Origin of the sequence: Flavobacterium sp. FlaQc-52 (assembly GCF_044007495.1) — a bacterium.
Taxonomy (GTDB): domain Bacteria; phylum Bacteroidota; class Bacteroidia; order Flavobacteriales; family Flavobacteriaceae; genus Flavobacterium; species Flavobacterium cupriresistens.
In genome coordinates this window covers 115,343-173,013 of sequence record NZ_JBIPCV010000001.1, presented here as the reverse complement: position 1 = coordinate 173,013, position 57,671 = coordinate 115,343, and the positions used below count along the sequence as shown (strand labels likewise).

At 34.9% G+C, this 57,671-nt stretch carries 49 protein-coding genes (1 of these 49 cut by a window edge); 27 read left to right on the top strand and 22 right to left on the bottom strand.

Annotated features, from left to right (window positions below; genetic code table 11):
* Positions 1-55: 55 nt before the first annotated feature.
* The 9 genes from ACHRV5_RS00755 to ACHRV5_RS00715 all read right to left on the bottom strand — a co-directional run bounded on the left by ACHRV5_RS00755 (position 56) and on the right by ACHRV5_RS00715 (position 6,246).
* Complete coding sequence (locus ACHRV5_RS00755; RefSeq protein ID WP_047775167.1) at positions 56-421, bottom strand: hypothetical protein; 366 nt, start codon at positions 419-421, stop codon at positions 56-58.
* 186 nt (positions 422-607) lie between these two features.
* Positions 608-1,540 carry a transglutaminase gene (locus tag ACHRV5_RS00750; protein WP_395425378.1) on the bottom strand — a complete coding sequence of 311 codons (933 nt, stop codon included), beginning with the start codon at positions 1,538-1,540 and terminating at the stop codon, positions 608-610.
* A 19-nt stretch (positions 1,541-1,559) separates the two neighbouring features.
* Entirely contained in the window at positions 1,560-2,411 is an 852-nt protein-coding gene (locus tag ACHRV5_RS00745) for a substrate-binding domain-containing protein (protein ID WP_395425377.1), read from the bottom strand.
* A 60-nt stretch (positions 2,412-2,471) separates the two neighbouring features.
* Entirely contained in the window at positions 2,472-2,945 is a 474-nt protein-coding gene (locus tag ACHRV5_RS00740) for a DUF4265 domain-containing protein (RefSeq protein WP_047775161.1), read from the bottom strand.
* Positions 2,945-3,337: a VOC family protein gene (locus ACHRV5_RS00735; protein ID WP_395425376.1), complete on the bottom strand. Its 393-nt coding sequence runs from the start codon at positions 3,335-3,337 to the stop codon at positions 2,945-2,947. The genes ACHRV5_RS00740 and ACHRV5_RS00735 overlap by 1 nt, the downstream gene beginning before the upstream one ends.
* A gap of 36 nt (positions 3,338-3,373) precedes the next feature.
* Positions 3,374-3,814, bottom strand: a complete 441-nt coding sequence (locus ACHRV5_RS00730) for a DinB family protein (RefSeq protein WP_395425375.1) — start codon at positions 3,812-3,814, stop codon at positions 3,374-3,376.
* Complete coding sequence (locus ACHRV5_RS00725) at positions 3,815-4,687, bottom strand: nucleoside phosphorylase (RefSeq protein ID WP_047775155.1); 873 nt, start codon at positions 4,685-4,687, stop codon at positions 3,815-3,817.
* A 160-nt stretch (positions 4,688-4,847) separates the two neighbouring features.
* Positions 4,848-5,180 (bottom strand): translation initiation factor, encoded by a 333-nt coding sequence (locus ACHRV5_RS00720; RefSeq protein ID WP_395425374.1) that lies wholly within the window; start codon positions 5,178-5,180, stop codon positions 4,848-4,850.
* A 115-nt stretch (positions 5,181-5,295) separates the two neighbouring features.
* On the bottom strand, positions 5,296-6,246 hold the full coding sequence (locus ACHRV5_RS00715; protein WP_047775151.1) for an isopenicillin N synthase family oxygenase: 951 nt from the start codon (positions 6,244-6,246) through the stop codon (positions 5,296-5,298).
* A gap of 255 nt (positions 6,247-6,501) precedes the next feature.
* On the opposite strand from ACHRV5_RS00715, the gene ACHRV5_RS00710 reads away from it, so the two are divergent.
* The 3 genes from ACHRV5_RS00710 (at position 6,502) to ACHRV5_RS00700 (ending at position 11,857) form a co-directional block, all read left to right on the top strand.
* A complete protein-coding gene (locus ACHRV5_RS00710; protein ID WP_047775149.1) occupies positions 6,502-7,251 on the top strand; it encodes a 4-hydroxy-tetrahydrodipicolinate reductase in 750 nt (249 codons plus the stop codon).
* Between the two features lie 839 nt (positions 7,252-8,090).
* Positions 8,091-10,067: a thiamine pyrophosphate-dependent enzyme gene (locus tag ACHRV5_RS00705; protein WP_395425373.1), complete on the top strand. Its 1,977-nt coding sequence runs from the start codon at positions 8,091-8,093 to the stop codon at positions 10,065-10,067.
* Between the two features lie 47 nt (positions 10,068-10,114).
* Positions 10,115-11,857: a DUF885 domain-containing protein gene (locus ACHRV5_RS00700; RefSeq protein ID WP_395425372.1), complete on the top strand. Its 1,743-nt coding sequence runs from the start codon at positions 10,115-10,117 to the stop codon at positions 11,855-11,857.
* A 763-nt stretch (positions 11,858-12,620) separates the two neighbouring features.
* On the opposite strand, the gene ACHRV5_RS00695 is transcribed toward ACHRV5_RS00700, so the two are convergent.
* Together ACHRV5_RS00695 and ACHRV5_RS00690 are read right to left on the bottom strand one after the other, a co-directional pair.
* Entirely contained in the window at positions 12,621-13,034 is a 414-nt protein-coding gene (locus tag ACHRV5_RS00695; protein ID WP_230001924.1) for a thiol-disulfide oxidoreductase DCC family protein, read from the bottom strand.
* 344 nt (positions 13,035-13,378) lie between these two features.
* Complete coding sequence (locus ACHRV5_RS00690) at positions 13,379-15,544, bottom strand: DNA mismatch repair protein MutS (protein ID WP_395425371.1); 2,166 nt, start codon at positions 15,542-15,544, stop codon at positions 13,379-13,381.
* A 111-nt stretch (positions 15,545-15,655) separates the two neighbouring features.
* Between ACHRV5_RS00690 and ACHRV5_RS00685 the strand changes: the two genes are divergently transcribed.
* Positions 15,656-16,327 carry a uracil-DNA glycosylase gene (locus tag ACHRV5_RS00685; protein WP_395425370.1) on the top strand — a complete coding sequence of 224 codons (672 nt, stop codon included), beginning with the start codon at positions 15,656-15,658 and terminating at the stop codon, positions 16,325-16,327.
* A 3-nt stretch (positions 16,328-16,330) separates the two neighbouring features.
* Here ACHRV5_RS00685 and ACHRV5_RS00680 read toward each other — a convergent pair whose 3' ends face one another.
* The 9 genes from ACHRV5_RS00680 to ACHRV5_RS00640 form a co-directional block, all read right to left on the bottom strand.
* Positions 16,331-16,705, bottom strand: coding sequence for a DUF4258 domain-containing protein (locus tag ACHRV5_RS00680; RefSeq protein WP_230001921.1), 375 nt, complete (start codon positions 16,703-16,705; stop codon positions 16,331-16,333).
* Positions 16,706-16,741: 36 nt separating this feature from the next.
* Positions 16,742-17,941: an alanine dehydrogenase gene (locus ACHRV5_RS00675; RefSeq protein ID WP_395425369.1), complete on the bottom strand. Its 1,200-nt coding sequence runs from the start codon at positions 17,939-17,941 to the stop codon at positions 16,742-16,744.
* 83 nt (positions 17,942-18,024) lie between these two features.
* Complete coding sequence (locus ACHRV5_RS00670; protein WP_395425368.1) at positions 18,025-18,498, bottom strand: GNAT family N-acetyltransferase; 474 nt, start codon at positions 18,496-18,498, stop codon at positions 18,025-18,027.
* A gap of 7 nt (positions 18,499-18,505) precedes the next feature.
* Entirely contained in the window at positions 18,506-18,913 is a 408-nt protein-coding gene (gene tsaE, locus ACHRV5_RS00665; protein WP_395425367.1) for a tRNA (adenosine(37)-N6)-threonylcarbamoyltransferase complex ATPase subunit type 1 TsaE, read from the bottom strand.
* Positions 18,914-19,015: 102 nt separating this feature from the next.
* A complete protein-coding gene (locus ACHRV5_RS00660) occupies positions 19,016-20,569 on the bottom strand; it encodes a bifunctional response regulator/alkaline phosphatase family protein (RefSeq protein WP_047775128.1) in 1,554 nt (517 codons plus the stop codon).
* Between the two features lie 165 nt (positions 20,570-20,734).
* Entirely contained in the window at positions 20,735-22,135 is a 1,401-nt protein-coding gene (locus ACHRV5_RS00655; protein WP_395425366.1) for an efflux transporter outer membrane subunit, read from the bottom strand.
* Positions 22,125-25,301: an efflux RND transporter permease subunit gene (locus tag ACHRV5_RS00650; RefSeq protein WP_395425365.1), complete on the bottom strand. Its 3,177-nt coding sequence runs from the start codon at positions 25,299-25,301 to the stop codon at positions 22,125-22,127. The genes ACHRV5_RS00655 and ACHRV5_RS00650 overlap by 11 nt, the downstream gene beginning before the upstream one ends.
* Before the next feature lie 8 nt (positions 25,302-25,309).
* Positions 25,310-26,428, bottom strand: a complete 1,119-nt coding sequence (locus ACHRV5_RS00645) for an efflux RND transporter periplasmic adaptor subunit (RefSeq protein ID WP_395425364.1) — start codon at positions 26,426-26,428, stop codon at positions 25,310-25,312.
* A 20-nt stretch (positions 26,429-26,448) separates the two neighbouring features.
* On the bottom strand, positions 26,449-26,946 hold the full coding sequence (locus ACHRV5_RS00640) for a GbsR/MarR family transcriptional regulator (RefSeq protein WP_395425363.1): 498 nt from the start codon (positions 26,944-26,946) through the stop codon (positions 26,449-26,451).
* 238 nt (positions 26,947-27,184) lie between these two features.
* Here ACHRV5_RS00640 and ACHRV5_RS00635 point away from each other — a divergent pair, with 238 nt between their 5' ends.
* The 21 genes from ACHRV5_RS00635 to ACHRV5_RS00535 all read left to right on the top strand — a co-directional run bounded on the left by ACHRV5_RS00635 (position 27,185) and on the right by ACHRV5_RS00535 (position 53,055).
* Positions 27,185-28,414 carry an HD domain-containing protein gene (locus tag ACHRV5_RS00635; protein ID WP_395425362.1) on the top strand — a complete coding sequence of 410 codons (1,230 nt, stop codon included), beginning with the start codon at positions 27,185-27,187 and terminating at the stop codon, positions 28,412-28,414.
* Positions 28,415-28,453: 39 nt separating this feature from the next.
* The gene (gene lpxD, locus ACHRV5_RS00630) at positions 28,454-29,497 is read left to right on the top strand and encodes a UDP-3-O-(3-hydroxymyristoyl)glucosamine N-acyltransferase (protein WP_047775116.1); all 1,044 of its coding nucleotides are present in this window, start codon (positions 28,454-28,456) and stop codon (positions 29,495-29,497) included.
* On the top strand, positions 29,490-30,878 hold the full coding sequence (locus ACHRV5_RS00625; RefSeq protein WP_047775377.1) for a bifunctional UDP-3-O-[3-hydroxymyristoyl] N-acetylglucosamine deacetylase/3-hydroxyacyl-ACP dehydratase: 1,389 nt from the start codon (positions 29,490-29,492) through the stop codon (positions 30,876-30,878). Before lpxD ends, ACHRV5_RS00625 begins: the two co-directional genes overlap by 8 nt.
* Positions 30,879-30,952: 74 nt before the next feature.
* Complete coding sequence (lpxA, locus tag ACHRV5_RS00620; protein ID WP_047775114.1) at positions 30,953-31,738, top strand: acyl-ACP--UDP-N-acetylglucosamine O-acyltransferase; 786 nt, start codon at positions 30,953-30,955, stop codon at positions 31,736-31,738.
* A 190-nt stretch (positions 31,739-31,928) separates the two neighbouring features.
* Complete coding sequence (efp, locus tag ACHRV5_RS00615; RefSeq protein ID WP_047775112.1) at positions 31,929-32,495, top strand: elongation factor P; 567 nt, start codon at positions 31,929-31,931, stop codon at positions 32,493-32,495.
* Positions 32,496-32,604: 109 nt separating this feature from the next.
* Positions 32,605-33,534 carry a UDP-3-O-(3-hydroxymyristoyl)glucosamine N-acyltransferase gene (locus ACHRV5_RS00610; protein WP_047775111.1) on the top strand — a complete coding sequence of 310 codons (930 nt, stop codon included), beginning with the start codon at positions 32,605-32,607 and terminating at the stop codon, positions 33,532-33,534.
* Between the two features lies 1 nt (position 33,535).
* Entirely contained in the window at positions 33,536-33,898 is a 363-nt protein-coding gene (locus ACHRV5_RS00605) for a hypothetical protein (protein ID WP_047775109.1), read from the top strand.
* Between the two features lie 85 nt (positions 33,899-33,983).
* A complete protein-coding gene (sucD, locus tag ACHRV5_RS00600; protein WP_047775108.1) occupies positions 33,984-34,856 on the top strand; it encodes a succinate--CoA ligase subunit alpha in 873 nt (290 codons plus the stop codon).
* A 135-nt stretch (positions 34,857-34,991) separates the two neighbouring features.
* Positions 34,992-35,420, top strand: a complete 429-nt coding sequence (locus tag ACHRV5_RS00595) for a hypothetical protein (protein ID WP_395425361.1) — start codon at positions 34,992-34,994, stop codon at positions 35,418-35,420.
* 862 nt (positions 35,421-36,282) lie between these two features.
* Positions 36,283-36,894 carry an RNA polymerase sigma factor gene (locus ACHRV5_RS00590; RefSeq protein ID WP_395425360.1) on the top strand — a complete coding sequence of 204 codons (612 nt, stop codon included), beginning with the start codon at positions 36,283-36,285 and terminating at the stop codon, positions 36,892-36,894.
* 89 nt (positions 36,895-36,983) lie between these two features.
* Complete coding sequence (locus tag ACHRV5_RS00585; RefSeq protein ID WP_047775100.1) at positions 36,984-38,096, top strand: FecR family protein; 1,113 nt, start codon at positions 36,984-36,986, stop codon at positions 38,094-38,096.
* A gap of 306 nt (positions 38,097-38,402) precedes the next feature.
* Complete coding sequence (locus ACHRV5_RS00580) at positions 38,403-42,128, top strand: SusC/RagA family TonB-linked outer membrane protein (protein WP_053004213.1); 3,726 nt, start codon at positions 38,403-38,405, stop codon at positions 42,126-42,128.
* 11 nt (positions 42,129-42,139) lie between these two features.
* Complete coding sequence (locus ACHRV5_RS00575) at positions 42,140-43,621, top strand: RagB/SusD family nutrient uptake outer membrane protein (RefSeq protein ID WP_395425359.1); 1,482 nt, start codon at positions 42,140-42,142, stop codon at positions 43,619-43,621.
* Positions 43,622-43,644: 23 nt separating this feature from the next.
* Positions 43,645-44,505 carry a putative zinc-binding metallopeptidase gene (locus ACHRV5_RS00570; RefSeq protein WP_395425358.1) on the top strand — a complete coding sequence of 287 codons (861 nt, stop codon included), beginning with the start codon at positions 43,645-43,647 and terminating at the stop codon, positions 44,503-44,505.
* A 34-nt stretch (positions 44,506-44,539) separates the two neighbouring features.
* Positions 44,540-45,901 (top strand): DUF4302 domain-containing protein, encoded by a 1,362-nt coding sequence (locus ACHRV5_RS00565; protein ID WP_395425357.1) that lies wholly within the window; start codon positions 44,540-44,542, stop codon positions 45,899-45,901.
* A gap of 142 nt (positions 45,902-46,043) precedes the next feature.
* Positions 46,044-46,928: a hypothetical protein gene (locus ACHRV5_RS00560; protein ID WP_395425356.1), complete on the top strand. Its 885-nt coding sequence runs from the start codon at positions 46,044-46,046 to the stop codon at positions 46,926-46,928.
* A 771-nt stretch (positions 46,929-47,699) separates the two neighbouring features.
* Positions 47,700-47,924 (top strand): hypothetical protein, encoded by a 225-nt coding sequence (locus ACHRV5_RS00555; protein WP_047775091.1) that lies wholly within the window; start codon positions 47,700-47,702, stop codon positions 47,922-47,924.
* 263 nt (positions 47,925-48,187) lie between these two features.
* Positions 48,188-48,934 (top strand): 3-oxoacyl-[acyl-carrier-protein] reductase, encoded by a 747-nt coding sequence (gene fabG / locus ACHRV5_RS00550; protein WP_047775088.1) that lies wholly within the window; start codon positions 48,188-48,190, stop codon positions 48,932-48,934.
* Positions 48,935-48,998: 64 nt separating this feature from the next.
* A complete protein-coding gene (locus tag ACHRV5_RS00545; protein ID WP_395425355.1) occupies positions 48,999-51,026 on the top strand; it encodes a hypothetical protein in 2,028 nt (675 codons plus the stop codon).
* Positions 51,027-51,118: 92 nt separating this feature from the next.
* Entirely contained in the window at positions 51,119-52,015 is an 897-nt protein-coding gene (locus ACHRV5_RS00540) for a LysR family transcriptional regulator (protein WP_395425354.1), read from the top strand.
* A gap of 74 nt (positions 52,016-52,089) precedes the next feature.
* Positions 52,090-53,055, top strand: coding sequence for a YeiH family protein (locus ACHRV5_RS00535; protein WP_395425353.1), 966 nt, complete (start codon positions 52,090-52,092; stop codon positions 53,053-53,055).
* A gap of 4 nt (positions 53,056-53,059) precedes the next feature.
* Here ACHRV5_RS00535 and ACHRV5_RS00530 read toward each other — a convergent pair whose 3' ends face one another.
* Positions 53,060-54,010 carry a hypothetical protein gene (locus ACHRV5_RS00530; protein ID WP_395425352.1) on the bottom strand — a complete coding sequence of 317 codons (951 nt, stop codon included), beginning with the start codon at positions 54,008-54,010 and terminating at the stop codon, positions 53,060-53,062.
* A 173-nt stretch (positions 54,011-54,183) separates the two neighbouring features.
* On the opposite strand from ACHRV5_RS00530, the gene ACHRV5_RS00525 reads away from it, so the two are divergent.
* A complete protein-coding gene (locus tag ACHRV5_RS00525; RefSeq protein WP_047775073.1) occupies positions 54,184-55,182 on the top strand; it encodes a zinc dependent phospholipase C family protein in 999 nt (332 codons plus the stop codon).
* Between the two features lie 122 nt (positions 55,183-55,304).
* On the opposite strand, the gene ACHRV5_RS00520 is transcribed toward ACHRV5_RS00525, so the two are convergent.
* A complete protein-coding gene (locus ACHRV5_RS00520) occupies positions 55,305-57,395 on the bottom strand; it encodes an LTA synthase family protein (protein ID WP_395425351.1) in 2,091 nt (696 codons plus the stop codon).
* 210 nt (positions 57,396-57,605) lie between these two features.
* Here ACHRV5_RS00520 and ACHRV5_RS00515 point away from each other — a divergent pair, with 210 nt between their 5' ends.
* Positions 57,606-57,671: the start of a response regulator transcription factor gene (locus ACHRV5_RS00515; RefSeq protein WP_047775072.1), read on the top strand. It continues 597 nt past the right edge of the window; the window shows 66 of its 663 coding nt (coding positions 1-66); it begins with the start codon at positions 57,606-57,608; its stop codon lies beyond the right edge, outside the window.

Below are 57,671 nucleotides of genomic sequence, written 5' to 3'. Positions count from 1 at the left end.
GAAGTAAGGAGTTTTTTCTTTTGCTGTTGTATTGGGTGTTCAGATCAAGCTGAACTTATATTTTTTTAAGCGTCAATTTCATTTCTTTACTGTCTAATATCAATTGATCTTCTGTTATAGTACTTTCGCACGGATATGGAGTTCCTGTTTCGTCTTTTATGACTAAACTTTTCCCGCCTTTTGTCAAAGCATATGTCCCATCTGTTATTTCACTTTGCAAATATCCGGTTACATGTCCGTCTTTAGTAAACGTTAGATTCCCTTGTGTTAAAATTACATTTTTAGCTGAATCAGAAAGAGGCATTTTAGCTTCAACGGCAGTAATTTTCCAAGAATTAACCAGTTTGTTTCGACCTTTGCACGAAATCATTAATACGGCTAATAGTGTAATTCCTAAGATAAGTAATTTAGATTTTCTCATGGTTTTTGATTAATAAGTTAAACAGGAAACAAGTTACAAAAAAAATAAGTTCAAAATACTTAGAATCAATTATTTAAAAAAAGTTAGCTATATCTGGAGTTTTGTTATTAAAAGTTTAGGTTTAATTATCGTTCTATATTAAAAAGTAATAAATCACTAATCCGGCTAATTATTCCTACAAATGCGTTAGTTCAAAGTTAAAGCCCCAAGAATCTCTTCATACATAAAAGGGCCACCTGGATATTTGGCTGTATAATCTAAATTCAACCATACCTGACCACGTTCGTCGATGTGATAATGCAACTTTTGCTTGTAACTTTCCTTAACAAAAAGCACGTTTTTGATCAAATAATTGACTTTTTCCAAATCGATCAATGAACCAATTAAGATTTCGGGATAAATATGTCCCTTGGTATGAATCAATCGCGGAGTTCCTCCAATCGAACGTATTGCAGCAGCCATCAATATTGAATGATCATCACAATCACCCGAAAAATATTCTAAAGATTCACTGGCTGTGGCAATATAATCTCCTTCTTTAGGATCGTTTACATAGTTCCATCGACTGTTAATCTCTTTAAAAACGGCAAAACACTGAATCGTTGTTCTGTAGTCGGCATAGCCTTTTATGCCTTTAAAATGCTTCGTTGTCGCCATAACAGCAAAATTCCGAACTTTCGGATTCTGATATTCTATGGCATTTATAATTTTAGATTTGTTAGGAAACGGAAGCAATTTTGCCACGATAATATCCTGCGGAAAAGGATTATCCGACATGGTGTAAATCATCGAGTTATAATCTTCCGAAATCTCTGTAAAGCCATAATTACCAATTACGGTTCCGTAAAACAAAACCAGTAAATAAAGCGCAATGCAAATGATTATTATGGTTCGCAAAAGCATCAGCAGAAAGAAAATTGCTGCAAAAACAACTATAAACAACAATACACGATCTAAATTAAAAGGCCATTTTAAATCGATGAAATTTTGATGCATAATGATAAAAATCGGAACGGTAATCAGCACACTCAACAGCATAATAATAATCCTGTCCCAAGGTGATTTCACCTGTAGCTTGGATTTTAACTGCGGAAAGTCGATTTTCGGGAATTTTATCATAAGAATCAAAAGCAGTTTTTTATAGTGCTTTTACCATTTCTACAAAAGTACTTTTTTTCTCAATAATTCCGAGATCAAATAATTGATTTTGAATTTTATTGAAGGCTTTTTCATCCAATTGTTTTTGGGACCATTGCGTAAGTTGCAACCAATCCTGAATGTCCTCGATTTTTTGATTAAAAAGTTCCGATAATGTCTGGTCTATATTTGGGATTTGTTTAAAATCGTAAGTTGTTTTATTAATGATTTCCAGCACTTTTTGAACTGTTTTAGAATTCTTTCTCAAAAACTCATCGCGAACCGTAATTACAAAAGAAGGCCATGGAGTAGGGCAGTCGCCAATTCTTCTGAAAATTCCCTGGTCTACCAGAGGCTTAGTCATAAAATGCTCCCACATAAAATAGTCCGCTGTTCCATTTGTTAAAGCTTCTACAGCACCATCGATCGTATTTACAATTTCAAATTTTAGATCATCGGTTTGCCAGCCTTGCTCATTTGCGTTTACATAAGCCATAAGCTGCGATCCTGAACCCAATCTGGAAATAGCGGCTTTTTTATTTTTAAGGTCTTTTAGCTCCTGAAAATCTGATTTGGCTGCTACGTGAATTCCCCAAATCAAAGGAGATTGCACATAAATCTGAACTATTTTACTAGGATTTCCGGCTGCAATATCTTTTACAATTCCTTCAGTCAGAATAACGGCAATATCTGCCTCCTCATCGCGAAGCATTTGACACATTTTGCCAGTCCCTTCCGGGATATTTTTCCATTGCAAATCAATATTTTCTGCTTCAAACTCCCCACTTTCAATACACAATTGCCAAGGCAGATTGAAGTGTTCCGGAACACCTACTATTTTTACAGTTTTCATTATAATCAAAGTTAAATTGGGTATGCGTATGCTAATTTTAGTACTTCAGGCTTGATTGTACTAGTTTTTTAATAAATCGGCTCTGTGTTTTTCTGAAAGACAAGGCTCTGCAAATTCTATGACAGAAAGTGTTTCGTATTCACTCAACAAACTTTTGACAATAGCATAATCGATATCCCTCACTATTTCAACAGCAAAAAAGGTGTCATTTAAGCCTTCAGACAAACAATGAATTGCTTTTAATTTCTCTCTGATAATTTCTTTATCAAAATCTTTGTCTAAAATTACAACCTGCACAATTGAATTCCCAGAACTTTGCAATGTTTTTTTGTAAACCAAACGTTCTTCAGTTGTATCGTACTCTGCATAGAAAAGATCATCCGTTGCAATTAAAGGCCCAAAAAAAGGAATATTATCCAGTTTAAAGTGTCCTTTCTCCAAGTCGATGATTTCAGCCCACATAGTCTCTACAATGGTATCCTCCAGATAATCACTGTAATATCTGAACAAGATTTTTTTATGCGTATTTTCCATTATTCAATTTCGTTTATTTCTGCTTTTAATGGTGAGATGACGATGCGATACCCATCAGGGTCCTGAAACATTTTTCCATTCTCGTTCCAAAAAGGATTACTTGCCGTTATACTTACTATATTATGATTTAAAAGTCTATTTGTTAATTCAATGTAAGCAAGAATAGTTTCCGGATAAAGCACAATAACATCATCTTCATCAAAGACATGTTTGGCTTTTGTCTCCGATTGTGTAAACTCAAAGTGCCAGTCCAAACCTGCTTTTCCGATAAAAACACCATCATAATTATTGTGATTTTGAAAACCGCCCAAGCGTTCAAACCCCAGAATATTAACATAAAAATGCTCTATTTTCTCCAGATTGTCGGTATGTCGCGCTACTCGTAAAGTCATAATTATACTTTAATAATTTTATCTTAAAACAAAGACTTAATCTTTAATCTGTTTGATATGATGCTCTAAATGTTCCACATAATCAGTCATTAAAAATCTTAAATCAATAACAGATTCATCTGCTAATATGATTTTATACGCTAAAGCTTCTTCATTAACACTCTTAAATAGTCTGATGATTTGCTTATTTAAAGAAAGCCAAAGCTGTATCAATTCCGGAAAATCCATCTCCTGATACTGGTTTATAACAACGAGATTATGCTGTTGATACGGTCGATGATAATACGGTTGTTCCAGATAATCTATTTCTGTAAAACGTACCAGATTATGAATCGCAGAATCTGTCAAATGGCCTAAAATCTCTTTTTTCGACCATTTTCCAGTTCTTTTTGCCTCTAAAATTGAAATGTCAATTGTTGGAAAATAAACAGCACTTTCGCCAAGCAATTGTTCAAATTTAAGAATTGTATCCTGCATTTAGATCGTGCTTGAAAGTTTGTTTAGTGTGTAAGTAATCAATTCATCCACCGCTTTATACGGATCTTCACTAAAAGTTCCGGATGCACGATTGGCAATAATGGCATTTAAAGACAAAGCATTATGTCCTAAAAGAGCCGAAAGTCCATAAATAGCAGCCGTTTCCATTTCTAAATTGGTAATTCGGTGGTCATTAAAGTTGAAATTATCCATTTTAGCGTTTAATTCCTCGTCTTGAATATTCAAACGCAAAACACGTCCCTGTGGGCCATAAAAACCACCTGCAGTAGCCGTAATTCCTTTGAATATTCGATCTGATTCGATCACTTTTTCTAATGCTTCCGAACAAGGAATCACATAAGGTCTTCCTTTTCTGTTATCCCAATTCGTATGCGCTATAAAAGCATCCTCAAGCGCAACATTTGTAACTTCATCAATTAAATAGGAGCGAAGCATATTGTCCAATCCTAACCCGAATTTTGACATTACAAAGCTGTCTACAGGAATATCGGCTTGTAAAGAACCCGAAGTTCCAATTCTGATGATGTTTAATGAAGTTAGCTTCTCTTTTGGCTGACGCGTTTCGAGATCGATATTTACTAAAGCGTCTAATTCATTCAGAACAATGTCAATATTGTCCGGACCAATTCCGGTTGACATTACAGAAATTCTTTTCCCTTTGTAGATTCCGGTTTGGGTTTTAAATTCTCTTTTTTGAGTTGAAAATTCAATTGAATCAAAAAATTGAGTGATCTTTTCAACTCTGTTTTGGTCGCCAACAAAAATTATATCGTTAGCTATGTGTTCTGGACGAAGGTTTAAGTGGTAAACGCTTCCATCCGGATTTAATATTAATTCTGATGCTTGTATCATTCTTCTTTAAGTTTCTGAGGTTCTGAGCTACTAAGTTTCTGAGGCTCTTAGTCTCTGAGTTATTTTTGTTTCACGTTTTAGGTTTCAGGTTGTGTGACCTGAAATAAAGCTCCATAAGTTGGAATTTGGAATTTATCCCGATTACAATTAGTATTGGAATTTAGCCCCCGACTCTTTTGGTTTTAAAGCCTTTTTCTTTTAGAATTGTCATAATCTTGTCGCGATAATCTCCCTGTATAATGATAGAGGCATCTTTGAAAGTACCGCCAACACTCAGTTTGGTCTTGATTTCTTTCGCCAGAATTTTAAAGTCTTCATCGCTTCCTTCGTAACCTTCGATTATGGTCGTAGCTTTTCCTTTTCGTTTTTCAAATTTGCAAATCATGGGCTCTTTTTGAATATAAAGCACATGATCCTCTTCCTGAACTTCTTCAGGCTCATTTGATTCGATATGATCCGGAAATAAATTCTTTAATTGATCTTGTAAATCCATAATATTTTTATTCTAAAAGGTAAATTCCAAAATTGTTTGTTTAAAAATTAAATTCCAAATCCCAAGTTTTGATAGTTTTGGAATTTGGAATTTAAAAAATGGAGATTTAAATGTTTTATTTTTTTATTAAACCTAAATCTACCAGACGTTCATACAGATAATCACCTGCAGTAATGTCTTCAAATTTCTTAGGATTCTCTGCATCAATACAGTTTTCTAAACAATCCAGACGCATATCGCTTACAGGATGCATAAAAAACGGAATTGAAAAACGAGAAGTTCCCCATAATTCTCTCGGTGGATTTACCACTTGATGAATCGTTGATTTTAATTTGTTATTGGTGTGTCTTGACAACATATCTCCAACATTGATTACCAATTGATCGTCTTCAGCGATAGCATCAATCCATTCGCCATCGTGATTTTGAACTTGTAATCCTTTTCCCTGAGCCCCCATCAAAAGGGTAATCAGGTTGATATCACCATGAGCTGCAGCACGAATAGCATTTTCAGGCTCAGTAGTAATTGGTGGGTAATGAATAGGTCTTAAAATTGAATTTCCGTCTTTTGCATACTGATCAAAATAAAATTCATCTAAACCTAAATGCAAAGCCAGCGCTCTCAATACATAAACACCTGTTTTCTCAAGCATTTGGTACGCTTCTTTACCCACAACATTAAAACGTGGTAATTCTTTTACTTCTACATTGTCCGGATATTCCGAAGCGTATTTGGAATCTTGGTCAACATATTGACCAAAGTGCCAAAATTCTTTTAAATCTCCCTCTTTACGTCCTTTAGCATGCTCTTTTCCAAAAGAAACATAACCTCTTTGTCCGCCAATTCCGGGAATTTCATAATTATGCTTAGTTTCTACTGGTAAGGCGAAAAATTTTCGAATTTCGCCATAAAGTTCGTCTACCAACTGATCATCAAGAAAATGACCTTTTAGGGCTACGAAGCCAATGTTTTCAAATGCACTGCCGATTTCATTTACAAATTTTTGTTTACGTTTCGGGTCGTCCGAAAGGAAATCACGTAAGTCTACACTAGGAATGTTTTGCATACTTTACATTTTTTATTAAAAGATAAAAGACTATAGAAAGGTCTTTCAGTAACAAAGGTATATAATATTTTATATTTGAATTTTAAATTTTACTATAAAATTGATTTTTAGAACAATAATTTAACTGCAGAACAAGGAATCTTATTTTTGATTTTTCTATAATTTAACAGCAGTTATAGTCCTAAAACATGTTAATAATTCCAAAAATATTCCCATTTGCAATAAAAAAATCCTATTTTTATAAAAAACAACATTATGAAAGTAGGTCTAATTGGATTCGGAAAAACAGGAAAAGCGGTAGCGTCGGTAATTTTGCAAAACAAAAAATTCTCTCTTTCATGGGTTATGAAAAGGAGCCAAACACTCGAAAACAGGACAGCCGCAGAATACCTCGGAATTGACTCGGAGGAAACAGGTAAAATATATTCAACAGCATCAACTTCTATTACTGAACTACTCGATAATCAACCCGTTGATGTTATAATTGATTTTTCATCCAACTCCGGGATCTATGCGTACGGAGAGGCAGCAAGTGAGCGAAAAATAAAAATCATTTCGGCAATATCTCATTATACCAATAAGGAGAAAGACTATCTCAAATCGCTTTCCAACCTTACAACCGTCTTTTGGAGCCCAAACATTACCTTGGGGGTAAACTATTTGCTTTTTGCCTCCAAATTTTTAAAGAAAATCGCTCCTTGGGTTGACATTGAAATCATCGAAGAACATTTTAAAGGTAAAGACGGCATCTCAGGAACCGCCATAAAAATTGCCGAAGCACTTGATCTCGAAAAAGAAGACATCAACTCGGTTCGTGCAGGTGGAATAGTAGGCAAACATGAAGTTGTGTTTGGATTTCCATTTCAGACCGTAAGACTTGTACATGAAAGTATTTCACGCGAAGCTTTTGGAAGCGGTGTCATATTTGTAGCCGAAAATCTGGTGGATAAAAAGGAAGGTCTGTTTAATTTTGAGGACATACTTTCGCCTTATTTTGCGGTATAAATTAAATTTGAAGTGCATTTAGGCTATATTATTTTCTTCAAGATATTTATTTTTTGAATTGCCGTTGGTTTTAACCAACGGAATAAAAAAGGCATTAATAAAGGCTTTAGCTAAAACTACACTCTTAAGGTTTTTGGCTAAAGCCTTTTTGATCAATCATACTTGACCGTTGGTTAAAATCAACGGCAATTAAAAAAGACATTCATCCACCATCAAACTAAGGGTTGTCAAAAAAGTCTCGCGAAGATTTTAGCGGAATGAAATAAAAAACCGCGCCTAATCCGTAGAATCTGCGTGAAAAATTTTCTTAACTTATTAACATTGGGTTTTAGAGGCATAAATACAAACTTTAGCCAAAACTATACTTTAAGTTTTTTTGGCTAAAGCCTTTTCTATCAATCATACTTGACCGTTGGTTAAAACCAACGGCAATTAAAAAAGGCATTCATCCATAATTAAACTAAGGGTTATCAAAAAAGTCTCACGCAGATTTTAGCGGAATGAAATAAAAAAAATCCGCCAAATCTGCCAAATCTGCGTGAAAAAACAGCCTAACTTACTGACTAACCGATCCAATTTTCGACAAAGATTAGTGCTTTTCTTTGCGGAATCTCTTGTGCGATTTCTCCTTCGTCGAAAGGACAAACAAAGCAAGATTCTAGAAAATCAAATTCTAAAACTAACCCTGATTTATTCTTTAAATCAAATTAAATCGGATGTAGCTATTTTTTCCTATTTTTAATGTTGCAAATTCATAATTTTCATGGTGTTAATTATCTAACAAATAATGTTAAAATTGTTATATTTTTATATATTTGAAAATTATAAAAAACAACCAAATGATCTTCAACAGACAAGAACTAACCGATTCACAGCTTTTAGATTTATATAAAAAAATATTAAAACCCCGTTTAATAGAAGAAAAGATGCTCATCTTAATTCGGCAGGGAAAAGTGTCCAAATGGTTCTCCGGAATAGGGCAGGAGGCAATAGCCGTGGGTGTTACAGCCATTCTTGATGAAACGGAATACATATTGCCGATGCACCGAAATCTGGGTGTTTTTACCACTAGAAACATTCCATTATACCGCTTATTTTCACAATGGCAAGGAAAAGCAAATGGCTTTACAAAAGGTAGAGATCGTAGCTTCCATTTTGGAACACAGGACTATAATATTATCGGAATGATCTCGCATCTGGGTCCACAACTGGGAATTGCAGATGGAATCGCTTTAGCGGACAAACTTAAAGATAACAAAAAAATTACAGCCGTTTTTACCGGTGAGGGCGCTACCAGTGAAGGAGATTTTCACGAAGCCTTAAATATTGCCTCAGTATGGAAATTACCAGTAATGTTTGTCATAGAAAACAATGGTTACGGACTTTCGACACCTACAAACGAGCAGTATTATTGCGAAAATCTTGCCGACAAAGGTATTGGTTACGGTATGGAAAGCCACATCATAGACGGTAATAATATACTGGAAGTATATAATAAACTGGCGCAACTAAAAGCAGAAATGCAAGAGAACCCGCATCCGGTTTTACTGGAATTCAAAACATTCAGAATGCGTGGCCATGAAGAGGCGAGTGGTACCAAATACGTTCCTCAGGAACTAATGGACGAATGGGCCGCTAAAGATCCTGTTGCGAATTATAGAAATTATTTAACAGAGACAGGAGTTTTAACAGCCGAATTTGATGAAGCTTTGCGCAGTGAAATAAAAAAAGAAATTGATGACAATTTAGTGCTTGCAAATGCGGAGCCTGAAATCGTTCCTACTTATGCCGGTGAATTAGATGATGTTTACAAACCTTATCAACATGAGGAAGTTAATCCATCTGCATCATCAGAAAATATTCGTTTTATTGACGCCATACGCAATGGTTTGAATGAGTCTATGCAGCGCCATAAAAATCTGGTGATCATGGGACAAGATATCGCAGAATATGGCGGTGCCTTTAAAATCACAGACGGATTTGTTGAACTTTACGGAAAAGACCGCGTTCGCAATACTCCAATTTGTGAAAGTGCTGTAGTTTCAGCCGGAATGGGACTATCTATAAACGGTTATAAAGCGATTGTAGAGATGCAATTTGCCGATTTTGTTTCGACAGGTTTTAATCCTATTGTCAATCTATTGGCTAAATCTCATTACCGTTGGGGCGAAAATGCCGATGTTGTGGTTCGTATGCCTTGCGGTGGTGGAACACAGGCTGGTCCATTTCACTCTCAAACAAATGAAGCCTGGTTCACCAAAACACCTGGTTTAAAAGTCGTTTATCCTGCGTTCCCATATGACGCTAAAGGATTGTTAAACACCTCAATAAACGACCCTAATCCGGTTTTATTTTTCGAACACAAACAATTGTATCGTAGTGTTTATCAAGATGTTCCAACCGATTATTACACCATTCCGTTTGGAAAAGCAGCCTTGTTAAAAGAAGGAAATGCAGTAACTATTATCTCATTTGGAGCAGCGGTACACTGGGCATTAGAAACTTTAACCAAAAACCCTGAAATACAAGCCGATTTAATCGATTTAAGAACATTACAACCTTTAGATACCGAAACCATTTTTGCATCGGTTAGAAAAACAGGAAAAGTAATTATTTATCAGGAAGATACTATGTTTGGTGGAATTGCCAGTGATATTTCAGCTTTAATTATGGAAGAATGTTTTGAATCTTTAGATGCTCCGGTTAAAAGAGTAGCCAGTTTAGATTCTCCAATTCCGTTTACAAAAGCACTCGAAGATCAGTTTTTACCTAAAAGTCGTTTTGAAGAAGTTTTATTGGAATTATTAAAATATTAAACTTATTTTACTTCCTTAAACCTTGTACTACCAAAAAAGAATAAATTATGAAAAAACTGTTTGTTTCTGTTTGTGCAGCTACAGTACTTTTGTCTTGCAATAAAAGTGCTAAAACCGCTGACAACACACCTTTAGATAAGAAATTCGAGCATTATAAAGAGGGCTTTGTAACCTCTTTATGGGAAATAAATCCGGATTGGGCTTCCAATGTCGGCTACCATAAATTTGATAATGTTTTAGTAATTCCGGACAGCAAAGAAGAAAAAAAGCAACTTGATTTTGCTACAGCACAATTAGATTCTTTAAAACAATATACGATTGAAGAGTTATCCGATAAGAATAAAACTGATTTTTACATGATCAAAAATCATTTAGAGGATATTATTTTCAGCGCTAAAGAATTAAAATCCGGAGAATGGAACCCTTCTGAATATAATGTTTGTGGTTCTTTTGCAGAAATTCTTAACGGAAATTACGATAGTTTAGAAGTTCGCTTAAGAGCTTTCAATACTAAAATGAACGGGATTCCGGCTTTTTATGAAGCTGCAAAAAAGAACATTAAAAACCCAACTGTAGAACATACCCAGCTTGCAATAGACCAGAACTTAGGAGGTTCAAGTGTTTTTGAAGGAGAGTTAAGTGATGCTTTGAAAAAAAGTAAACTAACTGCCGAAGAGAAAAAAGAAATTCTTGAGAAAGCAAAAGTTTCAGTAAAAGCTATTGCAGATTATGCAGACTGGTTGAAAAAATTACCAAACAAAACACCACGTTCTTTTAGATTAGGAGCGGAATTGTATGCTAAAAAATTCAATTTTGATATACAATCAGGTTATAATGTCAATCAAATTTATAAAATAGCCGTTGATCACAAAAAAGATCTTCACGATAAGATGTTTGTTATAGCAGATAAACTTTGGACAAAATACAAAGGAACTGCTCCAAAACCAACTGATAAATTAGATTTAATCAAACAGGTTATTGATAAAATCTCCTTACAACACACTACACCGGAAAAGTTTCAATCAGAAATTGAAAAACAAATTCCTGAATTGACTGCTTATGTAAAAGCAAAAGATCTATTGTATATTGATCCGTCAAAACCACTGGTAGTACGTAAAGAACCTGCTTATATGGCGGGAGTTGCAGGAGCTTCTATTTCTGCACCAGGTCCTTATGATAAAAATGCAAACACCTATTATAATGTAGGTAGTATGTCTGGTTGGACAGCAGAAAATGCAGAAAGTTACTTGCGCGAATACAACGATTATATTCTTCAAATTCTAAACATTCATGAGGCTGTTCCGGGACATTACACTCAATTAGTTTACAGCAATCAGTCTCCAAGTATCATAAAATCTATTTTAGGAAATGGTGCAATGGTCGAAGGATGGGCGGTTTATGCTGAAAAAATGATGTTGGAAAGCGGTTATAAAAACTCAGACGAAATGTGGTTGATGTATTACAAATGGAATTTAAGAGCCACTTGCAATACCATTTTAGATATCAGCGTTCACTCTAAAAACATGTCTAAAGAAGCAGCTCTTGACTTACTGATCAAAGAAGCTTTTCAACAACAAGCCGAAGCTGACGGAAAATGGAAACGTGTAACCTTATCTCAGGTTCAATTGTGTTCTTATTTTACGGGATACACTGAAATTTACAATTTAAGAGAGGAACTTAAAAAACAACAAGGAAAAGATTTTAAACTCAAGCAATTTCATGAAAAATTCTTGAGTTTTGGTAGTGCGCCTGTAAAGTACATTAAGGAATTGATGTTATCTAAAGAGTAAAAAAAAAAAGGCTTTTTCATATGTTGAAAAAGCCTTTTTTTTTGAATATTTTCTAAGAAATCTACTCAATTATCATCAAAATTTAAGAGTCAAGTTCGTAAAACCCTGCCTCTCATTCGTTTAAAATAAGCCCAAAGCCATAAGTTATAAAGTAATTTAACCTAAAAAGAACCGTCGCAGCTTTAACTTGATACTTGATTTTTCTTTCACGCAGATTTAGCAGATTGCGCAGATTTTCTTTTAAAGGAATAAATATGATCCGCCTAATCTGCTAAATCTGCGTGCTAAAAAATAACTCTAAAATTATTCAGGAGCCGTAATGTTATAACCTGATACTTGATTTTTCTTTCACGCAGATTTAGCAGATTGCGCAGATTTTTTTTAAAACGCATAAATAAGATCCGTCTAATCTGCCAAATCTGCGTGCTAAAAAATAGCAATTAAATTATTAAGGAACCGTAATGTTATAACCTGATACTTGATTTTTCTTTCACGCAGATTTAGCAGATTGCGCAGATTTTTTTTTAAAAGGGATAAATAAGATCCGCCTAATCTGCTAAATCTGCGTGCTAAAAAACAGCAATAAAATTATAAAGGAGCCGTAATGTTATAACCTGATACTTGATTCTTCTTTCACGCAGATTTAGCAGATTGCGCAGATTTTTTTTAAAGGAATAAATATGATCCGCCTAATCTGCTAAATCTGCGTGCAAAAAAATTAGGCATAAAATTACAAAAGAGCCGTAGCGCTATAACTAAACTCTTAAAGAAACTTCGCCTTAATCTCAGCACTAGGAATCATACAGCTTTCTTTTTTACCGTACCAGTTGTATCGATTTTTAGCAATATAATCATAAATATAATCACTCATAAAAATGGGAATGATTCTGAAAATAGAAATCAATTTCCAAAATCCTCCAAAGTTTTTGGCAATTTCTATAGCTGCCGAAGATTTATAAAAATAGGAGACACCCGGATTGTATAAAATAATACTATCCATTTTAGAGAAACTTACACCTAGATGTTTACATATTGAAATCCCTAATTCCGATTGCAATGCCACAAATCTAAAAATGTCCTTCGTATCGTGTTTGATAATATATTGTACAGCTGAATTGCATAAGTTACAGACTCCGTCAAAAAGAATTATTTTTTTATTTTTTGGAAAATTGAGCATTATTTGATTTATTTTGAGGTTCTGTTACCTTTTTCGTTTGTTTTGTTTCAGGTTTCAGGTTTTTCTTATCTCTATTTTTGTTTTGTTTCAGGTTTCACGTTTCAGGTTCGTTGTAGTTGTTTATTGGTTTTATCTATTGAAATAAAAAAATATATCGAAATTTCAAATCAAAAACAGCTTTCATAAATAAATTCTGAGCGATTTTCTAAAACATTCCGTCTTCATTGTTGTCTTTTTAAAAAACGTTACTTAAAACGCTTTATTTCAATTTCGGCCCCTTTTTTTCTGTTTTTATTTTCAAAACCGAATACTGAGACTGAGACCGAGACTGAAAACTTAAAAACTTACTTCTTCACGGCTTCAACCAATTCTAATTCATCTAAACTTACTTTCGAAGTAAAAATTCCATAGTTCACCGTTGCTTTATTTTTTTCGATTGAGTCAATACTTCCAACCGATCTACCGTCTTGCATTCTTACACGATCTCCGACTTTTAAGATTGGTTTTGGTTTTTCGATAACCGGTTTAAGTTTCTTTTCTTTTTTCTCTTTTCTGATTTCTTCTACCTGCACCGTAATTTCAGCAATAACTTCTTTTTTCTTCTCAATTATCGCTTTGGTTTCTTTTGGAGTTGCTTTTTTGCGTTTTGAATTTTCAATTTCTACAATTTTCAAAAATTCACCAATCAGTTCTTTTTTGTTTTTATTGTTGAAATATTTCTCCGAAATGTCTTCAATTTTTTGTCCAATGTAAATGGTTTTCTGGTTGCTGTCATACAATTCCTGATAGCTTTCCAGTTTTTGTTTGATTTTTACATTGATGTTTTCCATCTTTTTACCTTCTTCACGCGCTCTTGTTTCTTCTTCTTTAAGGTTGATAGAAGTTTTTTCAAGCTTAGAACGCTCTTTTTGAAGTGTGGCTATGGTTTTATCAAAACGAACTTTTCCGACTTCGATTTTCTTTTTCGCACGATTAATCAGTCCAAATGGGATTCCGTTTTTTAACGCTACTTCAAAAGTAAAAGAACTTCCCGCCTGACCAAGCGCCAATTTGTACATTGGTTCTAATGATTTCTCATCAAACATCATATTAGCATTGGTTGCAAAAGGCAATTCGTTTGCTAAAATTTTCAAATTAGAATAATGTGTCGTAATGATTCCGAAGGCTTCACGGTGATAGAACTCTTCCAGAAAAATTTCTGCTAAAGCTCCACCAAGTTCAGGGTCAGATCCGGTACCAAACTCATCAATTAAAAACATGGTTTTCTTGTTGCATTTTTTCAAGAAATAATTCATATTTTTCAATCGGTAGCTATAAGTACTCAGGTGATTTTCAATCGATTGATTGTCTCCAATATCCGTTAAAATTCGATCAAATAAGAAAGTTTCACTTCTTTCGTGAACCGGAATCAACATACCGGATTGCAGCATCAATTGTAATAGACCAACTGTTTTTAAAGAGATTGTTTTTCCTCCCGCATTGGGTCCCGAAATAACAATAATTCGATTGTCCTGTTTTAATTCAATAGTTTGCGGATGCGTAATTTCGTTTTTTTGTTTGTTATTTAAATACAAAATCGGATGATACGCTTCTCTGAAAAACAACCTTCTATCTTCCGTAATGGTGGGTAAAATTCCGTTAATTCTATTGGCATATTTTGCTTTTCCAGCCACTACATCAATATCACTTAAAAACTCCTGATATTCAATTAAAAGCGGCAAATACGGACGAATCTCATTCGATAATTGCTTCAGAATTCGGGTAATTTCTTCTTTTTCTTCGTATTCCAGATTGCTTAGTTCACGTGAATATTGCAAAGTTGCTTCCGGTTCAATATAGGCAATACTTCCGGTTTTTGAACTTCCCAGAATAGACCCTTTTACCTTTCGACGATACATGGCAAGAACCGCCAAAACCCTACGGTTCTGAACGAAACTTTCTTTGATATCATCCAAGTAACCAAGACTGTTGTTATGCGTAAGCGCCGCGCCAAAACTCTGATTTACTTTGCCACGAACAATATTCATGCTCTGACGAATACTCAAAAGTGCCGGTGAAGCATTGTCTTTTATTTCGCCATATTTATCTACAATCCCATCAACCAAAGTAACAATATCTTTGGTGTATTCGACTCTTGAAGCCCTGGCATTTAAATTTGGATAATAATCATCAAATTTCTTAAGGAAATTCAATAGAAAATTGGATGTCGACGAAAGTGTTGCAATTTTTCTAAAACTGCCCACTTCAAGAAAACTGTCCTCGATAGCCAAGAATTTGATTTCATGCGTAATGGCATCAAAACCATGATTTGGAATCGCATTATTATTCTCAAATGACGAAACGTATTCTGATGTTTGCATTAAAGCCTGCATCAAAGTTTCTTTATCTCTAAAAGGAGTTATATCTAAAGCTTTTTGTTTTCCAATATCTGTATTACAGCCTGCTGAAATGGTTTCAAGCACTGTTGGAAATTGTAAATCTTGTAATGTTTTTTCAGTAATGGATATCATTATATATCGTAAGTTGTAAAGTTCAAAGTTACAAAGTTTTAAAACTAAATAGTAGTATTAATTGGTACTTTGCAAAAATCTTTACGTAATTTGTAGTTAAATTTTATTTAAATGAAAATTAATCTTTCTTCAGATTGGCAAACCGTTTTGGCTGACGAAATTCAAAAGACTTATTTTACGGAATTAACCGCTGCTTTAGAGGCCGAATATCAAACTCAGGTCTGCTATCCACCAACAGAATTGATTTTCTCCGCCTTTAATACTTGTGATTTTAAAAACTTAAAGGTAGTTCTTATTGGCCAGGATCCTTACCATGGAGAAGGAGAAGCAAACGGTTTGAGCTTTTCGGTGAATGATGCTGTTAAAATACCACCTTCTTTGCGCAATATTTACAGAGAATTAAGCACTGATTTAGATTCGATTTTTATGCCGACTTCGGGTAATTTAGAAAAATGGGCAAAGCAGGGCGTTTTGCTTTTAAATGCATCATTAACCGTTCGAAAAGACAGTCCGAACAGTCATAAACATTTAAAATGGAATCTTTTTACAGATGCCGTAATTCAGACCATCTCTGATCAAAAAGAAAACATTGTCTTTTTATTGTGGGGTGCTTTTGCGCAGAAAAAAGGATCAAAAATTGATCGATCCAAACATTTCGTTTTAGAATCAGGACATCCGTCACCAATGAGTGCTAATCAAGGCAAATGGTTCGGGAACAAACACTTTAGTAAAACCAATGCGTTTTTGAGCTCTAAAGGAATTCCTGAGATAGAATGGTTGTAAAAACTATTTTTTTGTAATTTCTTCTAAGATTGCTTTGTTCTCGTAGTTGATTACTTTTAAGACAATTTCTTGGTTTTTTGCTGTTTTACCTTCAATAACATATAGTTTTCCTTTTTTGAAAGGTACATTACTCTGATCGAAATCAACGTCTCCAAATGTCAATGTGTTTTTTACATCAGCAGTATCAACCCATTTTTCATTTAAAGTCTGAATTGCTTTTTCGGAATATTGAAATGGTTTTGTACGTAAACTGTTCAAAACTCTGGCGTTTGGAAAATAGTTGCATCTGGTATCTTTTCCACTAAAAACAAGGGCTACAAAAAAGCATCCCATAATCAGACCAATCAAATAATAAGCAAAACGATGTACAAACTTCATGAAATATTTTTTTTGCAAAGGTACACTAAAGTTCCCTTAAAATACAAGTAAATTAATATCGTTATCCGGTAAATCAAACCACTCGCCAATTGCTTTGTTGGTTAGGATTCCGTGATACAAATAAACTCCGTTTTTTAGTCCTTTATTGCATCGTATTGAGCTTTCCAAACCACCCTCTTCGGCTATCTGAAGCAGGTAAGGAGTTAGCATGTTACTTATTGAAAGTGAGGCCGTTTTAGAATATCTTGAAGGAATATTAGGCACGCAATAATGCAAAACATTGCTCTTGATAAAAGTTGGTTTTTCGTGTGTTGTCACTTCAGAACTTTCAAAACAACCGCCTGTATCAATGCTAACATCAACAATTACGGCTCCTTTTTTCATATGTTCCATCATGGTTTCTGTCACTACAATCGGGCAACGTTCTTTACCGCGCATCGCACCAATCGCTACATCACAACGTCTTAACGCCTTTAATAAGGCTTTTTGTTGAATGGTAGACGTAAAGATTCGCTGGTTTAAATTGTTCTGCAAACGACGTAATTTGGTAATTGAATTGTCAAAAACTTTTACATTTGCTCCCAGGCCAATAGCTGTTTTGGCAGCAAATTCCCCAACAGTTCCGGCTCCTAAAATAACAACTTCAGTAGGAGGGACGCCGGTAATATTTCCGAATAAAAGTCCTTTTCCGAATTCGTCGGTAATCATTAATTCTGCGGCAATAAGTATAGAAGCAGTTCCCGCAATTTCACTTAATGATTTTACAGCCGGATAAGAACCGTCTTCATCTTTAATATATTCAAACGCAAGTGCGGTGATCTTTTTTAAGGCTAAAGCTTCAAAATAAGCTTTCTTTTTTGTTTTAAGCTGAATGGCAGAAATGATAATCGTTTCGGGATTGATCATTTCGATTTCGGCTAAAGTTGGTGGTTCTACTTTAAGAAGCATCGGACAGCCGAAAACTCTTTTTGTATCTTTTGTTACTTCAGCACCCGCATCTGCATATTCTTTATCGGAGTAACTGGAGCTTTCTCCCGCACCCGATTCAATCATCACGCGGTGCCCTTCATACGTCAATGAATTCACTGCATCCGGCGTTAAACAAATACGACGTTCCTGATAACTTGTTTCTTTTGGAATCCCAATAAAAAGCTCTCTTTTAAATCGGCCAATTTCAAGTTTTTCTTCTTGTGGCAACAATTGTTGTTTCGTAAATGGAGTTAAGGTAATTGACATGGGTTGTGCGAAAAATTAAGAGTACAAATTACGTAAAAAGTTTTAAAATCAATGCAAATATTCTGCTAATACTGCATTAATAATCAGGTCAGTATTTTTTCCATTTTTATATCGGCTCTTTCGTACACTCCGTCTTCTAATGGAATTTCGGTAAAACCAAATTTTTCATAGAGATGAATTGCCGGAAGCAAAATTCTATTGGAATACAAAAACAGCTTTTGAATGTGATTCTCTTTGGCTACAGCCATACAATGAACCAGCATTTTGTTCCCAATTCCCAAGCCTTGTGCTCGTTCTGAAATGGCCATTTTCCCCAATTCAAATGTGGTTACATCTGTTTTAATCAGCGAATAGGTTCCAACAACCTCATCATTGTATTTCGCATAAAAAATCATTCCGCCTTTATCAATAATATAGCGCTGTGGGTCCGAAAGTACTATTTCGTCTTTTTCTTCGACTTTGAAATACTTTTCCAGCCATTCTAAATTTAAGATTTTTATCGCCTCCTTTAAATCAGATGAAAAAGGAACTATTACTACTTTATCTTGAGTGTTCATTTCTATTTTAGACTAATTTCAATTCTCTCTTTCCGTCCGCCAACAATGTAATGGTCACAACAGAATGTCCTTCAGGAATCAAACTGGCAATCTTTTCAGACCATTCGATAAAACACCAATTACCGGAGTACAAATAGTCGTCAACCCCCATATCCAGTGCTTCTGTTTCTTTGTTTAAACGATAAAAGTCAAAATGGTATACAATTTTATTATCCACTGTATCATATTCGTTAACTAAAGAAAAAGTTGGGCTACTGGTCGCGTCTTCAACTCCCAAAGTCTTGCACAGTTGTTTTATTAAAGTTGTTTTTCCAACACCCATTTCTCCATTAAAAAGGATAATTTTCTTTGGATTTTGAGCTAAAATCTGCTCTGCTACTTCCTTAAGTTGTTCTACTGAAAAAACGATATTCATTCTTTGTTTTACTTTTAATTATAGTCTGTTTTTTTAGTCTCAGTCTCAGTCTTCAGTCGCAGTTAAGATTCGTGACTGAAAACTGAGTCTGCAAACTCTTTTTTATTTCGGGTTAAATATCAAGAACGGAATAATCATTTCTTCTAATGAAATTCCCCCGTGTTGATAGGTATTTTTATAATAACTCACGTAATGATTGTAATTGTTTACATACGCCAAAAAGTAATCGTTTTTAGCGAAAATAAAAGAACTACTCATGTTTATGGCAGGCAGACCAATTGCTTTTGGTTCTTTTACCACATAAACGTCTTTTTGCTCATAGGTCAAACTACGGCCCGTTTTATAACGCAAATTTAGACTTGTATTTTTATCTCCAACAACTTTTGAAGGGTTTTTTACATTAATTGTTCCGTGATCTGTTGTTAAAACCAATTTAAAGCCTAAAAGTTGTGCTTGTTGAATGATTTCTAATAGCGGAGAATTTCTAAACCAACTCAGTGTTAAGGATCGATAAGCTTTATCATCAGAAGCCAATTCTTTTACGACTTCCATTTCTGTTTTAGCGTGTGAAAGCATGTCAACAAAGTTATAGACAACCGTTACCAGATCATTTCCTTTTAAAGCTTTAAAGTTTTCGGCCAGTTTTTTACCACCTGCATAATTGGTGATTTTAAAATAATCCTGTTTGATGTCCAGCCCTAAACGCTTTAATTGTGCGGTTAGAAATTCGGCTTCGTAAAGGTTTTTTCCACCGTCTTCAACGTCATTTTTCCAATATTGCGGAAATTGTTTTTCCATTTCTATAGGCAATAATCCTGAGAAAATGGCATTTCTGGCGTATTGAGTAGCGGTAGGAAGGATAGAGAAGTACGGAACTTCTTTTTCCAGTTTATAGTAATTGGAAACTACTGTTTCAAAAGATTTCCATTGATCGTAACGTAAATTATCAATCACAACAAACAGTATCGGTTTGTCTTTCTTTTTAATTTCGGGTACTACTAATTCTTTGAATAAGTTATGCGACTGAATTGGTTTATCGGCTTTTGGCGCAAACCAATCTTCGTAGTTGCGCTCGATATATTTACCAAATTGTGAATTGGCTTCGACTTTTTGAGATTCCAATATCTCGATCATCGCCTGATCGTTGATGTTTTCCAGTTCCAACTCCCAAAAAATCAGTTTTTTATACAGCTCCACCCAATCTTCAAAGGAGTTGACCATTGCCAGTTCCATTGAGATTTTTCTAAATTCCTTTTGGTAGTCTAAAGTTGTTTTTTCGGAGATTAATCTCGAATGATCCAGATTTTTCTTTAAACTCAATAAAATCTGATTTGGATTTACGGGTTTTATCAAATAATCGGCGATTTTAGAACCAATGGCTTCTTCCATTATATATTCTTCCTCGCTTTTGGTAATCATAATCATCGGAATGGCTGATTTTTTCTCTTTCATTTCCGAAAGGGTCTCCAAACCGCTCATTCCGGGCATATTTTCATCCAAAAAAACAATATCAAAATTATCTTCTTCAAAGAGGGTAATAGCGTCTAAACCATTGTTACAAGTTGTTACTGCATAATTTTTTTTCTCCAGAAATAATATGTGTGGCTTTAAAAGGTCGATTTCATCATCAACCCAAAGTATTTTTATTTTATCCATAATTGTTTTGTCTGTTCAAAAGTATTAAAATCTATTGGCAATTTACTTCTTTTTGAAACGGCTATTTATTAATATTATGATAATTTTTACTATAAAAAAACAAAAAACCATCGAATAAAAAATACTCGATGGTTTTTACTTTATAACTAATACTTCCGGACGGGTTTACTGCCAACCACCTCCAAGCGCTTTGTACAATTGAATTACCGCATTATACTTAGCGTATTTATTTTCGATTAATGTCAATTGCGCATTCAAAGCATCATCTTTAGCGGTTAATACTTCCAAGTAATTGACCAAACCATATTTCAACAATTCATCAGAATAATCAGTCGCTACTTTTAAAGCTTCCACCTGTTTTTCGCGAACGGATATTTTGTAAATCTCATTATTGTATTGTGCCAAAGCATCTGAAACTTCTCTACTGGCAGTTAACAAAGATTGTTCAAATTGCAAGTAAGCTTTTTCCTGATTGGCTTTTGCAATTTCGTATTTGGTTCTGATCTCACGTTTATTAAAAATAGGTTGTGTTAAACCGGTTACGATGTTGGCAAAAATAGAATTGGCACTAAACCATTCTTTTAAATCAATACTTTGAAGTCCGCCTGTTGCTGTAATTTTAAACGTTGGGTAGAAATTACTTTTCGCGATATTTGTTTGTTCAAAATACGACATGAAATTGTATTCTGCTGCAATTACATCGGGTCTGTTGCGCAATAATGTCGCCGGAACGCCTAAAGTAATTTCAGGAACCTCTTTTTGAGCTCCAAAACTGCTTCTTTCAATTTTACCTGAGGGCTGTCCTAAAAGAATACTCATTTTGTTTTCGAAAAGAATACCTGCCACTTTTAAATCTGCAATAATAATTTGGGTAGCGTATTTTTGAGATTCGGTTTGCTTGACACCAACTTCTGTAACATTTCCGGCATCTTTTAAGGCTTGAATCGCCACGATGCTTTCGTCTCTGTTTATCAAGGTCTCTTCTGCAACTCTAATCTGTTCGTCGATCGAAATCAATTGAAAATAAGTAGAGCAAATGTCAGCGATTAACTGTGTTCTTACGGCTTGAGTCGCTGCTGTTGTTTGCAAATAAATCGCATTTGTTGCACGTGCATTACTTCTTATTTTTCCCCAGATATCAGCTTCCCAGCTTAAAGTTCCGGTCAATTGATATTGATCGGTGCTTCTGTCACGAAGCAAAGCTCCAAACTGACTGTTTTTTGACAATTGTTGATGCGTCCAATCTGTTCCGGCAGACAGGGTAGGGAAGTAGCCCGACTTACCTTGTTTCATAGAAGCTTCTGCTGCTGCGATATTTTGCATGGCAATTCGAATATCCAGATTGGTATCCAGTCCTTTTTTAATATAACCTTGCAAAATTGGATCTGTAAAAATGTTGTTCCAGGATATATTTGCCAACGAGACGCTGTCCTTTGCCGCAACTTCGGTTCGGTACAGATTCTCGGTTTTTACATCCGGTCTTTTGTATTCCTTTGCAACGAAGCAGGATTGCATAACAGTTGCCGAGACGACAACTGTTACTATTTTATATACATTATTTTTCATATTCTTCGTCTAAAAGTGTCGTTTCAGATTCATTATTTACTACTGGTTTTCCTGAGATTCGCTCTTGCAAACTTTGGAAAATAATGAACAATATCGGAATTACAAATACACCGAATATCGTTCCGATTAACATTCCTCCAACTGCTCCCATACCAATAGAACGGTTCCCTACAGCACCAACACCAGAAGCCAGCGCTAACGGTAATAAACCAAATATAAAGGCAAGAGAAGTCATTAGAATCGGACGCAAACGTGCTTTTGCACCTTCAATAGCAGCTTGTGCCAGATCCATTCCCTGTCGTCGTCTTTGTATGGCAAATTCTACAATCAGAATGGCATTTTTCGCTAAGAGTCCTATAAGCATGATCAGGGCTACCTGGAAATAGATGTTGTTTTCTAATCCCGCCAGTTTTACAAAACCAATGGCTCCGGCAATTCCGACAGGCAATGAAAGAATTACAGACAAAGGCACTAAATAACTCTCATATTGTGCACTTAACAAAAAGTATACAAATATTAAACTCAATAAGAACACACCAGCCGCCTGACTTCCTGCAAGGATTTCCTCACGGGTCATTCCTGAAAATTCATAACTGTAGGTTTTTGGCAAATGCTGCGCCGCAACTTCCTGAATCGCTTTAATCGCGTCTCCTGAACTGTAACCCGGTTTGGCTTTACCATTTACGTTTACTGCTTTTAACATGTTGAAACGTGCAACCGCCTCAGGTCCGTAAATTCTCTTGAAATCAACAAACTGGCTTATGGCAACCTGCTGTCCGGAATTATTCTTCACATATACGGAATTGATCGATTCCAGATTGGCTCTGTCTGAAGGTTTTGCCTGAATCATAACACGGTATTGTTTTCCGAATTTATTGAAATCAGTAGTATATAGACCTCCATAATACCCTTGCATCGTGTTAAAAATATCACTCACAGAAACTCCTGCGTTTTTGGCTCTTTCTACATTAATATCCATTTGATATTGAGGGAAAGTAGGGTTGAAGTTCGTGATTGCGTATTGAATTTCAGGTCTTTTCATTAATTCACCCAAAAACTCATTACTCACTTTACTTACTGTTGCCCAATCATCGTCTCCTTTGTCCTGAATTTTAAGCTCAAAACCATCCGCAGATCCAAATCCCTGTACACTCGGTGGTGTAAAAAATAAGGCTCTGGCGTCTTTAAAGTGAGCTGTTTTTGCAAACAATTGCCCCACAATGGCATCCACAGACTGATTGGCTTCTGTACGGTATTTCCAGTCTTTTAATTTAATAACCATAAAAGCATAAGAACCTCCGTTTACGCTATTCAATAAACTGAAACCTACCACACTCATTCTCGATTCAACGATATCCATTGAAGAAACAATAGAGTCCAACTCATTAACGGCTAATTGCGTTTTCTCCAACGTTGTTCCCGGAGGCAACGTTAAATCGGCCATGATAATCCCCCTGTCTTCATTCGGAATAAACCCGGAAGGTGTACTTTGGAATAAAAAGATCGTGATCGCAGAGAAAACCGCCAGTCCAGTAATGGCAATCCATTTTCTTTTGGCTAAAAAACCAAGAGATTTCACGTAGCGATCATTCATTCTGTCGAAACTGGTGTTGAATGCGATGAAGAAACGGTCTTTAAAATTTTTATGTTCATGTCCGTGTTCAGAATCTGCATGCGGCTTTAAGAACAAGGCACATAATGCCGGACTTAGCGTTAATGCATTTACTGCAGAAATTAAGATCGCTATCGCTAAAGTAATCGCAAATTGCTGATAAAATACTCCTGAAGGCCCGCTCAAGAACGACACCGGAATAAATACGGCAGCCATTACCAACGTAATAGAAACAATTGCTCCTGTGATTTCACTCATCGCAGAAATAGTAGCTTCTTTTCCGGATTTTGCTCCTTCGTCCAGCTTGGCATGGACGGCCTCGACGACGACAATTGCATCATCGACGACAATACCAATAGCCAGAATCATGGCAAATAAAGTCAGCATGTTGATCGAAAAACCAAATACCTGCAGGAAGAAAAACGTACCAATAATCGCTACCGGAACGGCTATCGCCGGAATTAAAGTAGATCTAAAATCCTGAAGAAATAAAAACACTACTATAAATACCAATATAAAAGCTTCTACTAAAGTGTGAATTACTTTTTCAATAGAGGCATCCAGAAATGTTTTTGTATTAAATGGAATTACATAATCAACCCCTTTTGGAAAATCAGGTTTGGTCTCGTCAAGAATTTTGGTTACCTCTGTAATAATGTCTTGCGCATTAGAACCGGAAGTTTGAAATACACCAACAGCAACACCTTGTTTACCCATGGCAATATTTTTTGTTCCATAATTGAAACCACCTAATTCAACCGTTGCTACATCTTTTAAATGAAGAAAATTCCCGTTTCCGGTTGATTTGATCACAATGTTTTCGTAGTCCTTAATTTCAGAAAGACGGCCTTTGTATTTGATTACATATTCGTAAACACCTTCCGCATTTTCTCCAAATTTACCCGGTGCCGCTTCTACGTTTTGTTCTTGTAATGCTGCCTGAATATCTTTAGGAGAAACACTGTAAGAAGCCATTTTCTCCGGATCAATCCAGATTCTCATGGAGTAATCTTTGGCACCAAAAACATTTACTTGTCCAACTCCTTTTACACGTTGTAATTTAGGTACAAGGTTGATTTTAGCATAATTCTGAATATAGGTTTCGTCAAAATCATTATTATTAGAATACAAAGCAAAAAACATCAAGGCACTAGTCTGACTCTTAAGCGTTGTTACTCCCGTTTGTACAACGGCCTGTGGTAATTTGCTGGTGGCACGGGAAACCCTGTTTTGAACGTTTACCGCGGCAATATCCGGGTTAATTCCAAGTTCAAAATAAACAGATATTTTGGCGGAACCGTCATTTGCTGCAGACGAAGTCATATAAGTCATTCCTTCCACACCGTTGATTTCTTCCTCTAAAGGAATCACAACACTGTTAAGTACGGTTTCTGCATTAGCTCCGGTATAGGTAGCACTAACCTGTACGGTTGGAGGGGCTATTTCGGGATATTGCTCGATCGGTAAAGTCATCAATCCTAAAATACCTAAAATGGTAATTAAGATCGAAATTACCGTCGAGAGAACTGGTCTTTCTATAAAAGTTTTTAACATCTTTACTATTATTTTTTAGCGGAAGAATTTGTATTTGCTGTAGTTACAGCCTCATCTTTGGCTTGTTGTGGTTTAATTTCTGCATCGTCTTTTAATTTTGACGCTCCTTCGATTACAACAATTTCACCCTCTTTAAGCCCTGAAGAAACAATATAATTTAGCTCTGTTGTCCCATTGGTTTCAATGATTCTCGACTTTACTTTATTGCCTTTCTCCACCACGTAAATAGTCTGTTTTCCCTGAACCTCGAAAACCGCATTTTGAGGAACCAGAATTACATCTTTTTCTTCAATCGGTAAACGAATAATACCGGTACTTCCACTTCTTAAAACCCCTTCAGGATTAGCAAATTCAGCTCTGAATTGTGTCGTTCCGGTTTGTGCATTCACCAGACCGTTCATCGTTGCAATTCTTCCTTTTTGATCGTATTCTGAGTTGTCAACTAAAATCAAGGAAACCAAAGGAGCTGCTTTTAATTTTTCGGCAGTTGTTGCTCCTTTAAATGTTTTATTAAAGAACAACAATTGCTTTTCATTCATAGAGAAATAAGCACGAACAATTTTGGTGTCGGATACCGTTGTCAGTGGCATTTCGTTAGTAGCACTAACCAAACTCCCTTCTCTGAAAGGCAATCCGCCAATAACACCGTTTACCGGAGAGTAAATTGTTGCATAGCCAATATTAGCCACAATGCTTCCGTATGTACTTTTTGCCTGAGCCAATTTCGCTTTTGCGGTCTCCAATTGCACCACACTAATGATTTTGCGATCCACCAAAGGTTTCAATCGGTCTACTTCAACCTGAGCAGCCTGAACAGCGGCTTTTGCTGCAGAAGCATCCTCATTTAACGTTTGCGTTTCTAGTTTAAAAAGCAATTGTCCTTTTTTTACAACCTGACCTTCATCAACATATATTTTTTGAATAAATCCGTTTACTTTTGGACGTATTTCCACATTCTGTTGCCCTTCAAGATTGGCAGTATAGTCTTGATATACCGTCGCATTCTGAATTGTAACAGTTTTAACCGGAAAAGGAGCAGGGCCTTGGGGCGGTGCTTGTTCTTCCTTTTTTTTGCAGGATGCAAAAACTAGCATAATGGCTAACAGAGAAAATGAAATATGCTTCATACTTATTTAATTTGAATTAATTATTTGTGGGGATTTGTCGGATTTTCTATTTCTGTAAATTCAGATATAGTTTCTTTTATCAGTTGTTCAACTTTTATTACGTGGGCTTTATAAGCTCTGGTATTGTCCAGATTTATAAGCTCTTCCGGACTTGACATCGTTTTTTCGCGATAGGAGAGCATCTTATCAATGATTTTTCTTTCGTAAGCAATAATCTTGAGATAACTGTTTAATCGCTCGCTAAACGGAGAAGACTTGTAGTACTTTTTCCGGTCTCCCGGTATCGTAAAGTAGTTTATCTTTTCCATTTTTAGAAGCAAGTTCAGGTTCGTGGAAACAGAGCTTTTACTGGCGCCGGTTTTCTCGACTAATTGTTCAAATGTCAAGCCCTCTTTTATACCGTCAACGATTAGTAATCCAAGGATTCTGGAACCTAATGGCGACATGTGATAAAATGATTCGAAGTAAACTCCGAAAGATTCTATGAGATCTTCTCTCTCTTTTTGAATCGATTTCATCTTTTTTTTGAGCAAAGATAGATTTTGGTTCGTTATTTACAGAACCAACCGAACTTAAATTTGTGTTAAATTTAGGTTACCTAAAAAACGGGTTAAATGAGGCCTTAAAAGACTTCGCAGTCCTCCGGATAAAAACACTTTTGTTGCAGTACTAAAATTGTTTTATTTTTTGAATGCAAACAAAAACCGAATAAGTAGTAATTTAGTTATATTTGTTGTCTTATAAAAAAACCAAATTGTGACTTCAATTAACAAGTTAAAAATATTCAATGATCCCATTTATGGCTTCATTTCAATTCCGAATGAGCTCATATACGACTTAATTCAGCATCCCTATTTTCAGCGTTTGCGACGTATTTCGCAAATGGGACTCTCGTATTTGGTTTATCCCGGTGCCAATCACACCCGTTTTCATCATGCTTTGGGCTGTATGCATTTGATGCAAAAGGCGGTAGAAACACTTCGTTTTAAAGGAGTAGTGGTTTCGCCTGAAGAAGAGAATGCCTTGTATATTGCAATTTTATTACACGATATCGGTCATGGTCCATTTTCACATGCTATGGAAAAAAGCATAGTCGAAGATGTCAATCACGAAGCCATTTCATTGCTGTTTATGAATCAGTTAAACGAGGAATTTGACGGAAGATTGAGTTTGGCAATTCAGGTTTTTAAAGGAGAATACCACAGAAAGTTCATGTTGCAATTGATCTCAAGTCAATTAGACATGGATCGTATGGACTATTTAAAACGTGATAGTTTTTACACCGGAGTTGCGGAAGGAAATGTCAATTCGGAGCGATTGATTCAAATGATGAATGTGGTGGATGGTGTTTTGGTAATTGAAGAAAAGGGAATTTACTCTGTTGAAAAATTCCTGCTTTCAAGACGATTGATGTATTGGCAGGCCTATTTGCATAAAACTAGTCTGGTAGCGGAATTAATTCTAATGAAAGTTTTAAAGAGAGCTAAAGAATTGGTACTAAAAGGACAGTCATTGCCTTGCAGTGAACCCCTTTTGTATTTTATGAAAAACAAAATTACACTCGAAAATTTCGATGCTGAAAAGTTAGATTTATTTTCTCAACTGGACGATTTTGATATTATAAGCGCTTTAAAAGCCTGGCAGAAACACGACGATTTTATATTGTCTACTTTAAGCAAAATGATAATTAACAGAGATTTATTAAAGATAAAACTCAGTGCAGATAAAATTCCGATGGAAGAATCTCAGTCTTTAAAAGAAGAATTTGCACAAGAACATAATGTTTCCTTATTAGAGGCAGGTTATTTTATTTTCAGAGGAAAAATAAAAAATCAGGCTTACAGCAAAGAAGCAGAGCCTATACGAATTTTGAAAAAAGATAAAACAATTGAAGATGTTGTCGAAGCTTCTGATCAGTTGAATTTGAAGTCGTTATCTAAATTGGTAACAAAATATTACATCTGTTTTCCAAAACAACTTATCTAAAATTAACATTTAAAATCTATTTTTTATATTTTTGTCGCGATGAAATTTACAGCAGAACAAATAGCAGGAATTTTAGATGGAGAAGTTGTTGGGAATCCCCTTGCAGAAGTTTCTCACTTATCTAAAATCGAAGAAGGTGAGGAAGGGTCGCTGACTTTTTTAGCTAATCCAAAGTATATCAATTACATATACACAACAAAAGCAACGGTAACCATTGTTAACGATAGTTTTACACCCGAAGCAGAAATTACGACAACTTTAATAAAAGTAGAAGATGCCTATGCCTCTTTTTCCAAACTATTACAGTTTTACAATCAGGTAAAATTGAATAAAAACGGAATTGAAGCAAACTCTTTTATCTCTGAAGGCACTAAATATGGCGAAAATCTATACTTAGGCAGCTTTAGTTATATAGGACAGAATGTGGTCTTAGGAGACAACGTAAAAATTTACCCAAACAGTTTTATTGGCGATAATGTTGTTATTGGCGATAATGTCTATATTTTTGCCGGCGCTAAAATATACTCTGAAACTATAATTGGGAATAATTGTACGATACACTCCGGTACTATTATCGGGGCTGATGGTTTCGGTTTCGTTCCAGATGAAGAAGGAGTATTCAGTAAAGTACCGCAAATCGGGAATGTGATTCTGGAGGACAATGTAGATATTGGCGCCAACACTACAATTGACAGAGCTACACTTGGTTCTACAATTATTAGAAAAGGAGTTAAATTAGACAATCAGATTCAAATCGCACACAATGTAGAAATTGGTAAAAATACCGTAATTGCAGCGCAAACAGGTGTTGCCGGTTCTACAAAAATTGGCGAAAATTGTATGATTGGTGGGCAGGTTGGTATAGCAGGCCACTTAACTATTGGAAACAATGTGAGAGTTCAGGCACAATCCGGCGTTGCCAGAAATATTAAGGACGACGAAGTTTTACAAGGAAGTCCAACCTTTAGTTTAAGTGATTTTAGTAAATCGTATGTTCATTTTAAGAACTTACCTAAAATCGTAGCCGAACTGGAAGAATTAAAAAAACAAATAATAAACCCAAAAAATGGAAATAATGGTTAAACAGAAGACCATCAAAAATGAAATTTCACTAACAGGAGTTGGATTACACACTGGTAAAGAAGTTACAATGACTTTTAAACCAGCTCCAATTAATAATGGTTTCACTTTTGTAAGAGTAGATTTGCAAGGTCAACCAGTCATTGAGGCTGATGCTAATTATGTTGTTAATACACAAAGAGGCACAAATCTTGAAAAATTAGGAGTTAAAATTCAAACTCCGGAACATGTTTTAGCTGCTTTAGTTGGATGTGATTTGGATAATGTTATTATAGAATTAGATGCTTCAGAACTGCCTATTATGGATGGTTCTTCAAAATATTTTGTTGAAGCAATAGAAAATGCAGGAATCGAAGAACAAGACGCTAAACGTAATGTTTATGTAGTAAAAGAAGTTATTTCATTTACTGATGAAGCTACAGGAAGCGAAATCTTGGTTATGCCAAGCGACGATTATCAAGTTACTGCAATGGTAGATTTTGGGACTAAAGTATTAGGTACTCAAAATGCAACTATGAAAAGTATTGCTGATTTTAAAGACGAAATTTCAAATTCAAGAACCTTTAGTTTCTTGCACGAATTAGAATCTTTATTAGAAAACGGATTAATTAAAGGGGGTGATTTAAACAACGCCATTGTATATGTAGATAAAGAAATTTCTGATGCTACAATGGAAAATTTAAAGAAAGCCTTTGGTAAAGATAAAATTTCAGTAAAACCGAATGGTGTTTTAGACAATCTCACTTTACACTATCCTAATGAAGCTGCACGTCACAAATTATTAGATGTAGTAGGTGATTTAGCTTTAATTGGTGTTAGAATTCAAGGGAAAATTATCGCGAACAAACCTGGTCACTATGTGAACACTCAGTTTGCTAAGAAAATTGGAAAAATCATTAAAATTGAACAAAGAAATCACGTTCCTGTTTATGATTTGAACAAAGAGCCTTTGATGGACATTCACAAAATCATGGCCATGTTACCTCACAGACCTCCGTTTTTGTTGATCGACAGAATCATTGAAATGTCTGATCGTCATGTGGTAGGTTTGAAAAATGTGACTATGAACGAAAACTTTTTCGTTGGACATTTTCCTGAAGCACCGGTAATGCCGGGAGTTCTAATCGTTGAAGCAATGGCACAAACAGGAGGGATTTTGGTTCTAAGTACCGTTCCGGATCCGGAAAACTACTTGACTTATTTCATGAAAATTGATAATGTTAAGTTCAAGCACAAAGTATTGCCGGGAGATACCTTAATTTTCAAGTGCGAATTGATTTCTCCTATCAGAAGAGGAATTTGTCATATGCAGGCAAACGCATACGCAAACGGAAAATTAGTTACTGAGGCAGAATTAATGGCGCAAATTGTAAAAAAACAATAATAGTTTAATCAAAATTATTGTTTAGGTTTGTTGCCCAAATCAGACTATTTTAATTTAAAATATAAAACAGACAGATGAATCAACCATTAGCTTATGTTCATCCTGGCGCTAAAATCGCTAAAAACGTTGTAATTGAACCCTTTACAACAATCCACAATAATGTTATTATTGGTGACGGTACATGGATCGGTTCAAATGTGACCATTATGGAAGGCGCTCGTATCGGAAAAAATTGTAATATTTTTCCCGGAGCTGTAATTTCTGCTGTGCCACAAGATTTAAAATTTGGCGGAGAAGATTCTTTGGCTATTATTGGTGACAATTGTACGATCAGAGAATGTGTAACCATCAATAGAGGAACTGTTGCTTCAGGGCAAACGACTTTAGGAGACAATTGTTTGGTTATGGCTTACGCGCATATTGCTCACGATTGCGAAATTGGTAATAACGCTATTATTGTAAACGGAGTTGCCTTGGCAGGTCACGTGGTAGTGGGTAACCATGCTGTAATTGGAGGCTTAGCAGCTATTCATCAATTTATCCATATTGGAGATCACGCTATGATTTCCGGTGGTTCTTTGGTAAGAAAAGATGTACCACCTTATACAAAAGCAGCAAAAGAACCGTTATCATACGTGGGAATCAATTCGGTTGGTTTAAGAAGAAGAGGTTTTAGCACCGATAAAATCAGAGAAATTCAGGAAATTTACAGAATTTTATACCAAAAAAATTACAATACAACACAGGCTTTAAGCATTATTGAAGCCGAAATGGAAGCCACTCCTGAGAGAGATGAAATTCTTGATTTTATCAGAAATTCATCAAGAGGAATTATGAAAGGTTATTCAGGTAATTACTAATTTAAGATCTTAGATTTTAGAGTGTAGAATTTTAGATAATGAAATTCTACACTCTAAAATCCAAAAAGACAGATTGATTCTTTTCAGAGAATCTAAAATCTGAACTCTTAAATCTAAAATATAAAAAAGGGAGATTGGTTCTTTTTATAAGAATCTAAAATCTACATTCTTAAATCTAAAATATAAAAAAATGGCATCTACATCAGATATTAGAAACGGATTGTGTATTAAATTCAATCACGATATTTATAAAATTGTTGAATTTCTTCACGTAAAACCTGGTAAAGGTCCTGCTTTCGTAAGAACAAAATTGAGAAGTTTAACTACAGGAAGAGTATTAGACAATACCTTTTCTGCAGGACATAAAATTGATGATGTGCGCGTAGAGACGCACAATTACCAATTTTTATATGCTGAAGGAGATGAATTTCATTTTATGAATACAGAATCTTTCGAGCAAATTTCTTTGAATAAAAACATCCTGGATGCTCCGGGATTATTAAAAGAAGGAACAAGTGTAATGGTTCAGGTAAATACTGAAACAGATTTACCTTTATCAGTAGACATGCCATCTTCTGTAATTCTTGAAGTTACTTATGCTGAGCCGGGAGTTAAAGGAAATACAGCTACTAATGCAACTAAATCTGCTACTGTAGAAACGGGTGCAAATGTAAACGTTCCTTTGTTCATCAACGAAGGAGATAAAATTAAAATTGATACCGCTTCAGGTTCTTACATGGAGCGTGTAAAAGAGTAGTATATTAATTAGATAATGGGATAATGTGTCAATGAGATAATTAAATTTATTATCTTCTAACCAGCACATTATCCCATTATCCAATTGGCAAATTATCTAATTAAAAAATATGAAATTTCCAAAAGTTCACTCTTTACAAGAAATTGCAAATTTGCTTGAGTGCGAATTTATAGGCGACCAAAACTTCCCCGTTTTAGGCATGAATGAAATACATGTTGTTGAACCAGGAGATATTGTTTTCGTTGACCACCCCAAATATTACGATAAAGCTTTACAATCGGCGGCTACAATTGTTTTAATCAACAAAAAAGTAGATTGCCCGGAAGGAAAAGCACTTTTGATCTCTGATGATCCTTTTAGAGATTTTAATACCCTGACCAAACACTTTAAACCTTTTCAATTTGCTAACGTAGCGGTTTCCGCTTCTGCTACCATTGGAGAAGGAACGCACATTCAACCTAATAGTTTTGTTGGAAATCATGTAAAAATTGGAAAGAATTGTTTGATTCATTCTAATGTTTCTATTTATGATCATACCGTTATTGGTGATAATGTAATTATCCATGCCGGAACGATTCTAGGTGCTGACGCTTTTTATTACAAAAAACGTCCAGATGGTTTCGATCAGTTGATTTCAGGCGGTAGAGTTGTGATTGAAGACAATGTTGGTATCGGTGCCCTTTGTACAATTGACAAAGGTGTTACAGGAGATACTACAATCGGAGAGGGGACTAAAATTGACAATCAGGTGCATGTTGGACACGATTCTGTAATTGGCAAAAAATGTCTGATCGCTTCACAAACCGGTATTGCCGGCTGTGTTGTTATTGAAGACGAAGTAACAATCTGGGGACAAGTGGGCACCACTAGTGGTATCACGATCGGAACTAAGGCTGTTATTATGGGACAAACAGGTGTTACAAAATCGGTTGAAGGAGGGAAATCTTATTTCGGAACTCCAATCGAAGAATCAAGAGAAAAATTGAAGCAATTAGCCAATATCAAAAAGATCCCCGAAATTCTAAATAAATTGAAGTAATATGTCTATAAAAGAATTTGTTCAAAAATTTTATAAGTCCGATGCCTTGATTGATAGCGAAATCATGAAAATCTATCTGCATCCGGAAGTCTTGTTAGATTGGAATAGCAGTAAAGGGCTAATTTTGATGAATTATGATTCTTTACTAGGAATGGCCAATGAATTGAGTCGTGCTTATGTGCGGTCTAAAGTCCGAATAAGCCATATTATTGCCGAAGATGATTTAGTATCAATACGTTATTCTCATTACGTTAAAACGATTGAAAACCCAAGAGAGGAGATGTTGTTGGCTCATTTTTCTACCATTTGGCAGATTAAAGACGACAAATTATATCGAGGATTCCAAATGAGTCAATTTTCTTAATATTTTTTGATGACAAAAAGGGTATAATACATTACAAAACCTTATTTTTGCATCACAATTTTAAAAACTACATAAAATATATATCATGAGTGTTTTAGTTAATAAAGATTCCAAAATAATTGTTCAAGGATTTACAGGTAGCGAAGGAACTTTCCACGCTTCTCAAATGATTGAGTACGGTACTAATGTTGTTGGTGGTGTTACTCCTGGAAAAGGTGGAACTAGCCATTTAGATCGTCCGGTTTTTAATACCGTAAAAGACGCTGTAGAGCAAGCTGGAGCTGATACATCTATCATTTTTGTTCCGCCGGCTTTTGCTGCTGATGCAATTATGGAAGCTGCTGATGCTGGAATTAAAGTAATTATTGCTATTACTGAAGGAATTCCTGTTGCAGATATGATTAAAGCAAATAATTATGTTAAAGAAAGAAATTCCAGATTAATCGGACCAAACTGTCCAGGTGTTATTACTCCGGGAGAAGCTAAAGTTGGTATTATGCCAGGTTTCGTTTTCAAAAAAGGAACTGTTGGTATCGTATCTAAATCAGGAACTTTAACTTACGAAGCTGCTGATCAGGTTGTAAAACAAGGTTTAGGAATTACTACTGCTATCGGAATTGGTGGAGATCCAATTATCGGAACTACAACTAAAGAAGCTGTTGAATTATTAATGAACGATCCTGAAACTGAAATTATCATCATGATTGGTGAAATTGGAGGTCAATTAGAAGCTGATGCTGCTAAATGGGTAAGAGCTGATGGTAACCGTAAACCAGTTGTTGGTTTTATCGCCGGAGAAACTGCTCCTGCTGGTAGAACAATGGGTCACGCAGGTGCTATTGTTGGTGGTTCTGATGATACAGCTGCTGCTAAAAAACAAATTATGAGAGACAACGGAATTCACGTTGTTGATTCACCAGCTGAAATTGGTAAAAAAGTAAAAGAAATACTTGGATAATCTCCAAATATTCAAAATAACAAATTCCAAAAAAGTCTCAATTCGTGTTGAGACTTTTTTACATTTTTAAAAAGAGGATAAATTAAAGCTTAGCAGCTTAGTTTCTCAGAAACTTAGACGCTTAAAAAGAGAGATATGAACAAAGAATTAGAAAAGTTTAAAGTAAGCAATAGCTTTACTTTTACTGTAGAAGATAGCCTAGAACAAGCTTGTAACGCACCGGAATCAGGAGCAGGAGTTTTTGTTGTTTACGCTGTTGAAGGAGATGCAAAAGAGTTAATTATGGTTGGTTCTACCGGAACTGTTCAGAATGACGGAACTCTAAAAAGCAAAAATGGCGGTTTATACGACAAAATCGTAAACGGACACCAATTTGCAAAAACAGGTAGAAAATATTCTTGGCCTGCACAAATGAAATTAGAAAACATCACTGCTCTGGAAGTGGTTTGGTATGAGACTTTTACTGCAGAAGTAAAAGGAATTCCAACAACTGTAGAAGGACAAGTTTTACAAAATTTCTTAGATGCAAATGGAAAATTACCTAGATGGAATGTAGCTTTCTAAGGCATTCTATTCTTAATACAATTTGATTTAAAGTCTTACTATTTGTTTAGTGGGACTTTTTTTTTGCTCTATAATTAATTTGCAATACATAGTGATTAAACCGTTTGTGTTTTCAGTTTTTTTTTAATCTTTTGCCACGAATTGCACCAATTTGCTCGAATTATTTCTTTGCCACAGATTTCAAGAAAGGACGTCTGTGACTTTGACAAAGAGTTGCTAACTTGGTACATCTATGAGCGAGAAAAATACCACAGATTAACAGATTAAAATGATTTATAAAATCTGTGTAAATCCTTTTAATCAGTGGCAAAATAATGAAAATGGTCACGAAAACGAGGAATCTAAACAACTTATTTTTTAATAACTTAAAAAGAGTTAAATAGAATTTTTAGGATTAAAATGGGTTTCTTCTTTTTCACTTTTTTCAACACTACCTATCCTTAATTTTTACTACTCTGCAACTTTCAGTCTTGATCCAAAATTACAGCCAATTCAGTAAAGATCTAAGGCAAAATATCCAAAAAGAACGATTGAATTATTTCTTCGAAAAGTACAAAACAAAATTCAGCAGAAACATTTAGCGATTTTAGTTGATTAAAGAATAAGTTGTAGTAAAATCTCACAATTAAAAAAAAGTAAAAAAAAATGGTTGCGTCCCAAAATAGTTAAAACTTCGTTAAAATAAAGGCGTAGAGACGGTTTTCCTGTATTAGGAAACCGTCTCTTTTTTGTAAAAAAATTGGTTTTAAATTTTTGCTTTTATACATTTAGAGCATTAAGTTAAAAGATAATGTTAAAAAAGTATCTTCTTGATATTAACTAACGGTACTCTTTATCAATAATTCTATGCCAAAACCAAGTTATGAAAACCAAAATTTTACAAACCCCATTTGATGACATTACGCTTTGGACTAACCTGAAAGAAGGCGATGAGAAATCATTTTCATTACTATTCGAAAGGTATTACAGAGATTTGGTTAATTACGGTAATTCACTTTCTCCCTTTGCAGAGAAAGTTCAGGATTGCATACAAGATGTGTTTACTGATGTATGGGTCTACAGGAACAGCTTGCAAGGTTCTGTAGTTGTAAAAGCTTATTTATTATCAAGTGTTCGTAAAAGAATTGCACGTTTACACGAAAGAGATCACATCTTTCGCAAAGCGGCTAGCACTGATTCTGTTGCTTTTTTATTGAAATTTTCGGTAGAGCATGAACTTATCGACGATGACGATGATACTACAAGAGCAAAAGTGACGCATTTAAATGAATTATTAAATAATCTTCCGGTAAGACAAAAAGAAGCCTTGTATCTTAGATACCATCAGGGACTTACAGTTGAACAAATCGCAGAAATGCTGGATGTCAATTATCAGTCTGCAAGTAATCTCTTGTACCGCGGTTTACTTACGCTTCGCAAGGAATGGAAAGGTACTTTTTCTATAATTACACTACTATCCTCAAGTACTTTTTAATTTTATTTTTAAAAATATAAAAAAAATCACAATTTGGTGAGTATATAATAAGAGTACTGTCCTCTATGTCTTTGTAACCTCAAATACAGATGCAAGAACGTAGTACATATACCGAAATAGAAGATTTTTTATCTGACAAATCATTCCAGTCCTGGATCCTCTCTCAAATTGACGAGGACGGTTGGGAAGAATGGACTTTAGAAAATCAGCAACGTGCGAAATTGGTTGAAGATGCAAGATTGTTTTTGCTTGCAATGAAGGCTCCAAATTCAGAATTATCCAATTCCGATATTCACAAAGCGTTGCAGGATACCTGGAGCAAAATTGAAAAAAAAGAGAATCAAATTGATTCCACTCAAAACAATACATTTAGTTTTCTAAAAAAATATTTTTTAGCTGGAGTTGCTGCCGCATTATTTTTTTGCTTAATGTCGGTTTGGTTTTACAAAAGCACTTCAAGCACAAGTCATGAAGTTGTTACCTACAACGAACTAATTGATGACAATAAAGAAGGATTGGTGGAACAAACAAATAATTCCAGCAAACCTCAAATCATCACATTATCAGATGGAAGTTCCGTTTTATTACAACCCAATAGTAAATTAAGTTATCCTAAAATCTTTACCGGAAACGAAAGAAAGGTGTATTTGTCCGGCGAAGGTTTCTTTGAAATTAGTAAAAATCCTAAAAAGCCTTTTTTCGTTTACGCAAACGAAATTGTTACAAAAGTTGTTGGAACCAGCTTTAGGGTTAAAGCTTATTCCGATCAGCCAAATGTAGAAGTTCTCGTTCGCACCGGTAAAGTTAAGGTTAAATCGAATGAATTAGTATCGATGTCGGATAGGGAGGTCGTTTTACTCCCTAATCAGGCATTGCGTTTTCAACGAAGTGATTTAACTTTTAACAAAATCACCAATATTACTCAGGACAAAACATTGGTAAGCAGTGTTGGTAATATCGAACAATTAAGTTTTGAATTTACCGACATACCGGTCGCTCAAATTTTTGAAACAATCGAGCAGGCTTATCTGATTGATATCGATTATCCAAAAGACAAATTAAAGGAGTGTCATCTTACCACTTCGCTTAGCGATCAGCCTCTGACGGAGAAGTTAAGAATTGTATGCAAAAGTATCGGTAATAATACCAGCTTTGAAATGAATGGAAACCAGATTATCATACTATCTGAAGGATGTAATTAATCTATTTTTTGTACTAAAGTCTTCATGGCTTTGAGAAATTATTTTTCGCTGAATAATCCCATAGAAAAATAAAAATAGATAAAGGATTTCTTTAAATAGAACAAGTTTAAAAACAACCAAAACCAAAATAAAATAACCAAAAAAAACAAAAGAATGCCTATGTAAATAGTAGAATGCAAAAAAAAAGTGTCGAAATGCTGTAACATTATCGACACTTCATTAAAGTTGAATTGTTCTCTGTAAAGAATAATTCAGTCGTTTCTTAGAATACGCACGAAACAGTATTAATCAAAACAAACCAAAATTATGAAAAAACCAGTTGTTAAACAACGATTACTCCATCGAATCATGAAAATAACACTATTTCAGTTTGTCTTAGCACTTATCTTTTCAAGTGTTGCTATGGCAAACGATATAAATGGACAAAAGAAACTAGACACCAAAGTTACAATTACAGTTGAAAATTTAACTTTGGATAACGCATTGTCTAAACTTGCAAAATCGGCTCAGGTTAAGTTTTCTTATAATTCAAGAATAACACAACTCAACCAAAGAGTTAGTATAGAAGCGAATGATGAGACCTTATCGGCAATTTTGTCGAGAATTCTGGAACCCTTAAATATTTCATACGCTGAAATTAGCAATCAGATTATATTGCAAAAAAGCAGCAAGAATATTTTTTCAGGTGCAGAAACTCCGGCTTCATTATTTGATGTTCTGGTTCCGGGACCAATCATTAGAGGTAAAGTTACGGACCCAAGTGGAGTTCCGTTACCAGGTGCAACCGTATTGGCTAAGGGATCAAAAGTAGCTGTATTGACGGACTTTGATGGTAATTTCTCTATCGAAATGCCGGCAAATAGTACCGCTTTAGTAATTTCTTATGTTGGTATGGAGACTAAAGAAATTGGAATAACGAATACTACCCCAACTATTGTTTTGAACGAAGCAGGACAGAACTTAAAAGAGGTTGTAGTAACTACCGGTTACGAAAAAACATCAAAAAGAACTTTTACAGGAGCGATCAGTAAAATTTCGGGTACTGAATTAAAAGTAGACGGTGTTGTAGATATCAGTAGAATGATTGAAGGAAAAGCGGCGGGTGTAACGGTTCAGAACGTTACCGGAACATTTGGTACTGCTCCTAAAATTACAGTTCGTGGATCTTCTTCCATTTTTGGTGATACAAAACCATTATGGGTTATCGATGGTGTGGTACAAGAAGATATCATCAACATTTCATTTGCAGATTTAGCTTCAGGAAACTCTGAAACTTTGTTGAGTTCTGCAGTTGCGGGATTAAACTCAAATGATATCCAAAGTATTGAAATTTTGAAAGATGCATCAGCTACTTCAATCTATGGTTCAAGATCATTAAATGGAGTTGTAGTTGTTACAACAAAACAAGGACGTAGAGATTCTCCTTTAAAAGTAAGTTATTCTGTTGAAAATACAGTTAGAACAGTTCCAAGTTACACACAGTACGATATTTTAAATTCTCAGGAGTCTATGAGTATTTTAAAAGAAATGGAACAAAAAGGTTTTCTTGATATGCCATCAACTCTTCAGGGTAGATATGGTGGGGTTTACAATATTCTTTCAAAAGAAATTAACACCTACAACACATCAAATGGACAGTTCGGGGTTAGAAACGAGCAACCTTATATGAATCAGTTTCTGAAAAAATACGAATTAGGAAACACAGATTGGTTCAAAGTTTTATTCAGACCTTCAATTACACAAAATCACTCTTTAAGCTTTTCAGGTGGTGGAAAAAACAATACTTTTTATGCATCATTGGGTTATTACACAGATCCGGGATGGACAATTGCTGACAGTGTAAAACAATTATCATCGAATATTAAAGGAACTTTTTATGTAAACGACAGATTGAACATCACGTTGTCTACCTTAGCTTCTGTTCGTGATCAAACCGCTCCGGGAAGTTACGAAAGCCAACAAGATGTTGTATTCGGTAACGTAACCAGAGATTTTGATATCAACCCGTTCAATTATGTTCTAAGTACGAGCAGAACACTTCGTCCTTATAATGATGCAGGTGGATTAGAGTACTACAGAAACAACTGGGCTCCAATGAATATTATTAACGAATTGCAAAACAATGTTTTAGAAATTAAAGTAAAAGATATCCGTTTTCAATTGGATTTAGATTATAAAATCAACAAACATTTAAGTTATAATCTTACAGGTTCTGCGCGTTATGCCAATACTTCAAGAGAGCACAAAATTTACGAAAATTCAAATGTAGTAGGAGCTTACAAAGCGGGTACAGAATATGGTGCAGATGGCGCAAACACAATCGTTAGAGACGCTAACATCTTTTTATATAAAGATCCGAACGATTTAACAGCACAACCAATTTCTGTATTACCTAATGGTGGATTCTTAAGAAAATTCACTAACGACCTGACTTCTTACAATATCAGAAACAGTGTGACGTACAGAAATACTTTGAATGAAAAGCATGAATTAGAAGGCTTTTTCGGTACAGAGCTAAGATCTTTGGACAGAAACAGTGATAATTTTACTGCTGCTGGACTTCAATACGACAGAGGATTAACAGCTTTTACTGATCCAAAACTTATTGAAAAAATTATTAATGAAGGAAACTCTTACTATGGATTAAGTGCTGAAAGAGAAAGAACAGTTGGTTTCTTTGGTAAAGTAGGATATACATATGATCGTCGTTATACAGGATCGATTACAGGTCGTTATGACGGATCAAACAGACAAGGAAACAGTGGTTCTTCAAGATGGCTTCCAACTTATACTTTTAGTGGAAAATGGAATGTTGCTGAAGAAAAATTCATGAAAAATGTAGAATCTATCAATAATTTAGCTTTAAGAGCATCTTATGGACTTACCGCTACAGCCGGTCCAGCAACTAACTCATTAGCGATCTACAAAAGTTTTATTACAGACCGTCTAGGTATTCCAGACAGAGAAACAGGAATTGATATTGAGCAGTTACAAAACTCTGATTTGACTTGGGAAAAACAGTACGAAACCAACATCGGTGTTGATTTAGGAATGTTTAATAACAGAGTTCAATTTACAACAGACGTTTATAGCCGTAAAGCATTTGATTTAGTTGATTTTGTTGTTACTTCAGGAATTGGAGGACAAAAAATCAAGCAAGGAAATAATGCTAATATGGAAACTAAAGGTATTGAGATTGGTTTTACTACTCAAAACATTGTTACAGATAAATTTAAATGGTCAACAACACTTAATTTCTCTGTGTTCAACCAAAAGATTACAAAATTAGAAAATCAACCTACAGCATTTGATTTAGTTGATGGAAATGGAGGAAATGCTCTTGGTCGTCCTAGAAATTCAATCTATTCTTACCAATTTACAGGTTTAAATAATCAAGGATTACCAACTTTCGTAATGCAGGACGGTGAAGATGATAAAGTAACAGGAGCTAATTTTCAGGATACTGAAAATGTTACTAAGTACTTGAAATACGAAGGTTCAATCGAGCCAAACAAATCAATTGGTTTAGCCAATACGTTTACATACAAAAGCTGGTCATTATATGTGTTTTTCGTAGGATCAGGTGGAAACAAAGTTCGTTTAAACCCGGCATTCAGCAGTCAATACGATGATTTAGCTGTGTTTACAAAAGATTTCACGAATCGTTGGATCAATCCTGGTGACGAACAACGTACAGACGTTCCGGTTATTGCTGACAAACGTTTGATTACAAATTATGGTGGAGTTAATACGCTTGGACGTGCTTACAATACTTATAATTATTCTGATGTTAGAATTGCAGATGGTGATTTCATAAGACTAAAAAATGTTTCACTTAGCTGGGAATTCCCTAATGATTTCAAGAAAAAATTAGGTGTAAGTACCTTTACATTAAAGGGTTCAGCAGTTAACCCTTGGTTGATCTATTCTGACAAGAGATTAAACGGACAAGATCCTGAATTCCGTAATACAGGAGGTGTAGCTTTCCCAATTACAACACAATACAGTTTTACTTTAAACCTTTCATTTTAATATAGTTGATTATGAAAAACATAAAATATATAAAAATAACCGCTGCCTTATTACTGCTCGTTGGTGTTAGTAGCTGTGATGATTTTTTGTCAGAGGTTCCCGATAACAGAACTCAAATAGATACACCTGAAAAAATATCCGAGCTATTGGTTAATGCATACCCGCTGGCTTCTTATATGGATTTGGGAGAAACAATGTCTGATAACGTTGCCGATGCTGAATTAAATAACGCCAGTGTAAAAAGTACACAAAGTTACTATTGGGAAATGCAAGACGAGACCAATATAGATACTCAGGCTAATTATTGGGATGCTTGTTACAGAGCTATTGCGCATGCTAATCAGGCTTTACAGTCCATTAAAGAACTAGGAAATCCGACTAGCTTAAATCCTCAAAAAGGAGAAGCTTTATTAGCAAGAGCATACTCTCATTTTATGTTGGTTACCTTTTGGTCAAACCGATATAATCCGGCTACTGCTGCAACAGATTTAGGGGTTCCTTATGTTACAGAACCGGAAACAGAATTACTGAAAAGTTATAAAAGAAATACAGTAAAAGAAGTTTTTGATTTCATTCAACAAGATATTGAAGAAGGATTGAGATACGTATCGAATAACTATAAAGAGCCAAAGTTCCATTTCAACAAAGAAGCAGCCAAAGCATTTGCCAGCCGTTTCTATTTAATAAAAGGAGATTGGGATAAGGTACTTGAAGTTTCAAGCGGATTAGGATCTAAACCAGTTGGCAAACTAAAAGATTATGTTACTTTGTCAAGTTTAGCTCCGGATATTCAATTTATCGAATACAGTAAATCTTCTCTTACGTCAAATTTATTAATTGGATCACCAAATACATTAGTCGGAAGATCTGCAAATGGTAGTAATTTTTATTTGACAGATGAGAAACAAAGAGAACTTTTTAATGGAACGAATCCATTTGGAAAAGCTTGGCTTTTTGATTTTTACAGCTACAACAGCAGCAGTACTTTATTTACACCAAAATTTGAAGAGTATTTTAAATATACAAATCTAACAGCTAATATTGGAATTGCTTATTGTGGAATCGTACTTTTGTCTAATGATGAGTTTTACTTAAACCGTATTGAGGCACTTGTTATGAAAAACAGAATTGCAGATGCCAACACAGAATTAGAATACTTTTTAGGAACAAGAACAGCCGGATACAATGCCGCAACAGATAAACTTACTGAAGCAGATGTTGTAGCAGGATACCCTGTAATTGCAGATGAGTTAACACCGTTCTATACCATGACAGCAGTACAAACTTCTTACATTAAAGCGCTTACCGAAGCGAGAAGAAGAGATTTTGTTCATGAAGGATTAAGATGGTTTGATGTAAAACGTTTCAATATTGTTGTAAGCCGTGAAGATCAGGGCAAACCTGTAAACACTTTGGTTAAAGACGATAAACGAAGAGCATTACAAATACCGCTAAGTGCATCAAACTACGGCGTAGAAAAAAATCCTAGATAAATTTTTATTAAATTTAAGATACTATGAAAATATTTAAAATATATAGAACGATGATGCTTGTTGCAGGAGTTTTAACTTTTGCAGCTTGTGCTCATGAAGATCAACCTAAGGAAAGTCAATTGGATTTTTCACCTCTTCCAAAAACGGAGCTAGACAAATGGATCACAACAAATTACCTGGATCCCTATAATATTAACGCACAATACTTATGGAATCAGAATAAAGTCGATAACAACAGATTTCTTTTTCCTCCATTAGTAGATAAAGTTAAACCAGCTTTAAATATCGTTAAACAAATCTGGATCGATAGTTATTCAGAAATTGGAGGGGCTGATTTTGTAAAAATCCTTGCACCAAGAGAAATTCTTTTGGTTGGTGGAGTAAACTCAAATTCAAACGGAACCAGAACACTTGGTATCGCAGACTCAGGTCAAAGAATCACCCTTTTTGAAGTAGATTATCTGAATCAAAAAAACAGAGACAATGTTACTGAATTCATCCATACCATTCAGCATGAGTATGTTCACATTCTAAATCAAAACAAACCTTTTGATGAACAGGCCTGGCAAAAAATTACCCCAGGTGATTATACCGGAACATGGCATTTAGAAGTACTACAAAATTCAAGAAATTTAGGTTTTGTTACGAACTACGCAAGAAACAATATCACCGAAGATTTTGCTGAAACGGCTTCTATTATTTTGACAAGTTCAATAGCAGAATATGACGCGCTTCTTGCCAGTATTACAAGCGATGACGGAAGAGATAAATTGAAAAGAAAAGAAGCAATCGTAGTGCAATACTACAAAGATGCTTTTGGAATTGACTTTTATGCTTTAAGAGATGCAGCGCAGAGAAATACAACTAATGTCGTGAATAACTAAGTGTCCGTTAATGTATAATTAAAATAGTAATATTATGAAACTAAAAAATATATTTAAGTACTCGATGTTTGCTTTTTTAGCGATGTCTTTGGGTGCTTGTACCAATAATACAGACGCGGAAAAAATCTTTGACAAAACTCCGGTCGAACGAATAGACGCACAAAAAAGTGAGTTGAGAACAGCCTTGCTTTCTTCAGAATTTGGCTGGAAAGCAGTGTATTTTACAGATGATACCCAATTGGGAGGTTTTACCCATTTGTTTAAATTTGCTGCCGACGGAAAAGTACAAATGGCATCCGATTTTAATGCCGATACAAAAACGTACGAAAGCCAGTTTGATGTAGTACTGGGAAGTACGGTTAGTGTGGTATTTACTACCTTTAACAGAATACATCTTTTGTCAGATTCTAACAATTTTCCAACCGCAGCTTTGAGAGGAAAAGGATATTTAGGAGATTTCCAGTTTTTATACTACGGACAACAAGCCAATGGTGATATTCTTTTTAAAAGCAACAGATTGGTTAGAGATGTTCGTTTTGTAAAAGCAACTGCTCAGGACTGGGCCGATTTACCTAAGAATACAGTATCACAACAAAATTTAATAGGAAATAGCAGTAGCCCGCTTTTCAGATTGTTGGAAACTAACGATGGCACAACCACTAAAAAGTATAGCTTTTCTGTTTCGCAAGCAAGCAGATATTCCATTTCAACCGCTTTAGACGGATCTGGAGATGTCATCAGAACAGGAGTTGCTTATACGCCAACAGGAATCACTGTTAGCCCAGCTGTAGTTGTTGCAGGTCAAAAACTAACCGACTTTACCTATAATGATACCGATAAAAGTTTCACCGCTACCGGAACAGGAGGAGTAACAGCTTCGATAAAATTCTCTAACGAACCTTTGAGCTTAACAGACGATTACAAACTATTACTGCCTGGAAGCGGAAATAATGTATACGGTTATATTTACACCATAACAAAAGGTGAAGCAGCAAACTCTCAGTTATTCCTGACTTTATTAAATGATTCAGAACAAGCTGCAGGAGCAATGCTTACAAGGGTACAACTTTGGTTTAACAATGCAGATGGAAGTAATTATATTGAGTACAGATTCGGAAATGCTAGTGGAGCCACTATTGCCCGAAGATACCACTACTTTACTTTAACAGCCGATGCCACAAAGAAAACGGTTACATTTACCCCAGGTGTTTGGAAATCAACCGCTACTGCAGCAGCACCAGCAATTGCAGCGCCATCTTTCCTAAAAACACTGGATGATCAATTCATGAACCCTCAAGGTCTTTATTTTGCTAAGACACCGGTTTCAGGTTATAGTGCTTATACTTTTACGAGTACATCAACTCCTTTTAGAATGGTTGCATACTCATTCCAATAATTAACTTAAAACAGAGAAAGGTCGTCTCAAATTAGAGACGACCTTTTTATTTACATAAGACATTATTTATTAATATGTGAATGCCATTAGCCTTGTTTTAATAGATACTCAATAGTATTAATTGTTAAAAAAAACTTTATTCATGACAAAACTAAAAAAAGGTAGCGAAAACAAATTTTTAAGTTTAGTATGTTCTAAATTCTTTTCATTTGCATTCATTACCACATTAATTCTAACAATTCTTTATTCCTGCTCCTCTGGAGACGAATCCATAACTAAATCGGGTACAAATCAAACCACGACTCAATCTTCAAAGAATAAAAAAACGGATAAATCTTTGCGAGTTTTGCCAATTCATGTTGAACAAAATCTAAATTCATTTTCCCAGCAAATCTTCTTATCTGTCGAAAGTATGGAAGTTGCATTAAACAAAAATACCTATGTAGGCTTTAACACTGAAGCAATGCAAATGTTAAATGCTGCACAAACTGAAAATGATTTGAGGATAGTTTTTGAAAAAGCTGGAATAGCAAATAGCCAAGAAGTCATTAATATTCTAAAAAAAAATATTGCAATTCAACAAGCTTTTATCATTGAAAACCCAATGTTTTTCAGTCTTACTTTAGAAGAACAAGTACAATTTCTAAACAGTAGTATCACATCAGCTGAAGATAATTATGATTCAAAAGTAATTATACCTTCTTACGGCGTAGTTGCAGGACCAAATTGCGGAGGTGCCTTTAATACAAGTATAAGGAGATGCGCTGGTGATTTCGGAACATGTGCAGTATTTGCTGTTGCAGGTGCATACGCAGGACTAGCCCCTGGATTATTAGCCGCAGCATATTGTATGGTAACTAAAATAAGCTGTGATAGTAGGGCGAAGGAAGATTATAAGGCATGTGCATTTACTCGCTCTCATCCAGACGAACCAAAACCTCCGACTGGAAAAATAACAACGAATTGTGACAAAGACAGTTGTTGGACGACAGATTCTAATGGTAAATATATAGAAAGAACAAATTAATATTTAAAATAAGCATTGTGAAAAAGTATCTTACATCAGTAAATACCGTGTTTTTTTTATGGGGTATTATACTTATAGCAATATCAGAACTTTACCCAGACTTTACCCGATATTATTTGTACTTGTCCATAATAGTGATCATTCCTGTAATGATTGTTAATCTCATAAAACAGAGAAAAGATGACAAAATCAATAACACTACACTGTTTCAGTCCTCTATTTACAGGATGCTAATTTTAGCGGTGGCAGTGACAATTTTGTTTTTTGCAACAAAGCAAAATCATATATTTTAGTTTTTTTTTATTTTATTTTGAATTAAGGCAGCTCGCTTTTGAGCTGCTTTTTTTAAGGAAAAAATTAAAATATATGACTTTGTTCTTTATTTAAAAACAGCAGAAAAGACAATTAGAATACGTTTTATGTCTGAAACTCAACGGACACAAAATGATTGAGAAAACCAACTATTAACAACCAATTTTATTATGTTAAAAACTTTTTTAAATTTTTCAGGAATCGAAGTATTAAGCAGCGAAGAGCTGAAAAGCCTAAACGGGAACGGTAGCGGAGGAATAAGATGTACGGTGCCATGGTCGCCCTTTACATACAACGGACCTTGTATCATGCTCCCACGTGAGGAAGAGGTAATACCACTATGCACCGTGACAATAGACGGTATAATTTGTTAATACTGTTTTAAAATGAAAAACGCTGACAGAATAATGCAGCGTTCATATTAGATTGATAGCTAAAAAATTAACCAAAAAACCAACTATGTTAAAGACTATCTTAAATTTAGAAGGAGCTAGACTTCTAAATGACGAAGAACAAAAAAACATTACGGGAAAAGGTCCTAATGACCCAAAACCTGTAGAAAAATGTAAAACCTATGCTCCTCCGGGCGCTAATCGTATAGACTATCCGTTCTATCCATGTGCAGACATTATACGTGAGAATCCATTTCCTATAGATGATCCTTGTGTTGGACTTGGATGTTAATTAAGTTTATTTAAAAAACAAAAATACCGTTTCAAAATTTGGAACGGTATTTTTATTTTCAGCGAACAATTAAGTACTTAAGAAGAGGGAGACCATAAATTATACGATTGTTATTTTTTTAAAAAGGGAATTATCATATATTTGACAAGTCATTTATAGCGCTGCCAGAAATGAAAATCTTTTTTGTGTTTTTCTTCAAAAACAGAAACGAGAGAATCGATAACAGGAACAGCTACAAATAAATATTAAATTTAATTTTGAATATGAAATTACTAGAAGGAAAAGTTGCCATCATTACAGGCGCTAGTCGTGGAATTGGAAGAGGAATTGCAGAAGTTTTTGCTAAACATGGCGCAAATGTTGCCTTTACATACAGTTCATCTGTAGCTTCAGCAGAAGCTTTAGAAGCTGAATTGAACAGTTTAGGAGTTAAAGCCAAAGGATACCAATCTAATGCAGCTGATTTTAATGAGGCTCAAACTTTTGTCGAAGCAGTTTTGGCTGATTTCGGAACGGTAGATATTTTAATTAACAACGCCGGAATTACAAAAGACAATTTGTTAATGCGTATGTCTGAAGCTGATTTCGATCAGGTAATTGATGTTAATTTGAAGTCTGTTTTTAATATGACAAAAGCAATTCAAAAAACTTTCCTAAAACAACGCGCAGGTTCAATTATCAATATTAGTTCAGTAGTAGGGGTATCCGGAAATGCGGGACAAACCAACTATGCAGCTTCAAAAGCAGGTGCAATTGGATTTACAAAATCGGTAGCACTTGAATTAGGCTCTCGTAATATTCGTTGCAACGCAATTGCTCCAGGATTTATCGAAACAGAGATGACAGCAAAATTGAACGAAGATGTAGTAAAAGGATGGAGAGAAGGAATTCCTTTAAAACGTGGCGGAACTACTGAAGATGTTGCCAATGCTTGTTTATTCCTGGCTTCAGATATGAGCGCTTACATCACAGGACAAGTTTTAAATGTTTGTGGAGGAATGTTAACTTAAAAAAGTTCCGGTCCAGATTTCAGTTTTTACTGAAGACTGAAAACCGTCACCGAATACTATAAATATGACTACAAACACGATTCTATTATTGTTGCTTTCTTTAGTAATAGCTGGTGCTTTGTCGTATTTTCAATATTTTTATAAAGCCAAAAGCAATTCAAAAGTGAATTTGTTTTTGGCTTTTTTGCGCTTTTTGACCATTTTTGCGATACTCCTTTTATTGATTAATCCGATTGTAACCAAAAATACTCTTGAAGTAACCAAAACACCTCTGGCAATCGCAGTAGACAATTCCAGTTCGATTCCGGTTTTAAAATCAGACAAAAAAGCAATCGAATTGTACCAGGATTTAGTTTCAAACCCTGCACTTCAGGAAAAATTTGAAATTCAGTCTTATCAATTTGATGCAGATTTAAAACCTTCCAAACAATTTGATTTTAAAGGAAAACAAACGAATTTAGATGCCATTGCCAAAAACTTAAAAAGCATCAACAGGAATACTATTTTTCCAACGGTTATTATTACAGATGGAAATCAAACCACCGGAAATGATTATGTGTATCGTTTTGATCCAATAAACAAGGTTTATCCGGTAATTGTAGGTGATACGACCACTTTTTTTGATTTAAAAATCAATCAGTTAAATGTAAACAAATACGCTTTTCATAAAAACAAATTCCCTGTAGAAGTTTTTCTTCAGTATTCCGGAACTAAAAATACGACAGCCGATTTTTCTATTGTTCAGGGAAGCAGTGTTATTGCTAAAGAAAAAGTTTCTTTTTCACCGTCCAAAAAAACAGCAACAATCAATTTACTTTTACCCGCTGATAAAGTTGGACTGCAAGTTTTTAAAGCGAGTATTTCTTCTAATGAAAAAGAGAAGAACAGCTACAACAACATCAAGAACTTCGCAGTTGAAGTAATGGATCAAAAGTCAACAATAGCGATTGTTTCGGCAATAAACCATCCTGATATTGCTGCTTTGAAACGTTCTATTGAGTCTAATGCGCAACGCAAAGTAATACTAGTAAGACCTAACGAAATCAATTCATTACAAGATGTTTCCGTTTTGGTTTTATATCAACCGACAACCGCTTTTAAAGCCATTTTCGACACTAATAAGTTGGCAGGCACAAATACCTTTATTATTACAGGAACTAACACTGATTTTAATTTTTTAAATCAGCAGCAGTCTAATTTGGTCTTCAAAATGAGCGGCCAGAAAGAAGATTATCTAAATGAGTTTCAATCGCAGTTTAATTTATTTGCCATTGATAATATTGGTTTTGAAAATTTCCCGCCTTTGCAAAATTTATTTGGGACCATAACCACTAATGGAAATGTTTCGGTTTTACTTTCTTCAAAAATCAGAAATGTAAGTACCAATGCACCATTGTTGGCTTTCGCTGAAAATCAAGGCAAACGAACGGCTTATCTTTTAGGAGAAAACAGTTGGAAATGGCGTTTACAAAGTCATGTAGACCATCAGTCTTTTGAAAAATATGATGTTTTTATCGATAAAATAGTTCAGTTTTTAGCTTCATCAACCTCTAGAAAATCATTGGTGGTCACACACGAAAGTTTCTATAATTCAGGCGAAGCAATTGCCATCAATGCGCAATATTTCAATAAAAATTATGAGTTCGATGAAAAAGCAAGACTTACGATCAGCGTAACAAACGCAGCAACGAAACAAACTAAAAACTACGATTTACTAAAAGGAAACAATTCTTTTTCTGTAAATTTGGATGGATTAACGGCAGGTAAGTATAATTTTTCTGTAAAAGAATTAAACACCAATACCAGTTACTCCGGACATTTTGAAATTTTAGATTTTGATATTGAAAAACAATTTGTAAATCCTGATGTTTTAAAATTAAAACAATTGGCTCTACAAACCAATGGAAAAGCCTTTTTTGAAGATCAGTCAGCAGAATTGATAAAAACACTTTTAGAAAATAAAGAATACAAATCGATCGAAAAAAATATTGCAACAAAAACACCTCTTATTGATTGGATTTGGCTACTAATTATACTTGTTGCTCTACTGACAACCGAATGGTTTGTTAGAAAATACAATGGATTATTATAAGGTAAGCTCTGAGTGACAAAGGTTTTAACAACGCCCAACCTGAAACTTGAAACTTAAAACTTGAAACAAAATTAACCTAACACCTTTCCAGAATGGACTTCAGGCTAAAAGTATTCTACACTGTCGCTTTAAGGCTTAACTTTACAAAAGCCGCAACGGAATTGTATATTACACAGCCCGCAGTTTCTAAACACATTCAGGAACTCGAAGAAACCTATAAAACAAAACTTTTTGAACGAAACGGGTCCAAAATAGCCTTAACTCCAGCTGGCGATATGCTACTGCAGCACACTAAAAGCATCTTTGAAATCTATCGCAAAATTGATTTTGACATGAGTGTTTTTGCCAGTAACCGTCAAGGTTTACTGCGTTTAGGGTCGAGTACCACAATTTCACAATATATTATTTCTCCTGTTTTGGCGCAATTTCATCAAAAGCAGCAAGAAATAAAAGTCAATTTGCTTAATGGTAACACTGAGCAAATAGAAAATGCCTTAATTAACAAAGAAATTGAAATTGGAATTGTGGAAGGACAGTCAAAAAACCAGTCCATCAAATACATTCCATTTTTAAAAGACGAATTGGTTTTGGTTTGCAACAGTCAAAATCCTATGGCTCAGCAGAATGAAATTTCATTAAATGATCTGAAATCAATGAAATTCATTACCCGAGAACGTGGCTCAGGAACACTTGAAGTTATAGAATATGCTTTAAGACAAGTCAATTTAAAAATAACCGATTTACAATTCGAAATGCAATTAGGAAGTACCGAAAGTATAAAATCCTATTTATTTAATTCTGATTGTTTTGCCTTTATGTCAATACATGCAGTAGGTAAGGAGTTAAAAAACAATGAGCTAACAGTCTTGGATGTAGAGAATTTAACCATTGAAAGATACTTCTATATCATTACATTAGTCGGAAAATCAGACCCTTTATCAGAGCTATTTATTCAAAGTATGTCAGCTTACTATAACCTGAAGTTATAGTCTATTGTAATTTACGATTGGTGATTTTAATAGAATCGTCAGATCTTTGCTGAGTAATTAATAAGTATATTATTTTGAAAACGCAAGAACATTCAACACCGCAATTATTAGAAGTTAGTATTTACTTTCAACAGGCCGTATTTGCCCTGGTTATTATTCTGTGTATATTCTCCATTATTTCTCCACCTGTCGCATTGTTACTAGGCGTTCTTATTGTTAACGTTTTTGGGAATCCTTTTTTAGCTTTCAATCATAAAGCCATTACATTTCTATTGCAATTTTCTGTTGTAGGTCTTGGTTTTGGAATGAATGCTGCCAGCGCCATTTCAGCAGGAAAAGAAGGCTTTCTATTAACCATACTCTCTATCTTCAGTACTTTGATTTTCGGTATTCTCTTAGGAAAGTGGCTTAAAATCGAAAAGAAAACGTCACATTTAATTTCTTGCGGAACTGCAATTTGTGGTGGTAGCGCCATTGCAGCAGTAGCTCCAGTCATCAAATCAAACGAAAATCAGACTTCAATTGCTTTGGGAGTCATTTTTATATTGAATTCTGTCGCTTTATTTCTTTTCCCTTATATTGGTCATCAACTTGATTTATCACAAAAAGAATTTGGTTTATGGTGCGCTATTGCGATTCATGATACCAGCTCTGTAGTTGGAGCAGCGAATAGATACGGGGCTGAAGCCTTGCAAATTGCTACAACAGTAAAATTAGCAAGAGCTTTATGGATCATTCCAATTTCAATTTTCACTGCTATTGCATTTAAAAACAAAAACAGTAAGATCAAAATACCTTATTTTATCGGACTGTTTATTGTAGCCATGCTTTTAAACACTTATGTCCCTTCAACAGCCATTGTGGCTCCGCATATCGTAAGCATCGCAAAAATTGGTCTAACAATGACTTTGTTCCTTATTGGCGCAACTCTAAATATAAAAACGCTCAAAGCGGTAGGAGTAAGGCCATTGCTGCAAGGTGTTTTCCTTTGGATCTTTATTGCCATTTTAGGATTGACCACCATTGTATACCTGAATTAAGAACCTATTTAACGTTTGAAAATTTTACTACCGGTTTATTAATCATTTTATAAAATTTCCCTTTAAACGAAAACCGTCTTTCCATCTCAAAATTGAAAGACTTTTTCGTTTTGGCCATAGCAGCTATTTCTTCGGGTAAAACAACTTCGAACTCATCATTAGCTTGCTCCGCTTTATTAAATGAACCTTTTGTTGTAATTATAATGTCTCTAAAATGTATTTTTTTGTCATCCTTTACAACTTTGTAAGAACTTGACCAGTCCACACTTTGTACATTGGTGAGCTGATAATTATTAACTTCCATTATGGACTGGTACTTACCATCAAAACCCGCAATCAGATAAAGATAACCTTCAAAAGGACCACCGGCACCACCATTGACATGCAACAGGGTAAAAGCATATTGATCTTCTCCGATTTGCAAAAGTTTCGGAGTAGGGCATCGTGCGAAGGCTCCAAAGCCGGCAACAGCAGGCTGAAAAGATCTCATTTCCCAAGTAGTATTATTCTTTGCAAATTTAGCAAGGCCCAACAATCCACCGGAAAAACGGCCTGTTTGTAATCCGTCTTCATCATGAAACGAATGATTAAAAGCAAGTATTTTAAACTCATTTCCTTTGGAGTCCGAATAGTCCAGCGTCGTTAACAATCTTGTAGCAACACCTGCCTCATACGGAAAAAGCTGATCGCCTTCGACCTCATTAACGTCAGTATAAGCAGTGGTCTTGCAATTTTTGCACTTCCAGCTCACAAAAGTATTTTTATCAGCAAAATGGTATAAATTACCCGGAAACAATTTTTGCATTGTTTTCTCACCATTTAAAGGATCCGGAATTTTAAGTGTTCTTTTTGGATTCAGAACAGTATCGCTGACGTTTTTTAGCTGTATTTCAGCCTCTTGAGCCAAACAAAAAGGTGCTAAAAAAAGAAAGAAATTTAAAACAATAAGACGCATAACATTCGATTTAACTAAGACAAACATACAAAGAAAATGACTGATAAGATGGAATTAGCCACTCCGGTATAGTCCAAAAAATAACAAAAAGTTAAATTACTATAATAATTAGTCCCGTTTTCTTTGTAGTGTGCATAAATGGGATAAATTTGCAGTCCAAATAAAAATTTAAAATGAAAAACTTTAGAATGAAACCAAGACTAATTGCCTTTCTAGTAGTAGGAATTGGTTTTTTGACATTATCATGGGGAATTGTAGGTCATGAACGTATCAACAAAGCAGCGGTAATGGCTTTGCCCCGTCCACTTCAGGTGTTTTTTTACAATCATATTGATTTTATTACTCAGGAAGCTTCTGTGCCGGATATCCGTAAATATGCATTGAATTATAAAGATGAAAATCCAAGACATTATTTTGACATGGAAAATTTCGGACCTGTAGAAAGTATACCACAAACTTTTGAAGAAGCAAAAAAGAAATACGATGCCAAATTTTTGAATGACAATGGAATTTTACCATGGTACATTGAAGATATGATGGAAAAATTGACAAAGGCATTCAAAGAAAAAAACAGAGCCGAAATTTTATTCCTTGCAGCAGATTTAGGTCATTATATCGGAGATGCCCACATGCCATTGCACACTTCTGCAAATCATGACGGTCAGTTAACCGATCAGAAAGGAATTCATTCACTTTGGGAAAGCAAATTACCGGAGTTATTCGTCAAAAATTATAAGTTAAATGTTCCGGAAGCGCAATACTATGAAAATGTACATAAAGCAACCTGGGACATGATTAATGACACCCACACTCTTGTTGAACCTTTATTAGCGGTTGATAAAAAACTAAGAACTTCAACTCCTGAAAATAAGATTTATGTTATTGGTGCAGACGGAAAAGTTGTTAAAACTAAATACAATGCAGCTAAATTCTCTGATGACTATGCCGAAAAATTACACAAAGAATTAAACGGAATGGTTGAAAGCCAAATGAGAAAAGCAATCACAGCAACAGCGAGTTTTTGGTACACGGCTTGGGTTAACGCAGGAAAACCGGATTTAAGTGATTTGGATGCATCGACAGTTACACAAAGAAACAACCAAGCTTTAAGAGACGATTTAAAATTGTTTCAAAGTGGATATCTTTTCGGAATGCAAAATCAGAATGACTAAAACGGTCTCTTGATTCGAGTATTGACAAACAAAAAAGTCTCTAATTCTAAATGAATTTGAGACTTTTTTTTTACTTTATAATATGGATTGCATTCCGTTGAAAATTACAATTTCACTTTCTCTTACTTTTGATACTTCTTGTGCTTAAGAACATCAGAAGCGGTTTGATAAAAAGATATGGTTTCATTGACCAAATCAGTTCTTTCTTTCTTTAATGGTACCTCATCATAAAAAATATTATATTCCGGTGAAAGACCTGCTGTTGGTTTTACTTTCAATTCAAATTGTTTGACTTGTTGCTTAGGTGATAAAATAGTCAGGACATTGTCTTTTATCAAACCCAAATCCTGATAAGTCGCAATAAAAGCTCTAGGTTTATAATCCGGTTTGAAAACATCTTGTCCAAAAAACTTACTTTGATAATTGAAGTGCAGTAATCCAAACACGGTTGGCATAAGATCAATCTGTGACATTACCTGATTGTATTTTTCAGGTTTAACTCCGGGTCTGTAAATGAATGCAGGAATCCTGTATTTATCTACCGGGAGCTGTGTTTTACCCGCACTCGAGGCACAATGATCCGCAACAATGACAAAAATAGTGTTGTTAAACCAAGGTTGTTTACTGGCCATTGCAAAGAATCTTTTAAGCGAATAATCGGTATATTTTACCCCACCATCACGTGACTTGATGTCTCCGGGAATATCAATTTTATTATTAGGGTAGGTAAAAGGCCTGTGATTACTGACGGTCATGATGTGATTAAAGAAGGGTTTGTTTTCTTTTGCTTCGGTATTCATAACCTTTATGGCTTTGTTGTACATATCCTCATCGCAAACGCCCCAAACGTTAGAAAAGGTAACTTCTTCGGCTGTAAAATTTGATTTATCTATGATTTCATAGCCATTTCCGGTATAAAAATCCCTCATATTATCAAAGAACGCATCACCACCGTACATAAATTTCACATTGTATCCTTTTTGCTTGAAAAGAGCTCCGGTCGAAAATTTGTTTTTATTGTCTTCTCTTTTTACAACACTTTCTCCGGCAGTTGGCGGAAGACATAAGGTTACTGCTTCAAGTCCACGTACGGTACGGTTTCCGGCAGCATACAAATTAGTAAACTGAAGACTCTTTTGAGATAAACTATCTAAAAACGGCGTTATTTTCTCTTTGTTCCCATACATTTCCATGAATTCAGCACTGTAACTTTCAATGGTGATAAGCACCACATTTTTTCGATTTTCAGCCGAATCACTTTCTATTTTTCGGATCGTGCTATTCTCCGTAATCGTAGGTAATTGCTGTTTCAAAACTGTAAAAGCTTGCTGGTTCGGAAGTGTTTTATAAAATTTAAAATAATCTAAACTGTTATTATGAAAAGCTAAATAAAACTTATACAAACCATTCGATTGCAATTCATTGACGAATACATTTTTTGAGTTTTCTGTCAACGCCAAAGCCGGAATTAAAATCAAAGAGGCAATCAACAAGTTGATATACAGAGCAGAAATTTTAATCTTCTCTTTAAATGTTGGAATTGCATCAATATAGCTTCTGGATTTTCTCAGAATAAAATAGGTAAAAGCTCCTGTTATCAGAAACAGAATAGAAAATAACGGAATCACAGGATACGATTCCATAATATTACCAATCACCTCATTGGTATAAATCAGATAGTTTACCGCGATAAAATTGTATCTGACTCCAAATTCATTCCAGAAAAAATACTCACTCAATGCATTTTGAAGAATCAGTAAAACATACAAGAAAATTACAAAAGCAAATAACCAGAATCGGATTTTGTCGCGGTGTTTTGGAAGAAAAAGCAAAAGAGCAAAAAGTACTGTTTTAATCCCCACAAAAACTAGGACAATTCCAGGTAACGCACCACCGTATTCATCCAATATACTTCTTCCGGAAGCAATATAAAGAAACAGCAGCACAAAAATCCCCAGAATAATAAACCCCGAGGACTTGTTGTATTTAGAATTAGAAATAAAAATCAGATAAAGCCAAAGAAAGAAACTGGCCACAACAAATACGAAAAAATCAGAAATAAGACCTAAAACAAAAATTTTAAGACTCTCCGCAATGCTAAAAGAACTCTGTGTGATAGGATGAAAAAACAAAACAACCCTAACTATAAAACTTACAATAAAGTAGAATAATCCAAGATAGTAGAACGGGGCAAGTTTCTTATAAAATATCATTATTATTTTTTTAAACAAAAGTAATTTTGATTGATTAACGCCAGATTAAGTTCCTCTTTTACCTTCCTTAGTGTTAACTTAATGTTCGCTTAAGATGTTCATTTCATTAATAGAGAAAGGTTTTAGAGATTTTCTAATTTTTTAAATTTGTATCTTTGAATTGTAAATCAGTAAAAAATGTAGTACATTTCCTAATTAAAATCTTAAAGAATGCATATTTTAATAATTGAAGATGAATTAGGTATAGTTCAGTTTCTGCAACAAGGTTTGCAGGAG

Coding starts and splice junctions, on each gene's coding strand:
- ACHRV5_RS00590 (WP_395425360.1), top strand. CDS start 36,283: ATGAAAACCAAAATTTTACAAACCCCATTTGATGACATTACGCTTTGG.
- ACHRV5_RS00585 (WP_047775100.1), top strand. CDS start 36,984: ATGCAAGAACGTAGTACATATACCGAAATAGAAGATTTTTTATCTGAC.
- ACHRV5_RS00660 (WP_047775128.1), bottom strand. CDS start 20,569: ATGGATAAAATAAAAATACTTTGGGTTGATGATGAAATCGACCTTTTA.
- ACHRV5_RS00735 (WP_395425376.1), bottom strand. CDS start 3,337: ATGACTTTACGAGTAGCGCGACATACCGACAATCTGGAGAAAATAGAG.
- fabG (WP_047775088.1), top strand. CDS start 48,188: ATGAAATTACTAGAAGGAAAAGTTGCCATCATTACAGGCGCTAGTCGT.
- ACHRV5_RS00565 (WP_395425357.1), top strand. CDS start 44,540: ATGAAACTAAAAAATATATTTAAGTACTCGATGTTTGCTTTTTTAGCG.
- lpxD (WP_047775116.1), top strand. CDS start 28,454: ATGAAATTTACAGCAGAACAAATAGCAGGAATTTTAGATGGAGAAGTT.
- ACHRV5_RS00560 (WP_395425356.1), top strand. CDS start 46,044: ATGACAAAACTAAAAAAAGGTAGCGAAAACAAATTTTTAAGTTTAGTA.
- ACHRV5_RS00685 (WP_395425370.1), top strand. CDS start 15,656: ATGAAAATTAATCTTTCTTCAGATTGGCAAACCGTTTTGGCTGACGAA.
- ACHRV5_RS00570 (WP_395425358.1), top strand. CDS start 43,645: ATGAAAATATTTAAAATATATAGAACGATGATGCTTGTTGCAGGAGTT.
- ACHRV5_RS00690 (WP_395425371.1), bottom strand. CDS start 15,544: ATGATATCCATTACTGAAAAAACATTACAAGATTTACAATTTCCAACA.
- ACHRV5_RS00555 (WP_047775091.1), top strand. CDS start 47,700: ATGTTAAAGACTATCTTAAATTTAGAAGGAGCTAGACTTCTAAATGAC.
- efp (WP_047775112.1), top strand. CDS start 31,929: ATGGCATCTACATCAGATATTAGAAACGGATTGTGTATTAAATTCAAT.
- ACHRV5_RS00720 (WP_395425374.1), bottom strand. CDS start 5,180: ATGGATTTACAAGATCAATTAAAGAATTTATTTCCGGATCATATCGAA.
- ACHRV5_RS00525 (WP_047775073.1), top strand. CDS start 54,184: ATGAAAAACTTTAGAATGAAACCAAGACTAATTGCCTTTCTAGTAGTA.
- ACHRV5_RS00650 (WP_395425365.1), bottom strand. CDS start 25,301: ATGTTAAAAACTTTTATAGAAAGACCAGTTCTCTCGACGGTAATTTCG.
- ACHRV5_RS00675 (WP_395425369.1), bottom strand. CDS start 17,941: ATGTCAATTACCTTAACTCCATTTACGAAACAACAATTGTTGCCACAA.
- lpxA (WP_047775114.1), top strand. CDS start 30,953: ATGAATCAACCATTAGCTTATGTTCATCCTGGCGCTAAAATCGCTAAA.
- sucD (WP_047775108.1), top strand. CDS start 33,984: ATGAGTGTTTTAGTTAATAAAGATTCCAAAATAATTGTTCAAGGATTT.
- ACHRV5_RS00520 (WP_395425351.1), bottom strand. CDS start 57,395: ATGATATTTTATAAGAAACTTGCCCCGTTCTACTATCTTGGATTATTC.
- ACHRV5_RS00610 (WP_047775111.1), top strand. CDS start 32,605: ATGAAATTTCCAAAAGTTCACTCTTTACAAGAAATTGCAAATTTGCTT.
- ACHRV5_RS00530 (WP_395425352.1), bottom strand. CDS start 54,010: ATGCGTCTTATTGTTTTAAATTTCTTTCTTTTTTTAGCACCTTTTTGT.
- ACHRV5_RS00595 (WP_395425361.1), top strand. CDS start 34,992: ATGAACAAAGAATTAGAAAAGTTTAAAGTAAGCAATAGCTTTACTTTT.
- ACHRV5_RS00745 (WP_395425377.1), bottom strand. CDS start 2,411: ATGAAAACTGTAAAAATAGTAGGTGTTCCGGAACACTTCAATCTGCCT.
- ACHRV5_RS00705 (WP_395425373.1), top strand. CDS start 8,091: ATGATCTTCAACAGACAAGAACTAACCGATTCACAGCTTTTAGATTTA.
- ACHRV5_RS00625 (WP_047775377.1), top strand. CDS start 29,490: ATGGTTAAACAGAAGACCATCAAAAATGAAATTTCACTAACAGGAGTT.
- ACHRV5_RS00540 (WP_395425354.1), top strand. CDS start 51,119: ATGGACTTCAGGCTAAAAGTATTCTACACTGTCGCTTTAAGGCTTAAC.
- ACHRV5_RS00645 (WP_395425364.1), bottom strand. CDS start 26,428: ATGAAGCATATTTCATTTTCTCTGTTAGCCATTATGCTAGTTTTTGCA.
- ACHRV5_RS00725 (WP_047775155.1), bottom strand. CDS start 4,687: ATGATACAAGCATCAGAATTAATATTAAATCCGGATGGAAGCGTTTAC.
- ACHRV5_RS00545 (WP_395425355.1), top strand. CDS start 48,999: ATGACTACAAACACGATTCTATTATTGTTGCTTTCTTTAGTAATAGCT.
- ACHRV5_RS00680 (WP_230001921.1), bottom strand. CDS start 16,705: ATGAAGTTTGTACATCGTTTTGCTTATTATTTGATTGGTCTGATTATG.
- ACHRV5_RS00575 (WP_395425359.1), top strand. CDS start 42,140: ATGAAAAACATAAAATATATAAAAATAACCGCTGCCTTATTACTGCTC.
- ACHRV5_RS00700 (WP_395425372.1), top strand. CDS start 10,115: ATGAAAAAACTGTTTGTTTCTGTTTGTGCAGCTACAGTACTTTTGTCT.
- tsaE (WP_395425367.1), bottom strand. CDS start 18,913: ATGAATATCGTTTTTTCAGTAGAACAACTTAAGGAAGTAGCAGAGCAG.
- ACHRV5_RS00750 (WP_395425378.1), bottom strand. CDS start 1,540: ATGATAAAATTCCCGAAAATCGACTTTCCGCAGTTAAAATCCAAGCTA.
- ACHRV5_RS00730 (WP_395425375.1), bottom strand. CDS start 3,814: ATGCAGGATACAATTCTTAAATTTGAACAATTGCTTGGCGAAAGTGCT.
- ACHRV5_RS00605 (WP_047775109.1), top strand. CDS start 33,536: ATGTCTATAAAAGAATTTGTTCAAAAATTTTATAAGTCCGATGCCTTG.
- ACHRV5_RS00695 (WP_230001924.1), bottom strand. CDS start 13,034: ATGCTCAATTTTCCAAAAAATAAAAAAATAATTCTTTTTGACGGAGTC.
- ACHRV5_RS00740 (WP_047775161.1), bottom strand. CDS start 2,945: ATGGAAAATACGCATAAAAAAATCTTGTTCAGATATTACAGTGATTAT.
- ACHRV5_RS00580 (WP_053004213.1), top strand. CDS start 38,403: ATGAAAAAACCAGTTGTTAAACAACGATTACTCCATCGAATCATGAAA.
- ACHRV5_RS00715 (WP_047775151.1), bottom strand. CDS start 6,246: ATGCAAAACATTCCTAGTGTAGACTTACGTGATTTCCTTTCGGACGAC.
- ACHRV5_RS00640 (WP_395425363.1), bottom strand. CDS start 26,946: ATGAAATCGATTCAAAAAGAGAGAGAAGATCTCATAGAATCTTTCGGA.
- ACHRV5_RS00655 (WP_395425366.1), bottom strand. CDS start 22,135: ATGAAAAATAATGTATATAAAATAGTAACAGTTGTCGTCTCGGCAACT.
- ACHRV5_RS00710 (WP_047775149.1), top strand. CDS start 6,502: ATGAAAGTAGGTCTAATTGGATTCGGAAAAACAGGAAAAGCGGTAGCG.
- ACHRV5_RS00755 (WP_047775167.1), bottom strand. CDS start 421: ATGAGAAAATCTAAATTACTTATCTTAGGAATTACACTATTAGCCGTA.
- ACHRV5_RS00670 (WP_395425368.1), bottom strand. CDS start 18,498: ATGAACACTCAAGATAAAGTAGTAATAGTTCCTTTTTCATCTGATTTA.